Consider the following 57,671-nt stretch of genomic DNA (forward strand, 5'->3'; position numbering starts at 1 on the left):
ATGGCTTCATTTTGTTTAAGATATACGAGGTCCGTTTCAGCTGTGGATGATCGACCAGTCCAGCTGGCTTGCATCGTATTGAATAATTCTTGGTCAGACCAAGTAAAGCTTGTGCGTCCGAAATGCTGCCCATTGTCCCATAACATCGTTGCCATCTGTTTTTGACGCAGGTAATGTCCAACGAATTCGAAGAATTTCAGCTTTTCGCCTTGCTCAATGACACCTGTGTGCTGATCAAATCCAAGCAAGCCATACTCACCAACGATCACTGGGATACCTTTAGCTGTAAAAGCATTGTATACCCGATCGAATGTATCGGTAATGTCTTTTTGTACTTCTTCGTTATACGTGGTGTTACCTGCGATGTTCACACTGAATGGCCAGAACCCGTAATAGTGAACGGTTGCAATAATATTGGTGTCATTCAATTTCTGAATGGTCTTATTCAGTTCATCCAGATCAGGTTGAGCGGAAGAGGTATGCATCGTTGGAAGCACAAGTGGACGTGTCTCGTTGTTTCCACCGGAAGTTCTTACGATCTTGTGAAAAGAAGTATTCAACTCGTCCAGCATGCGATATCCAATCGCTGCATCTGTTGTGCCGCCTTCAGAGAAACGTGGTTCGTTAACACTTTCGAACATGAGCTTATCGGGTGCATCTTTGAACTTGTCTGCAATCTGAGTCCAAGCAGCGTTGTAACGTGCAAGCACGTTGTCATGGTCTTTCTCCATGTAACTGATCCAACGCCAGGAATCATGGTGAAGATTGATCATGACATAGAGATCGGCATCGAGGGCCCAGTTTACTACTTCTTGAACCCGGTTCATGTAAGCGGAATCAATTGTGTAGTCGGGTGCATCACCGATGTGGGCTTCCCAGGTCACAGGGATACGGATACTGTTGTAACCCTCATCTGCGATTGATTGAATCAGTTCCTTTGTAATGCGCGGGTTGCCCCAGGCAGTTTCATCTTCACCAACGGCATCCAGAGAGTTACCCAGATTCCATCCCGGCTCCATGGCGTTCACGTAGGCCTGCATTTTGCTTGGCGCAGCTGAGGTACTGGCCTGTTCACTATTGTCAGTTGCAGCGGAAGCCATAGCCGAAGAGAACAGAGACAGAATCATGGCAGTTACAAGTGTAAGAGAGAGGACCGGTTTACGGTTTTTTTTCATCAATATAGTCTCCTTATCAGATAGAATGGTTGAACTTGAATAGCTGTTAAGCAGGAGTGAAAATAGAGCTCAACGCAAACAAAAAACTACTTGTTTAATACTGGAATCACCACCGATTTATGTACTGAAAGCGTTTTCGTAATTTACTATATCATGATTTAATTTTGGACAATACCTGCATAATTTGGAGAAAAATCATGTGGAAATTAGTGGTTATGATCATTTTGGAATATCATATCTCATAAACGTGACTTAATTTTTCACATGAAACGTTTCCGTTGATAAGAGCATTAGCTCTACAATCTGTTTGTTCATATACTGTGGGGTGGTTGGAAAATCCTCTTCAATCCAGCGAATTATAAGACCCGCGACTCCATGCGCCCGGTAGATATATAGCCATTTGGGATCGATTGGTGATCCTTCAGCAAGCTCATATTCGTATTCAGCGACAAACAAATCTTCGATGACTCGTGCCATTTGATAACGGAAATCGACCTGAATGTGATCGCTAAGTAACAATTTGTATAATGCGGCTTGTTCCTTTAAATACATAAACAACGTAATGTCCTCGGTATGCATTTCTTTCAAATTCACTTTGGATATGGATCTGTAGGGATTTTTAATTTGTTGAATGAATTCCTGTAATACATCCTGAATAACCTCTTTTAGCAGATCCTCTTTGGTTGCAAAATTGGAATAGAATGTGCCCCGATTATAGTTGGCCTCCCGCACAATTTCAGAGATGGATATCTGATGAAACGGTTTTTGAAAAAGCAACTTCATAAACGTTTCTTTGATATCCGATGTAGAGCGCAGGACGCGTTTGTCTAACCGATCTGTCATTATCATGTCACCTCGTTAACAGTATCCTTCATATAAGCCATTTCTGCAACTTGGTATACAAGAAGGGATGATTTGTACATTAACATACAAATCCGGGTACATTACGGATTGAATAAGGCCCCTGTTATAGATATATTGAGGATTGTTTAAAATTAATATTATTGGAGGTATTCATATGACATTTCCCGTATTAGAAGGAAAAGTAGCTATTGTTACTGGTGCAGCCATGGGCATGGGTGAAGCAACTGCCAGACTTTTTGCCGAGGCCAAAGCAAAGGTTATCGTTGCTGATTTTAACGAAGAAAAGGGGCAGGCTGTAGCTGAAGCTATTCGTGCGGCTGAAGGTGAATCCGCTTTCGTGAAGGTCGATATCTCCAAGTCTGAAGAAGTACAGGCCATGGTGAAATTTGCAGTCGAAACGTATGGACAACTGGACGTGGCCGTGAATAATGCCGCTCTTACTCCAGATGATAAGCCAGCAGCAGAATTTGACGAAGCCTACTGGCAGCGTTTGATTTCAGTTGATCTTACAGGTACTGCCCTATGTATGAAATATGAACTTCAGCAAATGCTGAAACAAGGCAAGGGCGGCTCCATTATTAACATTTCTTCTGTAAGCGGATTCCGGCCACAACCAAACAATATCGCGTATGTTGCTGCCAAACATGGTGTGGTTGGCATGACCAAAGTGGCTGCGATGGAAAACGGACCACATAACATTCGAGTGAATAATGTTGCGCCAGGAGCGATTGATACACCGATGCTTCGGGGGGCTTTGGATCAATTCGGTTTTACAGCTGAGGAGTACGCACCGCAGTTAAGTCTACTTAATCGTTTTGGACAGCCTGACGAAATCGCTCAAGCCAGTCTGTGGTTGGCATCCGATGCATCATCTTATATTACTGGAACAACGATTCACGCAGACGCAGGGTATACATCCCGTTAATCCAATTGACAATTGTTCTAATTCTTGTTAATCTTTTATCCAATCCGCATAATTGTGATCTGGGAATGTTACCGATATGGGCATAACCTGAGCTGGCTTGTTTACACGTAATCGTGTACCCAGGCTGGTTCGGGTTTTTTCTATTTTGTCTTTTTAATATTTCTTGCGATTTGAGCGGATAGATGAGTTACATATTTGGAAGGAGAATGATGATGACGAATTTTAAATTTCCTAAAGACTTTCTGTGGGGTGGAGCCATTGCTGCCAATCAGGCGGAGGGCGCGTATCTGGAAGATGGCAAAGGGCTGAGTATCGTTGACTTGCTGCCGACCGGAGAGAACCGCAGAAGCATTATGAAAGGAAATGTTCCAGCTTTTACACCGCTCGCTACCGAGTTCTATCCTTCGCATGAAGCGATCGATTTCTATCACCGTTACCCTGAAGATATTGCTCTATTTGCAGAAATGGGATTCAAAGCACTGCGTGTCTCCATTGCCTGGGCACGGATTTTCCCAACAGGAGAAGATGCGCAGCCGAATGAAGCAGGATTGCAATTTTACGATAGCCTATTTGATGAATTGTTGAAGAACGGCATTGAACCTGTGGTTACATTGGCTCACTTTGATGTGCCTGTGCATCTGATTGAGAAGTACGGCAGCTGGAGAAGTCGTGAACTGGTAACGTTATTCGAGACTTATGCTGCTACGGTATTCACTCGATACAAAGACAAGGTGAAATACTGGATGACTTTCAATGAGATCAACATGCTGCTACATCTTCCTTTCCTTGGGGCGGGGCTGGCGTTCAATGAAGGGGATAACATCAAGGAAATTCAATATCAGGCTGCTCATCATCAACTGGTTGCAAGTGCACTTGCAGTCAAGGCGTGTCATGAGATTATTCCTGGTGCCATGATCGGTTGTATGCTTGCGGCAGGAAGCTTCTATCCGTATACCTGTAATCCGGAAGATGTGTTCCAGGGTATGGAAAAAGACAGAGAGTCCTATTTCTTCATCGATGTGCAGTCCCGTGGGGAATATCCGGGTTACGCCAAACGTTTCTTCAAGGACCACGAATTGAACATCGTTATGCAGCCGGGTGATGCGGAAATCTTGAAGAATCATACCGTAGATTATATCGGGTTCAGCTACTATTCTAGTCGTACAACCAGTACCGATCCGGAAGTCATCAAAAATATGACCAGCGGTAATGTATTTGGCTCGGTAGCGAATCCATATCTGGCGAAGTCCGAGTGGGGTTGGACGATTGATCCCAAAGGGTTCCGCATTACCGCCAATCAACTGCATGACCGTTATCAGAAGCCACTGTTTGTTGTTGAGAATGGATTTGGTGCCAATGACGTGGTTACACCGGAAGGTGAAGTGGATGATGCGTACCGGATTGACTACTTGAAACGACATGTAGCTGAAATGGGTGAGGCCATTCAGGATGGGGTTAACATCATCGGTTACACCAGCTGGGGACCTATTGATATTGTAAGTGCATCCTCAGGTGAGATGAGAAAACGTTATGGCTACATTTACGTGGATCGTAATAATGAAGGTCAAGGTGAGCTGACACGACTGAAGAAGAAAAGTTTTGAGTGGTACAAAAATGTAATCGAATCCAACGGAACGAATCTGGGTGACGAGTAGTTTATATTTTTCTGCATTAAAATGGTTTTATACGGCAATAAAACATCGGAAGTTTCATCTATATAAATTGAACTAAACATTTACACAAAACGGAGAGGACAGAAAAAAGCTGGAGATAACACCGATCGGAAGGTTGTTCTGTCATCGGAGTAGCTAGTGTAACTATTCTCTAGTTCAATTTATATAACCATGGGACTTCCGATTGTACTCACATTGAAAGCGTTGACATATAGTCAGGTTCGCGCTATACTTGACGCAAATATATCGTTTCTGGGATTGTTACTACACGAAGTAGGCAAAACCTAAGCACCAAAAAAAGCAGACCACCATGTCTTGTTTATTTTGTGATGCTTCAGGTTTTTTTTGTATGCCCAAAAGACGATGTATAACTGCCAAGAGAGTGGAACGTGACGGGGGGATTGAAGTGAAAATAGCAAAGGTTATCAACAATAACGTCATTAGCATCTATCAAGCAGATGGAGCAGAGCTTGTGGTGATGGGGCGTGGGATTGCCTTTAAGAAAAAGCCGGGGGATAAAGTAGACGAGACCCGTATCCAGAAAGTATTTGCATTGAAAAACAAACAGACATCCGATAATTTCAAAATGCTACTGCGCGAAGTTCCGATGGAACTGATTGAAATTGTGGAGGAGATCATCACGTATGCGCGTGAAAATCTGGGACGAAAGTTGAATGAGAACATTTATGTATCCCTTACGGATCATATTAACTTTGCGATTGAACGCTATCGGGAAGGTGTGGAGATCAAGAACGCATTAATGTGGGAGATCAAGCAATTGTACAAGCCCGAGTTCGGACTTGGCCTGAGGACGCTGGAACAGATCAACACTCGAATGAATATTGAGCTTCCAACCGATGAAGCGGCTTATATTGCTCTTCATATTGTCAACGCAGAGATGAACGAAGAAGTTATTACAACGATGAATATTACGAAGTTTATCCAGCAGATTATTAATATAGCGAAATATCATTTCAAAATGGAATTTGATGAGGACTCTCTCAGTTATTTTCGCTTTATCACACACCTGAAGTTCTTCTCCCAGCGTGTGCTCAGTGGTACGCATTACGACAACAACTATGATCATTTCTATGACATGATTAAGGAAAAACATCCGGATGCCGCAGCGTGTACGGAGAAAATTGAGTTGTTTGTCAAAAAGGAATACAACCATGAGTTGACCAATGAAGAAAAATTGTATCTGACGGTTCATATCGAACGGGTGGTTAATCGATAATATTTAAATGTTGACAAAAATGGTTTAATTATAATAATATGTGATTAACAGGAATTGAATACGATTTAACTGGGATTGTTACTGGTTATGCAGGCAAAACCTAAGTCATGAGAAGGTCAGGACCATTGTGTCCCCTTGCTCAAGGCTTAGGTTTTTTGCGTGCAAAAAATTCGGTAAAGAGCCTGTTTGAGAAAAAGTGGGGGTGCAGATCATGAGTCAAGAGAAACTGGCCAAAGAGATTGTAGAACTGGTCGGCGGTGAGAAAAATGTGGAATCACTGGTGCATTGTGCAACACGATTGCGGTTTGTATTGAAGGACGATGCCAAGGCAGACAAAGCCAAACTGGAGAAAACAGAAGGCATCATCGCAGTCAAAGAAAATGGAGGACAGTTCCAGGTGGTTGTTGGTAACAAGGTGCCTGAAGTCTATAGTGCCATTGGACAGATTAGTAACATTCTGGACGATTCGTCAGATAAAGAAAAACCTCGCAAAGCAGCCAAAGGGCTCGGGGGGATTATCGATATCATATCCAGCATTTTTGCACCACTTCTGGGTGTTATGGCGGGAGCGGGTATTCTAAAAGGGTTATTGTTGATTGCAAGCAATATCGGATGGCTGGAAACGACAGAAACAACATATACGATCCTGTATGCAGCAGCAGATAGTCTATTCTACTTCCTGCCTCTGTTGTTAGCGGTTACAACAGCACGTAAATTCCAGGGAAATATGTTTGTCGCGATGACGATTGCAGGAGCACTGATCTATCCGTCCATCGTCACGTTGAAATCAGAGGGAACACCAACGGATTTCTTCGGCATCCCTGTCATTTTGATGAACTATTCATCTACAGTTATTCCTATCATTTTAGCTGTCATCGTCATGAGCAAGTTGGAAAAGTTCTTTAATAAAACACTTCACGATAGTGTGAAAAACTTTGTTACGCCATTATTTTTGCTAGTGATTATGGTACCACTGACACTGTTGGTATTCGGACCATTTGGTGTCTACGTTGGTAATGCAATTGCAGCGGGACTCGTTGCCGCATTTGGATTTAGTCCATTGCTCGCTGGAGCCGTTATGGGTGCAAGCTGGCAGCTGCTCGTTATCTTCGGAATACACTGGGGTCTGATTCCCGTATTTATCAACAACGTTGCCGTGTATGGACAGGATGGGGTTAAACCAGCTGCGACAGCTTCAATCTTTGCTCAAACGGGTGCTGCTTTTGGGGTTATGCTGAAAACCAAGAACAAAAAACTGAAAACATTAGCGGGATCATCCACATTGACGGCTTTGTTCGGTATTACGGAACCGGCCATCTATGGGGTAACATTACCACTTAAACGTCCATTCATTGCAGGAGTTATCGGTGGTGCAGTTGGTGGAGCTATCATTGGTCAAGCGGGCACATTAGCATTTGCGTCCGGCGCACCGGGTTTGCTGACCTTGCCAATCTTCTACGGACCAGGTGGACAAGGCTTCCCAGGATTGATTCTGGGTATCGTAGTATCCTTTGTCGTCTCGGCTGTACTGACATACATCATGGGTTTCAAAGATCCAGTTGAAGAAGAAACAAAAACCGAATCTGCTGCATCTACCGAGCAATCTGTTCGTGCAGCGGATGCCTCAGACGAAGTTGTATTTAGCCCAATTGAAGGAACAATTGTGGAATTGTCAGAAGTTCCAGATCCGGCGTTTGCATCCGGAGCAATGGGTAAAGGAATCGCGATTGAGCCAGCTGTAGGTAGAGTCGTAGCACCTTTTGATGGTACAGTTACCGTTGCATTCAAGAAAAAACATGCCTTGGCAGTTGTGTCAGACACGGGTGCTGAAATATTGGTTCACGTCGGAGTCGATACCGTCAAATTGGACGGTCAGCATTTTACCTCTCATATCAAAGAAGGGGACCGCGTCCGAGCGGGAGATCTGTTGCTTGAATTCGATATTGCACAGATTAAGGCTGCTGGTTATCACACGGTAACGCCGATTATCGTAACGAATTCCGCCAACTACGAGGAAGTCATTCCGCAGGCTAAAGGCAATGTTCATAGCCAGGAGCTGTTATTGAAGTTGTACAGCGGAAAGGGACAGGAATAAAATAAGAATAGATACAAATTCGATACTTTAGAGTTTTCATGGTTCCGTTGACATGGTGGAATTGGAAAATTATAATTAGAATTGTACATCTATACATGATAATGAAAGGTGGATTATTGAATATGACACATGCGATGAGACTGCGTTTCCTTCCTTTGAATCGGTAATAGAATACGTTCAAAGGCTCTGACCATTGGTTCAGAGTAAACGGGATCAGTCTGTCATTTTCAAACATCTGACCTTAAAATAAGTGTTACACTCGTTTTCTCGTTTACATTGAATCACAGGCCCTTGCCTGTGATTTTTTGTTTTCTTATGACTATTTTTAATTAGGTAAGGGTTTCAATACAAATTATAGGAGGTACCGCTATGATGACGTTACTGTTCTATTGATACGAGCTGGCACGATCAGCTCGTATCGATAGAAGCGTGCTTCGCTATCGATACGAAATAAATCTTATTTCGGAGGTAGCGAATATGGAAAAGATATGTTTTGAATTAGAACAGGTTGAGATGACCTATATGGATAAAACAGTACTGAATATTGAGCGACTGGCTGTTCATCAACTGGATCGCATCGGTATAGTGGGTGGTAATGGTCAGGGTAAAAGTACGTTGTTGAAACTCATTGCAGGACAGATCCAGCCGACAGCCGGAAAGGTGAAAAGGTACGCGGAGTTTGGCTATTTGGAACAAGTGGAACCACCCCAGGCTAATGGAAATCTGGAAGTTGACGGGGCTTTACTGAGTAAATTAGCCATACCTCAACATGATCAACCATGGAGTGGCGGAGAACAGACCCGTATGAAACTGGCTCAAATGTTCACTCATTACCACGAAGTATTGTTGCTGGATGAACCAACAACCCATCTGGATCAAGAGGGCATTGTGTTCTTACTGGATGAATTGCGTTATTACTATGGGGCGCTTGTGCTGATCAGTCATGATCGTGCAGTTCTGGATGAGCTTGTAACCACGATCTGGGAAATTCATCAGGGAGAGGTTCACGTCTATTCCGGCAATTATAGTGACTATCAGGCACAGAAAAGACTGGAGCGTGAACAGCAGAATCAGGCCCATGAACAATTCTCCAAGGAGAAAAGACGATTGGAGCTGGCCGCCAGGGAAAAGATGAAGAAAGCCGAGAAAATAACACAGGCTGGAAGCATGTCCAAAAAAGAATCCAAGGCAAAAACAAACCGTATGGTTGAAACCAAATCCAAAGGCACCAGTCAAAAAGCGGTACACCGCGCAGCTAAAGCGATTGAACAGCGTATGCAACAACTTCATGAGGTAAAAGCGGTACAAGAGGATCGGCCGATTATCTTCCGTCAACCGAAAACACTGGAGCTGCATAACCGCTTTCCGATTATGGCAGATCGCCTTACGCTTGAGGTGGAAGGTAACGTATTGTTGGAGAGTGTAAGTTTTCAAATTCCATTAAAACAAAAAATAGCGATAACCGGAGCCAATGGCAGTGGGAAAAGCACATTGCTTAACCATGTTTTCCATGCTGGAGATCACATCACGATGTCTCCAAAAGCGAAGCTTGGTTATTTTCAGCAAATGAGCTATCGTTTCACGACAAAAGAGACCGTATTACAATTCCTGAAAAATCGTTCGGAATATGAGGAATCAGAGCTTAGAAGTGCGTTGCACGCGATGCAATTCACTGGTAATGACCTGCTTAAGAATGTTGGTACATTAAGTGGAGGGGAAGCGATTCGTCTTCAATTATGTCACTTGTTTCTTGGACAATATAACATTCTATTGTTGGATGAGCCGACGAATTTTCTTGATATGCATGCATTGGAAGCGTTGGAGCGTTTTATCAAGGCGTATGAGGGGACCATTTTGTATATATCTCATGATCAGAGGTTTATTGAAAATACAGCGGATCAACAATTTCAGATTACAGAGCGCCAATTGCTTCAGGTGACTAGATAATAACGAATAGAGCAAAAGAAGTAACGAAAACCGCCAAAGTGCTTTTGGCGGTTTTGTCATTTTCAAAGATAGGCAGATCGGATACCTTATGTAGCTTCTATTAAGACTCCGCTTTTACAACCGTTGAATGCATGTTACCTGTAAGTCGTTGTGGGGGGAAAACCATACGCACAGGTGCAATGATAATCGCAGCAAATACAGCTTTGATCAGATCGCCTATAATGTAAGGATAAAACCCTTGAATCATAGCCTCAGGTAGGTCCATTTTGTATGCATAGGCAAGCCAAGGAACCCCGGATACATATACGAGCAGTGAACCAAACAGTTCAAATATGATAAAAGCGAGAATGAATCCTGTGACACCTTTGATGTTAATTTTTGCAAGCAGCAATCCAATTAATAATGCCGAGATCGGCCACATCATCACATATCCTCCGGTAGGTCCAAGAAGTACTGCAAGTCCTCCGGTCCCGTGCAGTAATGGGAAACCTAGAGCGGTGAGCAGAACAACCATGGTAACGCTTAGAAAACCATAAAGTGGACCAAGTAATCCTCCAGCCAGCATGACAGCCAAGGTCTGTAATGTTATCGGTACAGGGGAGAAGCCAATGGGAATACTTATGTAACCAAAAAGTACTAAAATTGCGGCCATAAGTGCGCTGAATACAATGCCTCGCAAAGATAATTTCATGTTTGAACAATCCTCTCCATTTTGGTAATATGATTGTTAACCAATTAAATAAATGTGGTTAACGATTAGGATCGTACCACATAACAATAGAAAGGGAAAGGACTAATTTACAATGCAAGGCAACATGCCAATAATTATATTAGAGGACGTTCGAGTGCATTATGCTTCCGAAGGTGGCCAGTTGAGAAAAGCGCTGGATGGGGTTTCACTTACGCTGCACCAAGGAGAATGGATTAGTATTGTAGGAGCGAATGGTAGTGGAAAAAGCACGCTCGCTGGACTACTGATTGGATTCACTCCGCTATCGGGTGGAGTACGGAATATTTCGGATAAACTTACCGTTCGGGGTGTATTGCAGCAACCGGATGCACAGGTACTGGGCGATACGATTGAAGAGGAGTTTCATTTTGCGTTGTCACCATTAATGAATACTGTAGAAGAACAATCGGAGCACAGGCAGGAAGCATTACATACCGTAGGACTTCATTATCCGCCGGAGATGGCCATCTCGCAATTATCGGGTGGACAGAAACAGCTGCTAAACATTGCTGTAGCGCTCGCGGCCAAACCGGATGTATTGATTCTGGATGAGCCGACAGCCATGCTTGATCCGGGAGCAAGAGATCGTATCGAGGCCATCGTTCAGAAGATTACCGAGCGGGGGACAACGGTAATCTGGATAACGCATCATCTGGAAGAGGCGACCTTGTGTGATCGAATCATTGCTGTCGAACGAGGGCGCTGTGTGTACGACGGGGACCCGCAGTCCTTTTTCTATAAAACAGCGATGAATGAGAAAATCACCGGAGAAAATGAGCAGCTAACCGCTTGTGATCGGTTAGGGTTAGACCCTCCGTTCACTGTAAAGACTGCGTTATTGCTCAAGCACAAAGGCATGAGGCCAGAAGCCATGCCACTGCGGCCCGAGCAATTGGCTAAGGAGGTCGCACGTTGGAGATCGAATTAACCAATATACGTATAGAAGCATCGGATTCGAGCAAACGTGCACTGCTTGAAGATGTGACTATACAGTTAAACAGTGGGGAAATCACCTTGCTACTGGGCTGTACGGGTTCGGGAAAAACGACTTTGCTACAGACACTGGCTGGCCTGAAACCTCCTGATGCAGGCAGTATTACATTGGATGGTACGCCTTTCTGGAAAGAAGGGAAAGTGCCGCACTCGATTTTATTGCAAATGGGGCTAGTATTTCAATTTCCGGAGCAACAACTGTTTGCCCGAAGTATTCAGCGTGAATTCAACTATTCACTGCGTCCCTATCAACTTTCCGAGAACGAACAACAAGAGCAGATCACAAAAGCACTCAACCAATGGGATCCGCCAGTGTCTCCGGAGTTGGAACGGCGATTTCATCTGGATAGGTCGCCATTTGCACTAAGTGGTGGCGAGAAGCGCAGGCTTGGACTTGCTCTCGGAAGTGTGACCAATCCACACTGGCTTCTGCTGGATGAGCCGAGTGCCGGGTTGGAAGCGCAAAGTGTCGAACTGTTGCTGGATGCAATGGAGCAACATCGTCTGGCAGGTGGTGGAGTTGTGGTAGCAACCCATGATCTGGATACATTCTTGCCTTGTGCGGATCGGGTATTGTTGTTGCAGGGAGGTCGTCTAATCGCCGATCTCACACCGAGACAACTTCACGAAAGGCCTGAACTGCTGGAGCAGACAGGGATCGGCCTGCCACCTTCGATGAGACTGGCGCAGCAGTTCAGAGCAGCGGGTCTTGAGCTGCCCTTTACCGCGATGACGCCAGAGGAGATGGCTGAAAGCATTGTTCAGTCCACGTCCGTTGGGGTGGGAGCTCAGAACGAATCGATAGATGCGTCTGGGATAGGGAATATGGTTGCCCAGAGCGATGTGCTTGAGAATATAGAAGGGGAAGATCCGAAACTTCTTCCGAACACCTTGACTCATTCAGCCGGATTATATGGCGTAATGGATCCTCGTCTGAAGTGGATTTTGTATATTTTGCTGGTCACCGCCGCGATGCTTCAACAGCGCTGGCTGGGATTAACGTTAACGCTGGTGCCGGTAGTGGCCGCACTTGCCGTTCTTCCGCGTCAGACGTTGGCTGGATGCATGAAATTAATGAAGCCACTGTTATTATTTTTCCTCATATCAACGGCGTTATCTGGAACCACCCTTTCAACAGAAGCAGGCGGTCTGCACTTTGGTTTTTCCCTGGCACAGGCGGAGGGCACTTTGCTGAATGTATATCGTTTGTTTATCGTTACTTTGGCAAGTCTGTGGTTTTCACTGACGACGCCTTATGGCCGAATGGTAGAAGGGCTGAACTGGGTACTCGGTATCGGTAAAAAAATGAAGCTACCCGTAGCTTCGTTTGCTCTTGCTGTATCGTTAATCTTTCGGTTTATCCCGATGATCTGGAGTGAGTGGCAGCGATTCTCACTGATCGTTCGGGCACGTGGGAAGGCTGCTTTAAGACCCAATACCGTGCGAATTCGTGACCTAGGTCCGATGGTCATTCCTTTGTTAATGGCACTGTTCCAACGTGCAGAGGATATGACCATTGCGATGGAAATGCGTAAAGTTCGAGAAAACTCTTTGCTTGGAGCACGTTCTTCGTTATTGGGATGGTCCAAGCGCGATACCTGGATTAGCATGGCTGGTCTCATTGGTTTTGTACTATTAGTATGGATTCGCCAATGGTGATGGCGATGATGATCGTGATGGATCCGGTGATGGATCAGAACTTTAAACGCAGTGTTTTCCAATAATCATGCATAAATGCGTTTGACCTCGCTCACAATAAGTGTACGTTGATCATCTGAAGTGGATCAGGAGGGACGAACGATGAAAGATAAGTTTTTGCGTGAAGAACGGCAAGAATATACTGATGTGTCTACGGTGGAATCGCAGCGAAACGATATCACACTCGAAGAATTCCCGGAGGGTCCTTACGGTTCATCTTTGTTATCCGAGTCTCTTGGGAAAAGTTCTCCGTGGCGGGTGGATCAGCGGTCTGCACATCGTTTTGATTATGAAAATCATGAGCTTCATGAAGGAGAGGTACGGGATTACCCGGGTCAGGATGTCTTCGACCAAACGGTTCCGGATAACGTATCCAAGCCTCAATACCCGGAAGAATCGTAATGAGATTTTGATATAAAGTAGAGCGTAGCCTCCAACAGGTTTGTCCTGTTCGGGGGCTATTTTCGTTAGAGTGGTTTAAAATAAAATCTCCTCTAATTCCACATTATGGGTTATTATGTTTGTAGCTTGGAGTAAAATTGGTGTAATATGCGGAGGATTCATAATGAGAGAGATCGATTATAGCCATTATTTCTGGCAGGATGATAAGATCAGATTGCATGCTTTGCGTGAGGAAGATTGGGAAGATCATTATTATAATCGCTTTGACACACCTGCCCGTCGTTTATTGGAGTGTGCAGTAGAACTGCCACCTACGAATGCGGAGGCGAAGAAATTTACGGAAGCCTTTTCCGATTTTTCTCTGGACAGAGGACGGATCGTGTTCACGATTGAGAATATGGATGGTGAGAATGTCGGAGGTGTGAATCTGAACAGCATTGATGAAAGGAACGGCACCTTTAGTATTGGCATTCAAATTGACCGGGATCATCGCGGGAAAGGCTATGGAACCAGAGCCGTTCGAATCTTGCTGAAATATGCCTTCTTCGAGTGGAGGCTTAACAAATTCAACGATTATGTACTTGAAGGCAATGAACCTTCCTCAGCCATGATGAGAAAGCTTGGATGTGTCCAGGAAGGTGTGCGTCGCCAGGTGATCTATACGGATGGAAAATACCAGGATCTGATCCTTTTTGGATTAACCAAAGAAGAGTTTATGGTTAAAGAAGGGCTTGTTTGAAGTAAGAGCGGATAAGTTGAAATTAAATGTATTTTAGGAGGCATTATGAATCAACCCATACAAACCGATGAATTAATCATAGATTGCAAGGATATTTATTTGCGCGAGTATCGACTTGAGGATTTGGAGAAATTGCAGGAAATTACGTGGCAACCTGAGGTGTATGAATTCCTACCAGGATGGAACGCTACGATTGAAGAGAGGACCCTGTGGCTCCGCGAATATGAAATTCCTGAGAATCAGCGTTTTAAACAAGCTGTGATGGCCGGAGAGGATATCGGAGAGTTATACTTGCGTATGGCTATCGTACTCAAAGAAAATGATGAATTTATAGGATGGTGCTGCTCGGGCATCAAGGATGAACTGCCAGCACCCAATCGGGAAATTATGTACGGTATTTCGAAAGTTTTCAGGAACCGTGGCTATACAACCCAGGCAGTAAAAGGAATGACGGAGTATTTATTTGAGCATACAAATGTCGAGGTACTGAATGCCATCGCATTGATTACCAATCAAGCATCCAATAAGGTAATACTGAAATGTCATTTTGAACCGGTCAGCTCGATCGAGATCGAGGATGAAAAATATAACCATTACCAACTGCGGAAGCAACAAGGTCATGTTTAATGCATTTGTCTCAAGATGGTTGTATTGACGTGATGATGTCAGGATAAGAACATAGTTCCCCGAAAAACAGCTATAACATTAGCATTTCAAATCAGGTTAGACAGTTATTACTGGCTGCCTGATTTTTTTCTGTTTTTCATTGTAAAAAACGACTAAGGAAGCATTGTTAGGAGACGTACTCTAACATGAAATTGGAAAGTATAGTTTATAGGACCAGCTTATATTAATAATTTTCTCCACGATAATAACGCTCCAATTTGTTATCCAAATGAACAAGCTGCGCTTTTTTCTCCTCGATATCATTCAGTAACTTTTGTTTTTGATCTTCAATCAGTTGGGTTCTTTCCTTCAGGGTTGAAGTTCCTTCATTTACCTGATCATAATACTTTTTGATGTCTTCCACACTCATCCCGGTTTCGCGAAGACATTTGATAAAAATCAGCCAGTTCAGATCATCCTCCGAATAAAGACGGTTATTCTGCTCACTTCGCGCAGCAGGTTTCAACAGTCCCTTCCTTTCGTAAAAGCGGATCGCTCCGATCGAGACCTCAACTTTTTTCGCTACTTCTCCAATGGTTAACATGTTAAACCCCTTTTATAAAAAAATTTGACCTACACTAAGTGTAGCATAGTAACTTATACATTGTTCAATATAAATCAATTTAGGGAAAGAAGGATTCGCATGAAAAAGACTGTCTTTGTAACCGGAGCCAATAAAGGAATTGGATATGAAATCGTCAAGCAGTTGGGTGAAGCGGGTTGGAAAGTTATCCTTGGCGCACGCAGTGTCGAACGGGGTGAAGCAGCTGTTTCGGAGTTAACTTCCAGGGGATTAGACGTAGAATTGGTACAGATCGACATGAACGACTTGAAGAGCATCGAGCAGGCAGCCGAGACGATTCACAAGACGTATCCCGACATAAACCTTTTGATCAATAACGCGGGTATGCCGGGTGCGTTCTCTCAGTCTTTTACGGATACCCAGGAGGAAGATTTGCGGAACGCCTTTGAAGTGAACTTTTTCGGCACCTTCCGTTTGAATCAGCGATTGTTCCCGTTAATCAAAGATAATGAAGGCACAATCATTAATGTATCGACTGACATGGCTTCTCTGGACCATATGCAAAATGCGGAATTTACGTTAAATGCCTTCGATTATAACTCATCCAAAACGGCCAACAGCGCCATGACACTTTCGATGGCTTATGAAGTGAAAAACAGCAGGGCTCAAGTCTTTGCGGTAACGCCCGGATTCACATCAACAGATCTTAACGGCAATGCCGAAGGTGGTAAATCCAAAGAAGCCGGCGCTGCGATTATCGTGGGCTATGCGACTGATGGCAAACGTCATAACGGGGAGTTTCTAGATGAGAACGGTGTGTACCCTTGGTAATCGACCGTTGCCAAAAACAACGATAGTATGGAATGAATTTTAGAGCATGTCTTCAAACATAAACTCAAACTCAGGAAAGCCACAAGAGGATGGGGATGATGGTCAAAAAAATTAGGTCCAATCTTGCTGCTTCCAGTGAATGCGTAGAAGATTTTCTAACGAACACAGGACGTCTTATTCGGCCTTTAGGTACGCTTCTTAAATTGTAAGGAACATCAGACACGCTATTTCCCTAAATCCCCTGAGAAAAACGTAGTAAACGGCTGAATATTGTAATATAACGTGGCTCAGGTTCATTAGATTTCTGCGGGAGCTTCCAAATCCTTGAATAAGACGTCTCAGATTCGTTAGCCTGAAAGTCTGAAAGCTTGAGACGCATCGGGCTACCACTCGACCAATCGGATATCCAAAGAATCCCCCACTCATTTCTCAACCGAAATGAGTGGGGGATTCTTCATGCAATGAAAAGCGGAATTACTGTGAGGATTCGAATGAAGATGAAAGAAAAGCAGCGTTTGGAACGCTTGATTAGAGCTTGCTTAATGATCAAGTACATCTTACGTAGAGCTACGATAGCCAACGTAAAGCCTACTTGCAGCCGAAGCTCAGCCTAGACATCAGCCTTATACAGTGGCATCAAAATCGTAAATTCCGTTCCCAGGCCTACCTGACTTCGTGCCGTAATCTTCCCACTATACGACTCCACAATGGAGTGGGTAATGGCTAGACCGAGACCAGCGCCACCTTGTTTGCGCGAACGAGAACTGCTTGTGCGGTAAAATCGCTCAAAGATATGGGGCAGATGTTCAGGTTCAATGCCCGTGCCGTTATCCTTTACGGACAATTCAGCCTTATGGTGCGTGGCATATAACGTTATGGAGATGGCCCCATGCTCTGGATCGGTGTGTTGCACCGCATTATGGAACAGATTCAGCACAACCTGCTTCAGCTTATAAGGATCAGCCAGTACATGGACCGCAGCCGTCAGGTCGAGATGAATGTACCTCTGCTGAGCCATCATGGTCAGTTGTGGTTGCATTTCGAGTAGCAGACTGTCCAGCTGAATGACCTCCTGCTCCTGCTTTGGAGCCTGATCCAGCTTGGTTAGTAACAACAAATCTTCAACTAATTTGTTAATTCGCACGGATTCGCCGTGCATGCTGTCTAGCGCTTTATATAGTTGATCTTGATTGGTGGCAGCACCCCGCTGTAAAACTTCAATAAAGCCATGAATGGAGGTGAGAGGGGTGCGCAGCTCATGGGAAGCATCGGACAAGAAACGCTGCATCTGTTCTTTCGATTCCCGCTCTGCTTCAAACGAGTTCTCCAGCCTTTCAAGCATGCCATTGAATGAAAGTGCGAGCTGATCCACTTCCTCTTGTCCCTGAACGACGGAAAGGCGTTCTGCGAGACTGCCTGCATCGATCTGCTGTACTTTATTCACCATGTTGGACAGCGGAACGAGTGTCCGGCGTAATACCTTGGTGTACAGAATAAGGCCAGCCACCATGGCCAACAGCGATAACATGATGAAGATCAGAAGTTGTTTAATAATCAGATCTCTCAGTGGTTTCGTAGCCGTACCCATCTGGACCATCGGTAAGCCGCGATTGCGTGGACCGGGTGAGGCGAAGACAATCAATTGCTCCTTACCTTGGCTATCCGTTACGATCCGGTAGGGAATATGTTTTTGTTCTTTTAACTCATCTGTAATGTCCTGATATTCAGCTGTTGAGAGATGAGGGGCGTTCAGACCGTCTTCCCCAAAAACATCCTCGAACGTACCTTGGTTATCAAACAGAGCAAGTGAACGGTCAGGAATAAACAATACCCGATTGCCAGACCCGTTACCTGCCTGTCCACCGAAAGGGTTGTTGGAAGAGCCACTACGTGACTGGATTCCGAGCCAAACTGGGGGCATGGACATGAGCTGTTCTTCCATGGTTTTCGCCTGATTGCGGTAGAGAAAGCTTTCCATGATCCAGAATTGCAGAATGCCGATTAACAATAGTAGCCCTGCAAGCACGAAGAGAGAACGTGAGAGCAATTGCGAACGCAGGGAACGCGGCCAGATCCATTGGTGTAGACGTCCTAAACGAAGTTTATTTTTTTTAGGCAGCGAGTTCATCAGAGATCCACCCTATACCCGACACCTCGAAGCGTGCGAATGAGTCTGTGCTCTTTATCCCCGAGTTTGTCACGCAAGGACCGAACGTACACCTCTACAATATTTTCTTCCCCGCCAAAATCGTACCCCCACACACGGCTCAGAATGGTCGCTTTGCTAAGTACAATCCCATGATTAAGCACAATAAATTTTAACAGTTCGTATTCGGTAGGAGATAATTCCAGGACTTGATCCTGATAGGTGATTTCTTTGCGCTGATCATCAATTCGGAAGGGACCATGAGTGACGGCTCCGATTAATAAAGGAAATTGATTACGCAGTCTGGCCTGAATCCGGGCGAGCAGCTCGTCGAAGGCAAAGGGCTTGATCATGTAATCGTCAGCACCTAGCCACAAGCCCTTAACCCGATTCTCGACTTCGTCCTTCGCTGTCAGCATAATCACGCCAACCTGGGCTCCGGTCTTACGCAGACGCTCGACCACTTCGAAACCATCCATCTCTGGCATCATGACATCCAAAATAGCCATATGTGGCCTGAATTCAAGCGCCAACTCAAGTGCAGCTGCTCCATCGGGTGCTGTGCGCACATCGAAGCCTTCATTGCTTAATCCAAGCTCCAGAAATTGCAAAATATGTGGTTCATCATCAGCCAATAGTATTTTAATTCCGCTGCTAAGCTTCATAATGTACGTTCTCTCCTTGCTTGATCCATCTAGATTTCTCCCTCACTTCGGAGGGACTGTATGTAGTATTATCGCTTGCCAAACTGAAATTTAGCTGAAAGGATTGTGAATTATCCTCAGACAACATTCAGCGGGCACTCATCCCAGCTTTATTTTGGCATGTCACAATACTAGACATGAAGAACTTTGAAGGAGTGATTACCATTGAATAACACCAAAAGAAGGATGGATCTTGTCCTTCTGCCGATTGCATTACTGGCGGCATTTCTGAATGGGTACGGCATCTGGAACGATCAATATGCCAATTCCTATTATACGACTGCCGTTGGCAGTATGCTCAGCAACTTCCATAACTTTTTCTATGCATCACTCGACTCGGCAGGCTCGGTAACTGTTGACAAACCACCTGTTGTCTTCTGGATCCAGACGGCCTTTGCCTATGTATTCGGATTGCACGGATGGAGCGTTATTTTGCCTCAAGTATTAGCGGGAATCGGTTCGGTGCTCCTGATCTATTTCATGGTGAAACCTACATATGGCCTTGCAGCAGCACGAATCTCAGCACTTGCGATGGCGACCGTGCCTGTCGTGGCGGCAGTCAGTCGGACCAACAATATTGACAGCATGCTGGTGTTTACGCTGCTGCTGGGTTCATGGTTTTTGTTCAAAGGCAGCAAACTAGGCAGTGCTTGGCGAATTCTGGTGGCCTTTGGGTTAATAGGCTTAGCCTTTAATATGAAAATGCTTCAAGCCTACATGATTCTCCCGGCGTTTTACTTGTTTTATCTGGTCGCATTTCAGGCGAAGTGGAGAAGGAAGATCATCCTGTTGATCGGCAGCACAGCGGTTCTGGCGGTGGTTTCCTTATCCTGGGCGGTCACTGTGGATTCTATACCCGAAGACGAGCGGCCTTATATCGGCAGCAGTGAAACAAACTCGGTCATGGAACTGGCATTTGGATACAATGGCCTGTCCCGTCTAACGGGTCAGCAGAACACAGCAGGTAACGCGGGGATGACGAACGCTGCTGGACAGGGCAATAATCGTGGCAATCGAGGGGATTTGACTTCTGCTCCTAATCAGACGGGGAGTGGTGCCCCTGGTACGGGGCAAGATGTCAATGCACCGGATAACGATAATATGAATGGTTCGAACGGCATGAATGCCATGGGCGGTATGAATGGGCCGAATGCCAATTTCCCGAACGGGCAGATGCCGAATGATATGGAAATGCCAAACGGAAGAAATTTCGGCGGTAATGGTGGCGGAGGCATGGGAGGCATGTTTGGTACGGGGGAGAAAGGTCCTCTGCGTCTGTTCCAGACTGAATTATCAGGTCAAGCCAGCTGGCTTCTGCCAGTTGTATTGCTTGGATGCATTGCCATATTTGCAGGATTAAGACGGAGAAATATTACGAACAAGCACAAGGAGGCTTTGTTCTGGCTGGCCTGGTTGATTCCCGTTGCTGCCTTTTTCAGTGTGGCAGGTTTCTTCCATCAATATTATCTGATTATGCTTGCACCTCCAATTGCGGCGCTAACTGGCGCAGGGTTTGTAGCCATGTGGAAGTTATATCGTGAACGAATGGGCTGGCAGGCGTGGTTGCTTCCGGTATCCGTGCTGCTGACGACCTTGTTCGGCTGGTATATCATGCAGGTGTATAACGATGCGATTGGTGCAGGCTGGTCCATTAGTGAATTGATCGCAGGTATTATGGTCACGGTCATCCTGGTCGTTATGCTACATCGTACACATCGCTGGAAACAGGGCTTCATTATCGCGGGATTCATGGTCATGCTGATCGGTCCGATCTATTGGGCATTCACCCCAATTACTTATGGTGGTAACAGTATGATCCCGGCAGCAGGGCCTACAGGTTCCAATGGCATGTTTGGTGGAGCCGGCATGGGTATGCCGATGGGTAACGATGCAGAAGTCACAGAAATGCCTTCAACGGGTGGCCGCGGCGGAATGGGCAACCGTAACGAAGAAGTCGATACAGCTACACTGAATTATCTGAAAGAGCACAATACAGGCGAAACGTATCTCTTCGCCACAACAGACTATAATCAGGCAGCACCTTATATTATCGACGAGAAAGCTTCGGTAATTACGCTGGGAGGTTTCTCCGGGTCAGACCCGGTGTACACAACGGAGGAACTGGAGCAACTTGTCAAGAGTGGGCAAGTGAAGTACTTCATGGTTGGTGGCATGGGTGGGCGAGGCGGAAACTCGGACATTAGTGATTGGATCAAAGAGCACGGTACCGAGATTCCAGCCTCAGAATGGCAGACAGTCACCGACAGCGGATCTACGGATAGCGTAGACGCCGGAAACAGAGCTGGATTTGGATTCGGCGGACAGACGACTTTGTATGAAGTGAAATTGTAGCCGAAATGAAAATCTCGAACGAAGTCCATTGGAAAAGGGAGGGGACAAACATGGCTCAAACGTACCGATACAGCATTATTATTCCCATGTATAACGAAGAAGCGGTGATCGAGGAGACCTATCGGCGTCTGAAGAAGGTCATGGGCAGCACAGGAGAGAGCTATGAACTGCTGTTCGTCAATGATGGCAGCATGGATCGAAGTGCTCAAATGATCCGTGACTACGCCCGTTGGGACGAGAGTGTGAAGCTGATTGATTTTGCTCGTAACTTCGGTCATCAGATTGCGATAACAGCGGGTATGGATTATGCAGCGGGGGATGCCGTCGTCATTATCGATGCGGATCTGCAGGACCCTCCCGAACTGATTCTGGATATGATCGCCAAGTGGAAAGAGGGCTATGAAGTGGTGTATGCCCGTCGCACCAGACGAAGTGGGGAAACCCGCTTCAAGAAATGGTCAGCCAGTCTGTTCTATCGTGTACTGCGTGCCTCAACGGATACAGATATCCCGGTGGACACCGGAGATTTTCGCCTGATTGACCGCAAAGTATGTGATGAGATGAAACGTCTTCCGGAGAAAAACCGGTTCGTGCGCGGGCTGGTCAGTTGGGTCGGATTCCGTCAGACTGCCATTGAATATGAACGTGATGAACGCCTGGCAGGCGAAACGAAATATCCGCTGAAACGCATGCTGAAGCTGAGCCTGGATGGTATTACGTCATTTTCGCATAAACCGCTGAAGCTCGCAGGTTATGTAGGTGCGATCCTGTCGGTAGGCGGATTCATCTATATGTTAACCGTTATTGGTTCGGCCATCTTTACGGATTCAACGATTAAGGGGTGGCCCTCCATTGTGAGCATCATGCTGATGTTTAACGGATTCATCCTGATCATGCTGGGCATTCTGGGCGAGTATGTTGGGCGAATCTATGATGAGACCAAGGCGCGTCCGCTATACATTGTGAGAGACGTGGTTCAGGCCGATGCCCAGCAAGCACAATCCCGATTGACAGCCCGAGTTGCTCACCATGACTAATCGTCTGGTCACACTCTTCAAGTTCGGAATTGTGGGTGTCGCGAATACGGCAGTGGATGCAGTGGTGTTTGCTTTGCTCGCAGTGATCGGTGTACCGGTTCTGATTGCTCAAGTAATCTCGTACAGCTGCGGTGTTGCGAACAGTTATTGGCTGAACGGCAGGTGGACTTTTCGAGATACAACACGAGGGGGCGGCGATAGAGCGAAACTTATTCGTTTTCTAATCACCAATCTCGTCGTTCTCGCGTTATCCGCGCTGATTCTGATGATTTTGCACGACATGCTGGGTTGGAGTCTCGTGATAAGCAAGATCCTGGCTACCTTAATGGGAATGGTTCTGAACTATATGGCCAGCAGATATTGGGTGTTTCGTATAGCTATCAAATGAAAGGAGTGTATGATGTAATGCGAATTAAAAAAGCAGTTATTCCGGCAGCGGGCCTCGGAACCCGTTTCCTGCCAGCGACCAAAGCACAGCCCAAAGAGATGTTACCGATTGTAGACAAACCGGCCATCCAATATATTGTTGAAGAAGCAGTGCAATCAGGCATTGAGAATATCCTCATTGTGACCGGACGCAACAAAAAATCCATTGAGGACCATTTTGATAAATCGGTTGAGCTTGAACATTCTTTATATGCCAAGGGCAAGCAGTCCTTACTGGAAGAGGTGCAGGCGATCAGCGAGATGGCCAATATTCATTTTATTCGTCAAAAAGAACCGCTTGGACTAGGGCACGCGATTGGGTGTGCACGGCAATTTGTAGGGGATGATGCCTTCGCTGTACTGCTCGGAGATGACATTATGGTGTCTGATCCGCCAGCACTTGCACAGATGGTCCATCTCTATGAAAAGACAGGCAACCAGATTATCGGTGTTCGTCAGGTAGATGCGGCAAATGTAAGTAAATATGGCATCATTGATTCGAATGGTGCAGAGGACCGCGTTCACCGGGTTACCAATCTGGTCGAAAAGCCTTCTCTTGCAGAAGCACCATCCCGGACAGCTGTAATGGGACGATACATTCTGAAACCTTCCATCTTTCCCATTCTGGATCAGATCGAGAGAGGGGCAGGAGGGGAATATCAGTTAACGGATGCTTTGAAAGAAGTAAGTCAGGCGGAGGAACTGTTGGCCCTTGAACTGGAGGGGCGCCGCTACGATATTGGTGATCAGTTCGGATATATTCAGGCGATCTTGGAGATCGGACTGATGCGCAAGGAATTACAGCCCATGTTGACACCTTATCTTCAGAAGCTTGCAACCCAGTGGGCATAGGGATTGATATGTAGCTTCCTGTAACGCTACAATGAGCAAGAAGTTCAAGTTGCTCTTTGAGGAGTGAGGAATAGTGAATGAGTCTATCATCAAGGACCTTATTAAGTATATGGACGTGGAGGACAACGCCGCCATTCAGTACGTTCAGACCGAGCATCGGATGAAACTGGGACTCTTTTGGGGAATACAGGAAGGTAGCCGTGTTCTGGAAATCGGATGTGGTCAGGGAGATACAACGGCCGTGCTTGCACATCTGGTAGGGGAGAATGGGTACGTTCATGGTGTAGATATTGCACCAGAGGATTATGGTGCACCGCTGACCGTAGGGGAAGCGGCAGCCAAGCTGCGGAAATCTCCGCTGGGTGACCGAATTCGAATGGATTATGATTTTGACATACTAAGTGATCAAGTCCAATTCGCCGAGAATGAGTTTGACGTAATCGTACTTTCCCATTGTTCATGGTACTTGAAATCGTTTGACGAACTCGCCCAGATTCTTAGCAAGGTTAGGACGTGGGGACATCAGTTATGTTTTGCCGAATGGGATGCACGAGTTACAGATGTGAGCCAGCTCTCCCACTGGTTATCCGTTCTGATTCAGTCCCAGGTCGAATGTTACAAGGAGAACAGCTTCTCCAATGTGCGCACGCTCTTTTCACCGGAGGATATCCAAGAGCTTGTCTCTGCGGCGGGTTGGATGATTAAGGAAGAGACTTCGATCCATTCTCCCGAGCTGCAGGACGGTCGCTGGGAAACCGAAATGACACTGGCAGAAGCGCCTGTGGAACTGCAAATGCTTCCGATCCCGGACAAAGTGAAAACACTTCTTTTATCCGAACTGAAATTACTTAAAACACATCATGCCTCGGGGCCTGGGAGTCCACTGGGAACGTATGCGATTGTTGCCAAAAAGCAGTAAAGAAATAGCCATTTGCAGCAAATTTTAAAAAATGTGTTTACTTCATCACAGTAATTTTGATATTATAATCGCAATATCAAATGCGACGAAGAGACGAGTAGATAAAATTCATTCTTTCAAAGAGAGCTCCGGCAGCTGAAAAGGAGTAAAGAATCTTTTATTGAATAAAGACTCAGAGCAGCACATCGGAACTTGACGTTAAGGGATGGTGTGACAGGAGCTCCTGTTACAGAGCTAGAGTATGAACGGTCTACAGCAAGCATCATGGTTGTATTCCTTACTTGAAGAGGCGGATATGGTGACATATTGGCGAATCTGGGTGGTACCACGAGAGTTCAATCTCGTCCCTGAGACTATTGTCTTGGGGATGGGATTTTTTGGTTTTTCCGGGGCTGTGATTACACGCTTTGGAATTGCCTGAATAGTGTTAATTAGGAAGTCAATTTCATAAATACGTTTTAGTGAATTATGAAATTGATTAGAAGAGAAGCATCACTCAAACCGAAAGGAAATGATGATTAAATGTCAGCAAAATTGAAAGTCGGTATCGTCGGAGGAACGGGAATGGTAGGTCAGCGTTTTGTGGACCTGCTCGATCAACATCCATGGTTTGAAGTAACAGCTATTTCTGCAAGCGCCAATTCGGCAGGTAAAACATATGAAGAATCCGTACAAGGCAGATGGAAACTCGCAGTTCCTATTCCGGAAGCTGTGAAGAAAATCGTGGTTCAGGATGCTTCCCAGGTAGAGGCGTTTGCCAGCCAGGTTGATTTTATTTTCTGCGCGGTTGATATGAAAAAGAATGAGATTCAAGCGCTTGAAGAGGCTTATGCCAAAACAGGAACACCTGTCGTGTCTAACAACTCGGCTCACCGCTGGACGGCAGATGTACCAATGGTTATCCCTGAGATTAACCCGGGACATCTGGACGTGATTGAAGCTCAACGCAAACGTCTGGGTACCAAAACTGGATTCATTGCAGTAAAACCTAACTGCTCGATTCAGAGCTATGTGCCAGCACTGCATGCCTTGCGTGAGTTCAACCCGACTCAGGTTGTCGCTTCCACGTATCAAGCAATCTCTGGTGCAGGTAAAAACTTTACGGACTGGCCTGATATGCTCGATAATGTCATTCCATATATCGGTGGCGAAGAAGAGAAGAGTGAGCAGGAACCACTGCGGATCTGGGGTAGCATCGAAAATAATCAGATCGTCAAAGCATCGGCTCCATTAATTACAACACAATGTATTCGTGTTCCGGTAACGGATGGGCATCTGGCTACTGTGTTTGTAAACTTCGAGAAAAAACCAAGCAAAGATGAAATTCTGGAGCGTTGGTTGCAGTTCAAAGGTCGCCCACAAGAGCTCGCTCTGCCAAGCGCACCAAAACAATTCATTACGTATTTTGAAGAAGAGAACAGACCACAGACGAAACTGGATCGTGACATCGAACGTGGAATGGGTGTCTCCACAGGCCGACTGCGCGAAGATTCACTCTATGATTACAAATTCGTTGGATTGTCCCACAATACATTGCGTGGAGCGGCAGGCGGTGCGGTTCTGATCGCAGAATTGCTTAAAGCTGAAGGATATATTCAGCCGAAATAATCATGAAAGATTTATGAGAAGCAACAGATTTCTGAAAAGAATGATTAGATGAAAACCATCACTCGTTGATGGTTTTTTTCTATTGTGGACAAGAAATGGTAAGCGAAGAAGGTTCACTTATGCGGCGATTCAGGAGATTATTATATTAATTTTTATATGGAAAATATTACATTGTAAATTCATGAGATTTCAGTTATTTTTATTAACGGCAAACGTTTCCTCTCTAATTTAGAAGGAGATTGTCTTAGCAGGTAGCTATTATATAGACGAAGAAAGGAGGACTTTATTATTATGCAAGCAGCTCCTAATCAAGCCGTACATAAACCAGGACCACAGCCAGTTAGTTTTGGTAGTTGGATGCTCACGTTATTGCTTTTGGCTATTCCACTTGTAAACATCATCATGTTGTTTGTGTGGGCGTTCGGTAATTCCAACCCTTCCAAGGCCAATTATGCAAAAGCATCATTATTATGGATCGCCATCGGAATTGTGTTTTACATTCTTATCGTAGCTTTGGGTTTAACAGCAGTATTTTCTGGAACTGATTACTAGGTTTACGGAACGCAGCAGTATCGTAGCAATAATAGTAATAATAGCAATACAAACCAAAACGCCGACAATCATGTCGGCGTTTTTTAAGCATTCCAGTATTTTGTTAGGCGGCAGATGTCTTATCCGACTTTTGCAGAAGCTGAGAGCGACGACCGAGCAGATAACCTGTCAATGATGCGAGCATCTGTTGGAATACCATGCCAAGCACAACCGGGACAGCAACAGGTGGCGGAAAATAAGAAACGGCCAGTACCGCGCCTGCGCTGATATTACGCATCCCTCCATTGAACACCAGAGCTACCTGATCGGCCTCATTCCAGCCGAGCAATCGGGCGATGAAGTAACTTAACGCATAACCGAATGATGCCAGGAAAATAATGATGACCGCAAGACCAGCCAACTTCCAGTTGAAATCGGCCAAGTAGGGTGCAACGACAGAACCGTTAATCGCGACGACAGATGCCATAAACAATTTGGACAACGGATTCAACCTTGGTCCCCAGACTGGGACAATGGCGCCTTTGGTCCACTCATTCAAAAGCATACCTACCAGGGATGGCACAACAATCATCCAGAACAGGCTGCTCATCATGGCTGCCGTATCCAATGTGACACTGGTGCCGATTAACAGGGATAACACGCCAGGCACTACAAAAGGAGCAAGCATGGTATCAATCAGGATGATGGAAAGTGTAAGTGCGATATTGCCCCGATAGATACTGACCCAGATGAAGCTGCTTATTCCTGTCGGAATCACGGCTGCCAGAACAAGGCCCGTTATGGTGTAGGCATCTGTAGGGAAGACCAAATGACCCATGCCCAGAGCAATGAGAGGCATCGCCAAATGCAAAATAAACAGACATACAAACAGGGGGAACGGCTTCTTCAGCACGTTCACAAAATCCCGTATCCCAAGACTGATACTTCCAGCGAACGTCATGAACGCAAAAAGCCAAGGGGATAAAAAGGTATAAGAAGAAAGAAAACTCCCGCATAACACGCCAATAACAATGCTGATTGGGGTAATCAGTGGCATGATGCGGTTCAAGCGTTGGTTTAAGGCTTGAAGCATAATCATGACATCCCTTTACCGTGTGATTCTACTATTATACATGTTAATAACGCTGGCTGCAGACCCATTTGCAATGAAGCAGTCTGAACAGGTATCATGGACTTGGAACAAGGATTCCGATAAGGAGAAGGGGAGATGATCATGTTCATAAGAAAAAGAAAGCACACGTTAATGATGACAGGCCTTATTGCATCAAGTATTCTGCTGATTTCAGCTTGTTCTGTCGTGGAACAAGCCAATCAAAGTTTAAATTATGTGAGTGGGGCTACTGATTATATAGAACAGGTATCGAACGCCGGGGCTGATCTGCAAGAGCTCGCATCGGGTGCGGTGAATAATCCGGAGATTACGACGCAGATTCAGGAGAAGATCGATCTGATTCAAGCAGAAGCAAGCGAGTTTTCTCAGCTGACGGCACCAGCGATCGGAGAAAGCATTCATGAGAATCTGGTTAGCTACAATACGCAATTAACGGAAGTCGTGGATAATTTCGAGAATACGATTGCAGAGCAAGGTTTTACGGCTGAAAACTGGGAGAAGACAGGCATTCCTGAACTGATTACCAACATCAATAATTTGAAAGATCCGCTAAGCGGGCTTCAGGGAGAATAAGATGAATTAACCTAACTACATGAAAAGATAATGAGTTTGGGTTCTTATACATGAAAAGGGCGAGATATCGGAGTGATTGAATGACCGATATGTTCGCCTTTTTTATTTTCCGAAAACTCATGCATATTTAATGTCACTGGAGCTAGACTATATCAAGTAATCATGAGATGCATATGACATTTATCTCATATTCATGTGAAGATGATCTATGATTTGACAAGGCTGTGACAGAGGCGTATGATAAAAATATAAGTTAATAAAATATAGTTACTTACTATAAGTTTATAATGTAACTAAATATATTTTGCCAAAGGAGAACTGCGTCATGACTGAACACAATGGAAAAGTAATCATTATTACAGGTGGAGCTAGTGGGATTGGTAAAGAGACAGCACTTCAACTTTCGGATTTGGGTGCGACTATCGTTGTCGCTGACTATAATGAAGATGGAGCGAAGAAGCTGGCCGCAGAGATTGAAGCAGCAGGCGGAACAGCGGGCGCGTATAAAGTGGATGTATCCAAAGGGGACGAAATTAAAGCTCTAATCGACTGGACAGTAGAGCAATATGGTACGCTAAGCGGTATTTTCAATAACGCAGGGATCGGACTTGTGAAGCCGTTTCTGGAGATGGACCCGGAATCATATCACAGAGTCATTGATGTAGACCAACACAGTGTGTACTATGGCATGTATTATGGCGCGAAAAAAATGGTTGAATTAAATGTACAAGGTACCATTGTAAACACAGCTTCGATCTATGGAAGTGTTGCTGCAGTAGGCAGCTTCAACTACAATGCAGCCAAAGCTGCTGTTGTCATGATGTCCAAATCCGGTGCACTTGAACTTGCTGAGCATGGAATTCGTGTAGTTGGTGTAGCACCTGGCTTTATCGAAACACCGATTCTCGGTGATGACCAAGCCATGAAGGATGCGCTTGCTACTCAACATATGCGTGGAGAGCTTATTCAACCGGAGAAAGTAGCCAGTGTGGTTACATTCCTGTTCAGTGATGCAGCAAGTGCAGTGAACGGGACAACCGTTGCCGTAGATGATGGATTCCTCAGCTTCAAAACCAAATAAGTACCCTTTAAATTTAAGGGAAGTCATCTGAGAAAAAAGAAAAACAGAAAAAACGGTGCAGAACGATTTATTCGTTTTGCACCGTTTTTGTATTTTCATTATAAAGTAATCGTAGCGTATGATATGGAAATAAGTTTGTCGAATTATCCCGAAAATTCAGAGATCATGATACAATTAGCAAGGTTGTATCTTTTTATCATTTTGTGGTGTGTCATATACAATTCGAACTCCAAGAGAGCCATAACTCTCCTCTTTGTAGTGACATTGAGAACAAGTTTTGGTCGAGCATAATGCATCGTTATGAACTTGTAATTTTTCGTTACACAGTGGACATTTATTTTCAAAAAGAGTCTTCAACACGTTAAACATGCTTAATCACTCATTTCGGATTAATTTACTTGGTTTTCATTATAACTGATAATATTCGCCGTGTATACCACTTTTGCATTGTATCAAATGAGATTTATATTGCACGAAAGGAAGCGTATAACCGATGGATCTTCTGCTTTTTGTCATCATGTTTATACTGGGTCTGGTCGGTTCATTCTTCTCAGGTTTGTTGGGTATTGGTGGGGCCATTATCAATTATCCGCTACTGTTATATGTTCCATCCTGGATGGGATTGGAGCCGTTCTCAGCACATCAGGTGTCGTCGATCAGTATGTTTCAAGTGTTTTTCGCTTCACTTGCCGGTGTGATTGCATTCCGCAGAAAAGTAAAAACGGGTAGAAATGGTGGGGCGATCGTTCACCGCGGATTGGTGCTATACATGGGCTCCAGCATTCTTGCTGGCAGTCTGATTGGCGGCTTCATATCCGGTCATCTGGACGGACAGGTTATTAATCTGATCTACGGCATTCTGGCGATCATGGCGATTGTGCTTATGCTGATTCCCGGAAAGGGAAAGCTTGATACATCAGCTCCACTGGTGTTTAACCGATGGATTGCAGCAGGTACTGCCTTTGCAGTAGGCATTGTATCAGGAATTGTTGGTGCGGGTGGTGCCTTTATCCTTATTCCCATCATGCTGACGATTCTCAACATCCCCGTACGAACAACGATTGCTTCTTCACTGGCAATTGTATTTATCTCCGCCATTGGCGGCGTTATAGGTAAAATTACGGGTGGAGACATTCCGCTAGAACCCATCATCTATACGGTGATCGGCAGTTTGTTAGGGGCATCTCTTGGTTCACGGGTTAGTTCGATGATCAATGTGAGGGTACTTCGTTATGCATTAATCGTACTTATCGCCATCACGGCGGTTAAAGTCTGGTCTTCTATTCTGTAAAATCATCTACGTGGGAATGAACAATGACGATTTCGTAACCAAACGGTTGGATCGCCGTATATAGGTTATGAACATGAGCTGAAGCGTTGGGTACACGATCAAATGAGTTCAGTTTTCGTCCATGGAGCACCTCATACTCCTTTCATGGATACATGTTTAACATTAATAGAAGTTGAGGTATCCACCCTATGAATAACGTACTTACAGACCAGGCTGATGCAGGATATCGGCTAGCTGAGCAGAAAGCATCTCAGTATTTTACTTCTCTTAGACAGCAACTTATGGCTAATACGTATACGACAGCACTTACCAAAGATATTTATGTGTGGCAAAAAAAACATATTCATCGTTTTGCCTGGCTTTCTCTTTTATCACCAAGCAAAAGAAAACCGGATCCCCGGGATGTTCATAGATATATCCATTGGCTGAATGCTACTGGTAAGCTGGATGATTACCTGGATCGGAGTATCTCATATATTTATATGCGAGATCTGGGGCAAGCCCTTGATTCTCCAGATACGCAATCCCGAATTCAGCACGTTGTCCAGAATACCAAAAAGTACTTTATGGACTCTGCTACTGGGCGCAAAGGACAGCCCGATTATATCAGTCTGGCTGCGTTGTACCGGTGGGGACAGAAGGAGCACATAGAATCCGCTGTCATCTGGGTGATGAACAAATTAAAGAACGTAGCATCCAACATCCCAAAGGAGCTGGATGCAGAGCAGGCACAACGGAAGCTCATTAAGATCATTCTCGGCGTGGTCCTTCATGTGGACGATGAGATGAACGAGCAGACACCACCTGAAGAACGGGCTCGGAGATTTGATGCGGCGATCCGACTCGGCTATTCGTACGGTTTGACGTATCCATTTGTGGATGATCTGCTGGATTCTCAGGCTTTGACTGTTCAGGAAAAAGAACAATACTCCCTGATGATACGCGATGCACTTCTTACCGGGGTCGTGCCTGATCTGGGAGAGTGGAAAGGAAGCAATCTTGAAGTAATTGAATATGTGCATTCCGAGCTTCGGGAAGCATTTGAGTATATCAAGAACTACCAGCGTCCAGAGAAACAGCGCACGTTCTTAGAGCAATCTTATGTCTTCTTTCAGTCTCAGGAGATTGATCGCAGCAAGAAATTATCCAATGCAAATTATACCAATGAAGAATTGTACATTCCGATTATTATCAAATCTTCTTCCTCCCGTTTGATTGTCCGATCTGTTCTCAGTGCGCCAGTGGATGAAGGCTTCGATCTGCGGACGTTCTATTACGGGATATATAATCAGCTGGCCGATGATTTTGCCGATATGTTTGACGATATGGAAGAAGGGGCAGTAACCCCTTATACGTACTATTTGAAGTATCGAGAATTGCGCCCTGATCTGATTAATCCATATGAATTGTATTGGGCAGTCATCTCTCATCTGATCCATGATGTTTACAACTCGGACGCCAAGACCCGAGAGGTCATACTGGATCGTGCCATTAACGGGCTGAAGCGTTGTAAAGAACGATTGGGTCAGGAGAAATATGATGAAGTGATGATGATTTTTGCCAGTGGGCAGCCTGAGTTCAATCGACTGGTTCAACAGATGGTGCGAAAAGCGGATGACGTTGATTTCCTGGATAAATTGTTACGGGATCAGGTCGTGCTTCAATTGAAAAATGACAAGCAGGAGAAAGAGGAGTTCAAGCAGACCATTCGAACGGTTCGCGAACAGATTAATGTGGAGTTGCAGATTGCGAAACCAAATGGACTTCATGAGATGAAAGAAACGCTGATCGATGCAGCCAATTACAGCTTGCAGGGAGACGGAAAAAGGCTACGCCCGATATTGACTTGGGTTATGGGTGTGCGCGAGTATGGCCTACCTGAATCATCCATCGTTCCGCTGCTCAGATCGCTGGAGTACATGCATACCGCTTCCCTGATCTTCGATGATCTTCCTACGCAGGATAATGCTTCGACAAGGCGTGGACGTTCCACGTTGCACCATGTGCACAATAGCGCCACAGCAGAGCTTACCGGTCTATTTCTTATCCAGAAGGCGATTGGAGAGCAATCCTCATTGAATCGCTTTGATGCGGCAACCGTGCTTACTCTCATTCAATATTCGGCCGAAAAAGCAGAGGATATGTGTATGGGACAGGCGATGGATCTGAACTCCAAAGGCAAGGCGTTGACGCTGGAGCAGTTGAACATGATCTGTTTTTACAAAACAGGCATTGCCTTCGAAGCTGCCCTGGTCATGCCAGCCATTCTTGCCCAAGTGAAGGAAGCGGAGATGGCTACGCTGAAGAAGTTCGCTTATCATGCGGGGATCGCCTTCCAGATCAAGGACGACTTGCTGGATTTCGAGGGAAATCACCTCATTCTCGGGAAACCTGCAGGTCAGGATGAGCGGAACAACAATTCCACCTTTGTGTCCATTTTGGGTGATGAAGGCGCAAAGAAAGCGATGTGGGAGCATTATTGTCTTGCCGCAGATGCATTGAACGAGATGCCGAAACCTATTTCCTTTTTGAGACATCTGTTGGATTATCTTGTTGGTCGCGAGCGCTAACCCATTTTTCTTAGAATTCATTGTTGCATATGATTTATAATGAGATATAACGACAAAGGTCGGGATTCCATATCGATGGATTCCAGGCCTTGTTTGGTTTTATAGACACAAATTTCTTGGAAAGATTTGTTTCAACGGCTGAAATTCTGGGTATTAAGCAGGTACTGTTGTTTTTAAACCGGCTAATTCTTATAAAATAATTTATACTAGGCGAATATTAAATTTCGACAACCTTTATCTTGAGTTTATATGCCAAAAGGAGAGCTTACAATGCAGGTTCAAAAGGTCGATCATCATGAATTGTTCGAACAGATCTATAACCAAGCGCCTATTGGAATTGCACTCGTTGCTCCGACAGGACAATGGATGAAAGTGAACCCTGCTTTTTGCTATATGCTAGGTTATACAAGTGATGAATTCATGGATCTCAGTTATCAGAATATTACGCACCCCGATGATTCACCACAAGATGTGATCTGTATTTACGAGCTAATTGAAGGTAAATCAAATGAGAATAAATATGAAAAGCGTTATATCAACAAAAATGGTGACATCTTATGGTGCTCCATGCATGTTTCCTTGGTTCGAAGTGAAATTACGGATGAGCCGCTTTACTTCATTTGCCATATTGTTAATATTACTGACCGCAAAATGTCCGAACATAAACTTCTTCATAGTGAAGAGATGTTCAAACTTATTACAGATCATGCACAGGAGATTATCTATATTGCTGACAAGGAGGGGATTTGTCGGTTCTGCTCACCGTCAGTCCAACATTTATTGGGTTATTCTCCGGAAGAAGTGGTCGGCCAAAATAATGACGCATATTTTCACCCACAAGATCTGGAACGGATCTCACAGATGGACTTGACTAAAGGCAATCTGTTGACTATTAGAGTCCGCCATAAAGATGGACATTATTTGTGGTTTGAAACCACATACAAGGTCTTTGGTGATGCTGAGCATGGACAGCAGATTCTTTCAATTGGACGAGATGTATCCGAGAGAAAAAAACATAAGGATATCAGTGCAGAGGCGGAACGCATCGCTTTAATTGGCAGTTGGGAATGGGATATGGTCAAAGACCAAATTACACTTTCAGATCAGATCTTTGAGATTTTTGAACTTGAACGCACCTGCAAACCATATCGTATAAGTGATGTTTTTGATGTTATGGATTCCGAAGATATAACCTCTTTACAAAAACATATTACAGGAGTAAAACAGGGTGAACCACTCGATTTTGAATACAAACACATCAGCTCTGACGGAAGTGAGAAGTATCTTCACTTGCGTGGGTTGATTACGCTTGATGAGCATCATCAGCCAATCCAGCTGAACGGAACACTACAGGATATCACGGAACGCAAGCGCATCGAATTTAAATTGCAGGAATCTGTGGAGCGTTACACGTCGCTTAAGAAATACAATCATGACGCCATTATCTCGTTTAACATGGATGGTAATATCATGAATGCGAATCCAGTAGCGGTGACAATGACGGGCTGTCCCGTGGCTGAAATGATTGGCACAAGCATAAGCAGATTTATCGGAGCCAGTAATCTGGGTTTGATTCTGGGCAGTAATTATGAGATGGCTGAAAAGGAGATCAACGCTGTTCGGCACACGGATGGATCTGAGACAGAGGTCTTGGCTACGCTTGCTCCGATCATTGTTAACAAATCCAATGTCGGGTTTTACCTGATTGCGAAGGATATTACGGAGCAGAAAAAACTGCTTGTAGCCAAAGAGACAGCGGAGAGAATGAATAAGGCCAAAAGTGAATTTTTGGCGATGATGAGCCATGAAATCCGTACACCTATGAACGGTGTAATTGGGATGACGGATTTGCTCCTGGATACCCCCGGACTTAGCGGGGAACAAAAGGAATATATCGAAATCATCCAGAAGAGTGGAGATTCTTTGCTGGCCATTATTAATGATATTCTTGATTTCTCCAAAATCGAGTCAGGCAAAACTGATCTGGTAGATGATCCTTTTGATCTCGTAGAGATCGTGACCGAGACGGTGCAAATCGTAAAACCACTGGCTCGTGAAAAGAAGCTGGATGTTCGTTTGTGTATAGATGATGCCATTCCATCTCCGGTGTATGGTGATGCTTATCGTCTTAAACAGGTACTTACCAATATCATCGGCAACGCCGTCAAATTTACTTCAGAAGGCGGCGTAGAAGTGAAAGTGGGAGTTAGGGAGCAGTGCGGCAATAACGTGCAGCTTTATTTTAAGGTAAAAGATTCGGGCATCGGGATTCCGGTTGAGAGGAAACAACAATTGTTTGAACCATTCTACCAACTGGAGAATTTTATGACCCGCAAACCTCAAGGTACCGGTCTTGGCCTAGCCATTAGCAAGAAACTGGTGGAGCTCATGCAGGGAGAGATCTGGATCGAGGAATCGCATGAGCCGGGTACAATATTTATGTTTACCGCCCGATTTAAATTAAATAACGGTGAAGAGAGCAATAGTTTAGATCAACAGCAGAAGAAGAGCAGAACATCAGCCTTGCGGATTTTAATTGCAGAAGACAATGAAGTGAATCAGCTCGTCCTTAGCAGGATCATTGAGAAAAAAGGGCACTTCGTGGATCATGTGGCGGACGGTGTTGAGGCGGTCGAGGCGGTCAAACACAATTCATATGATGTTATCTTCATGGATGTGCATATGCCAAGGCTTAATGGATTCGAAGCGACAAAAGTGATTAAAGAATTGAAGCCCCCTGAGGATTGTCCATATATTATCGCAGTAACTGCAAATGCCGTAAGAGGAGACATGGATAAATGCTTAAAGGCAGGCATGGATGCATATGTAAGCAAACCGATTAAAATCGAATCCATTATGCAGGCATTGGAGACCTATTACATCAAAAATAATCTCTGAGTGCACTAAAAATCGATCGGCATAGAGCCGCTAGCTTATCATAAATAGGCTAGCGGCTTTTTGTTTTTGTTTCAACTATTGAAAACCGTGCCTATGGATTTTTGATCCACAGTTTGGAGATGTCCATATAACCGAATTCTGCGATTTGCATGCCGAAGATACTCTGATCCAGTTCAGCCTGCTTGTTCATGTGACAGCCATGCAAGATCCAGTAGTGATCACGTAGCAAAGCTTCCGCTTCATCCAGGAGCTCTGTACGGTCTGCCTGATGTAGTTGGGCGAAATGATCCAGTTTCTCATCCAGCAGGGACTGGAAAGCAGGAGACATACACATATGAAAATGATTGGACAGGTTTTTGAAAAAATGAATCATGCCGAACTGCCAGTCTTCCTCCAGTATCTCCTCAGCCAGGATCAATTGTGCGCTCAAGGTTTCCTCTGAGTTGAGATAATCCACAACAGCCTGCATGCTGATGTTCAGACCGATGGACTGTGCACGACCCTGAAACCACTCCGCAACGTCTGCATCCTTATTATGCTTATACGATAATGTTATCGTCTCGCCTTGGTACCCACAGTTATGCAATAATTCACGAGCATGCTCAAGAGAGGCCGCTGTCCAGTCTTGGGCTGCACTTCTCCAGGGCAGGAAGCTGCTGGCTGGTGTAATTCGATTTCCACCGAGATCTCTGACAAGTGCGGCCGAATCATAGACGATCCGCAGGGCTTGTCGAAATAGGGGATGATGATGGATACCTTCCTTGTGAAAATTGAAAAGCATATACTGACAGCCCAATGTCGGATAATTGATACTGTTCGTCTGATCACAGCCTGTTGCGAGACTCAATCGATCTGTACCTGGTAGCTCATAATAGCGATCATTCGGACTCAAGTCAGGCACAAACCAAAAATGGACTTGATCCAAATGTGGCCGGATGTCGTAGTACGCATCGAAAGCGGCCAGCTCCAGCACATCTTTATTCTGCTCTATGATCTGAAAAGGACCGGTACCTATTAAGGTATTGGTTACATTGTAATCGTAGGGCAGGATTGTCATCCGAATACAACTGAATAGATGCAAGAAGAACCGATTAGGCCGATGTAGAACAAACTTGATGCAGTAATCTCCAGCTACTTCGGCACGTTCGATATCCCGATACAACCAGATGGACGGACTATGCACATCTATCAACCGTTGCAACGTCGCTTGCACATCCCGGGACGTCATGACACGGCCGTTGTGGAAACGTACACCTTTCCGGAGAAAGAAGGTCCATAAACGATGGTCCTCGCTGTACTCCCACATGTGAGCCAGTGCTGGCAGGAATGATTCCGTCTTGACATCATAAGTGATCAACGTATTACAGACCTGACTCAGCAGATAGGTTTCAAATGCAGTATAAACAAAGGCTGGGTCCAGATCACATAATTGGCGAGACCTCATGATGCGCAGGATATCCTTACCAGAGGCAGTTTCATCGTGGCTGTGAAATCCCATCTGTTGATGAAGAGAGAGCATGAGCTGTTCACGAAGTGTATCATCCATCTGAATGGTTCCGATGAGTTCAATGGCTTCTTTCATTTTGCCTTTACTCAGAAGTTCCGTAAAGCTCGCTTCCAGCGCTTCATTCATGCTACGCAGCATCGTTAGCTCCGAATGACGTCCACGACCACGCCCAGGCTGCCAATGGATGAAGCCTTGTTCCTCCAATTTTCTGAGAATGAATTTCACATTACGAGGGGTACAGCACAAGGCGGCGGACAGGCTGTCAATCGTTACCGCTACAGGTTCATGAAGCTTGAATGAAAGCTGTTCAGCCCCTGCGAGCCTTATAAAGTGTGTATGTAGGGTATCCATGGTCATGACTCCTCTATTAAAGGTGAAAAGTGTGATCATATGTTTACACTTTTCTTTCCCCCTTTTATCCTTACAATTATACATTAGTAGAAGTTGTTCAAAAAGTGCCGAAAACCGGACTTTTTGAACACGCATTGGAGAAGTCAGAATAGGAGAAGTTCGCATGAAGCAATATTTAAGGCAAATTCACCCCTTGGCATGGACCATTATTATCGGAACCATGTTTGGACGTCTTGTGACGTCGATGAGTATCCCGTTTCTATCCATCTATCTGACCCGTGTCCTGGAGGCGACCCCGACTCAGACCGGTATTACCGTGGCGGTCAGTTCGCTGGCAGGTGTAATGGTCAGTTTTTATGGAGGTTATATCTCGGACCGGATTGGTCGCAAAATCGTGATGTTAGTCTCGGTCTTTAGCTGGGCAGGTGTATTTTTTATTTTCTCGGCAGCAGAGCATCTATGGGTGTTCTTTGTGGCCAATACGTTAAACGGATTATGCCGTGCAGTATTTGAGCCCACCTCCAGAGCGTTACTATCGGATATTACTTCACCGCAGAACAAATTGCTGGTGTTCAACCTCAGATATGCTGCGATTAATCTAGGTGTAGTATTTGGGCCGATTATCGGTTTTCAGCTGGGATCATCTGAATCGACGTTTCCGTTTGTAATTTCCGGCTTGGTATACATAGCCTATGGACTTGTATTATTTATGCAATTCAAGCTACAACATGCCAATCTGCCAGAGCGTCATCAGGCAACCGCACCACGTTTGCGGGAAGCACTAATGACCACCGGTCGCGACCGGGTATTTCTGCCGGTATTGATCGGTACCACATTTTGTGTTCTGGGTTACGGGCACTTTAGTTCTACGTTGGCACAGTACTTGGCGAGGAGCCCGATATTTGAAAATGGGAGCCAGATGTTCTCGTACATGCTCTCCCTGAACGCCGTGACGGTACTTATTATTCAATATCCACTGGTACGAACCTTCCGAAACTTTCCACCACTGGTTCCTCTGATTGTGGGTAACCTGCTGGTCGCAACCAGTCTGATGATGGTCGGAATCGCTGAAGGTGTACTCATGATGATGATGAGTGTCATACTATTTACCATTGGGGAAGTGCTGTTGTTCACGATGATGGATATGCTTATTGACCGGATTGCGAAGCCGGAATGGAAAGGAACGTATTTCGGAACCATCGGCTTCAATAATATCGGTAGTGTCATCGCTCCTGTAATGGGCGGTTTACTGTTAAGTCAATTTGGAGCAGCGAATGGACTCGCCGTTTTTGTACCGATTGCGCTGACGACTGCACTAGGAGTGCCTTTTCTTCTGATCGCGCATAGACGTCTTGTCGCCAGAGAGAAGCAAACAGAGCACACATCCATGAGTATGTAGCGGGAATTGAAAAGATTAATGACATGAATTAAATAACAATTCAGTTAAAATTATCTTGACGGATGTTAATCCAGCGCATACAATAAACAACAAATATGTGAAACAGGTGGGATGATGATTATGTTTATGCCGATACAGATTTCGAATCGATAACTGAATACGCATGAGCATAGTGACATTAATCCAATTTTTTTGCAATGATCGCGTTGGGACAGTCATGTTTGTGCACCCCTGTCGTGGACGCTCATCATTATTGCGATGCAGAGGAGATGCGGGAGATGCTTTGCATTTCATCCGGTCTCTTTTGGTTATAAGCTGTAGATGAACATTAGTTCATCTATGGCTTTTTTGCATGCATTCCACCAATCCGTTCACATGGAAAGGAGCATTTGAAGCGTTATTTTATTAAAAATCACATGTTAAAAAGGAGAATGTACAATGGTCAACATATGTTCTACATATCAATTATGGGCGGGAAATGCCGATTTTAATGTCATTATGTATGACTCATCCTAGTGGGGATAACAGCGATCGAAAGGTTATTCTGTCATCGTAGTTACAGTGTAATGTTCTTTAGTTCATTTTATATAAATAAACCGATGAAGAGGTGGGACCTGTGCCCAAAACAGAGAAACGCTCGATGTCATGGCTGCTGCGGTATCTGAAACCCGTAAAAGGACGGCTGGCCGTGCTTTTGATCATGTTGCTGACATCAACGGGACTTCAGCTTTTGAATCCTCAAATTATCAAACGATTTATCGATACAGCAGCGAGTGGGGGAGTCCTTACCAACCTCATTCAGCTCGCAGGAATATTCCTGGTTGTCGCCGTGTTTAATCAACTCATCACGGTAGCGGTCAGTTATCTTGGGAATGATGTGGCCTGGCGGGCCACGAATCAGTTGCGCGGAGATTTGCTGAAGCACTGCCTGCGTCTCGATATGCGTTTTCACAATGTGAAGACACCTGGAGAGATGATTGAACGTGTGGATGGTGACGTAACGAGTATCTCCAATTTTTTCGCGATGTTCATTGTGCAAGTGATCGGGAGCTTTGTACTGCTGGCTGGAATCCTCGGGTTCATGTTTAGCGTCAATGTGCCTATTGCGTTGGTCATGACGGTGTTCACATTGTTATCGATCCTGTTCATGGTCTTCATCCGAAATCTGGGTGTGGACTCTTCCAAAAATGAGAGGGCGGCAAGTGCTTCCCTGTTTGGATTAATTGAAGAACGCATTGCCGGGATTGAAGATGTGCAAGCAAATGGTCATGTGCCTTATGTAATGAACCGCTTTTACCGCACGATGCGCACGGTATTCCGTAAGGGGAGAAAAGCTTGGCTGCTACGGGTTATTCCGTGGAATACAACGGTAGTTCTGTTCGCACTGGCGGTCACTGCGGTGCTCTTGCTGGGTGTACATTACTATATGGAAGGTCTAATTAGTATCGGAACATTATTTTTGATTTACCAATATACGCAGATGCTGAATGATCCAATTGAGATGCTGGGAGATCAGGTGCAAGAGTTCCAAAAAGCCAAATCCGGCATGCTGCGCTCCAGAGAGCTGTTGTCCATGCAGAGTGAGATTGCAGAGGGCACAGAGGAGCAATTGCCGGAAGGACCACTTGGATTGGAATTCAGCCAAGTGCACTTCAGTTATAACCAGGATAAACCGGTATTGCAGGACATTACTTTTGCTATTAAACCTGGTGAACGTCTAGGGATCATTGGTCGCACAGGTAGCGGCAAATCGAGTCTTAGTCGTGTTCTTCTCCGATTGTACAATCTGGATCGGGGCACGATCCGTGTAGGTGGAACGGATATTACGAAGCTTTCTTTACAAGCACTCTATCGCCGGGTAGGCATGGTGACACAGGATGTACAGCTGTTTGATGGCACACTGCGTGATAATCTGACCCTGTTCAATGGGGATGTATCGGATCAGATGATCAGAGAGACGACGGATCGACTCGGTCTAAGTCAATGGATTGATTCACAGCCAGCAGGACTCGATACGTATCTGGCAGCAGGTGGAGCTTCATTGTCGGCAGGGGAAGCACAGTTATTTGCCTTAACCCGCGTATTCCTGACCGAACCGAGTCTGGTTATTCTGGATGAGCCTTCGTCACGTCTGGATGCTGCCACGGAAGGCATGCTTCAATCTGCGATTGACCAGTTAATGAAACAATCTACCGGAGTCATCATTGCTCACCGTCTGGCTACGCTGGAGAAAGTGGACCGGATTATGGTGCTCGGGGATGGCAAGGTATTGGAATTTGGAGCGAGAGAAGAACTTGCCAGTAACCCGGCATCGCACTATGCCAGACTGCTCATTACAGGCCGAGAGGAGGAATTGGCATGACTGTAGCAGGATTTATAGGCCGTTTGTTTCGATTCAGGCCATTCTTGTTTGTAATCAACGGATTGTTATGGTGTATATTTCATTCCTTGCCGTTAGCGATTGGGATCGGGATGCAGTGGTTTTTTGATCGGACGACAGCGGGTTCCAATGACTATATGTGGCTTGCTGTGCCGCTCATCTTTATTGCTGTGATCCGAATGGCGCGGGTGGGTACATTTTTTGTAGCCTTCTATGCATGGGTTACGTATCTGTATCATGTTCAGGCAATTTTGCGAACCAACATGCTCGCAGCGATCATGCGCTGGCCGGGACGTAATCTTCCAGCTTCACCAGGGGAAGCGATGAGTCGTTTTCGGGATGATGTCGATGAAGTCGTTGAGTATGTAGAATCATGGGTGGACTTTTGGGGGCGGCTTGTATTTGCTGTTGTGTCCATCGTCATTATGGCGAACATTAATTGGCAGATCACGTTGGTTGCTGTGCTGCCATTGGTGGTCGTGACCTTGCTCAACAACCTGTCCGGGAATCGGGCTCGGAAGTATGCTCAGGTTAATCGGGAATCGACTGGGCGAATCACCAGTTTTATTGCGGAAACGTTTGGGGCTGTTCAAGCCCTGAAACTGGGCCAGGCCGAAGAGAATGTCTCTTCACGTTTTAACCAGTTGAATGAAGATCGCCGCCAGGCTGCACTACGAGACAATCTGTTCAAGCAGTGGATGAGATCAATGAATCAGCATGTTCTAAGTATCTGTACCGGATTGATTCTACTGATGTGTGCAGCTGAGATGAAAGCAGGGAACTTTACCGTAGGTGATTTTGCCTTATTCACCAGCTATCTGGCCAATATCGGATTTAGCATTTCATTATTTGGCTATATGGTGTTTCAGCACAAAAGGCTTAAGGTATCCTATGATCGTATGCGTAAGCTATTCCGTCCAGGGGAAGAAGACCAGATCATGGATTCGAGAGAAATCTACCTGTATGAAGATCCACCGGAGCTTGTAAGGGAAGAGAGAGACCCCAAGGAGAAATTGCAATCCCTTGAGGTGAATAAGCTGACTTATCAATATCCGAATTCTGCAAATGGCATAGAAGAGATCAGTTTCAGTCTGAAACGCGGACAATTTCTTGTCATTACGGGACGGATCGGATCAGGTAAATCAACGCTAGTACGAACACTTCTTGGACTATTACCCAAGCAAAAAGGGGACATTCACTGGAATGGAGAAGCTGTTGATCCAGCTACGTTCCTGATGCCGCCTAGAGCAGCATATACCCCGCAAGTGCCAAGATTGTTCAGTGATACGTTGAAAGAAAATATCGTACAGGGCAAACAGGGTAATATCGAGCAAACGCTTGAAAAAGCCATTCGTCTGGCTGTGATGCAAAAGGATATCAAACATCTGGATCAGGGGCTTGAGACCCCGGTTGGACCAAGAGGAGTGATGCTGTCAGGCGGGCAGATTCAACGCGCGGCTACAGGACGCATGCTAATGACGGAGGCGGACCTGTTTATCTTTGACGATCTGTCCAGCGCACTGGATGTGGAGACAGAACAACAGGTATGGGAAGGACTGTTCCAAGAGCCGGATGTGACCTGCATCGCGGTTTCTCACCGAAGGGCAGCACTTTCCAAAGCAGATCATATTATCGTGATGAAAGATGGACGCATTGAAGCTGAGGGAAGCTTGACCGAATTGCTTGCCACCAATGAAGAGATGCAGCTGCTGTGGCAAGGGGAGCAAACCCATGCCAAAGTTGGATAGCTATAAAAAGTTAGAAACGAAAATAAAAAAGCAAAAAAGCCTTACAGACGACTCTTCAAAAGAGGATAGTCTGTAAGGCTTTTATCGTTATAACGAGTGAAACGATGGAATATGTTTATCTCATCATCTGAGCAATCAAGGAATACGCAATGATGACCAGGAAGATAATAGTGATATGGTTAATGGAGAAGATAAACATCCGTTTGGACCATTTCTCTGTTTCTTTCTTATCAAAGGTAGCCACACTAAGAATGAGCCAGGCCAAGCTAACCAGAAATGCCACAATAGCGACAAACGGACTCATCGGCCAGAATAAAAAGCTGGAGATCAGTAACAGTACCAAATACACATTCGTCTGAATGTATGTCCGTCTAATACCTTTAACGACAGGCAGCATAGGAACGCCAGCAGCCTTGTACTCGTCAAAACGACGAATCGCAATCCCGTAGAAGTGAGGCATTTGCCATAAGAGCATCGTAACGACCAATGCCCAGATCTCGAAATGACCCAGTTCCGGTGAAATGGCTGCCCAACCGATGAGCGGAGGCACAGCACCCGAAAGACTTCCCACTTCCGTGTTGTAGATCGTTGTACGTTTGGTCCACATCGTGTAAGGGAACACGTAAAGCAACAGACCCAAAATACCAAATACAGCAGCGGATGGAGAAGCAATGTACAGCATGATGCCACCGATGACGGTGATTGCAATACCGAGAATTAAACCCGACTTGGTATCTACGCGTCCCGTAACCGTAGGACGTTTCTTCGTACGTTCCATGATCGCATCAATATCACGATCATACAGATTGTTAAACACCCCTGCAGCTCCAATAATGAGAGAAGACCCAATAAAGGAAAGGATGATCGGTACAATATTAGCTAAGATTGAAGCATCAAATACATATAAAGCCAAACTTAAACCCGCAAACATGGCGATCAGGTTGGACTTGATGATTCCGATTTTGATCGTATCGAAGAATACTTTCGGAATCGAGCTATACTCCAGGCTGATATTGGTCTGTGAACCATTATTCAATGTTTTCAAGAACTCACTTCCTATATCTATACTTGTATATTATGTCGCTATTATACCATTCAATACACTATGTGATTTAATTAACGTTTTAGTATTTAAAATAATGTCATTTGATTGTGAACAATTTAAAAACAAGGTGCTTTTTAATTGTTAAATAATTATTTCTGTGTTACAGGAGGGGATTTAATTTGATATCTCCGGCTGGGTTGAAGAGGACAGATGAAGATATGTCTTGCAAAATGCTCAGGTTTTGTTTATTGTAGATATAAGATATCTTTAATAGTCTTATTTGAATATGTTCTTGTAAATCTCCGATATTACTTTTCTTAAGAGAAAGCGGAGGTTATTTTTAAAGATAAATTAGAGATATTAAATGTCTTGAAAGGGTGAATAATATGAGTAATATGAATCAACTCTTGGATGTACTTATTATTGGTGGAGGACCCGCGGGGCTTAATGCAGCACTTGTGCTCGGCAGGGCCCGTAAGAACGTCGTGGTCATTGATGATGAGACACCGCGAAACTGGGTCACAAGGGAGACTCATGGATTTGTGACGAGAGATGGGGCCAGTCCTCGTGAATTCCGCAAAGCGGCCAAAGAACAGATTGCAGCGTACCCTTCAGTTCAATTTGCATCCGACACGGCAACAGCGATAACAGGTAGCGATGGCGATTTTTGGGTCACCACTACCCTGGGAGCAAGGTATCACTCCAAAAAGATTTTGTTTGCGGTAGGTAAGAAAGATCTGCCTCTGGATATTAACGGATTAACAGAGGTTTACGGCAAAAGTGCGTTTGTGTGTCCATATTGTGATGGATGGGAATTAAGAGACCAATCGCTGGTCATCATCGTTAATGGCGATAAGGCATTACATATGGCAAAAGTCATATCCGGCTGGACAGACCATTATACAATCTGTACGAATGGATCAGGTTCATTAACTGATGAACAGCGTGAAGAGCTGAAACAGCATCATGTTACTGTATTTGATGCGGCGGTTCAGTCTATTGATTCTGAAGAAGGAATGGTAAAGCAAGTTGTACTGGATGACGGTACAGCGATCCCATGCGTGGGTGTCTTCTTCCAACCGAAACTGTTCACTGGATCAGATCTGCCGAAGGCCATCGGTTGTGAAATTACAGATTCCGGAACGGTTATCGTTGATGGCTCTGGCAAAACATCCGTAGCGGGTGTGTATAGTGCTGGTGATGCAGCATCCGAGATGTATCAGGCAATCACGGCTGCTTCTCTGGGTGCGTTGTCTGCGGTAAGCATTAATAATGAATTGAATTTTGAGAAGTGGGATGAGCAAAGACATCATTAAATTAAATGAATAAGCGTCAAGAACTATAGCGTCATAGGTTCATACATTAGGGGATTGCATATGCAATCCTCTATTTGTAGTTGTTCAAGCTAAACGTTGAACAGTTCAAATGAACGTAATTCAGGCAGAAGAAAATTTGATTTTATATTAATTTTGGTTTAATGTATTATCAAATGATACATATTACTATCATTTATATAATCATCAAAGGAGAGATCACTTATGAATGAAAGCAGAACGGCCATCATATGGCTAAAGAATACCTTGCTCCATGGCGTACAGATAAGAGGTGATCATCATGAGTGATGCAACTTACATTCCACAGCCCAAAATGTATGGGCCACTTGGCAATCTGCCCTTAATTGATAAAGATAAACCAACGCTGTCGCTAGGTGTCCTGGCTGAACAGCATGGACCGATATATCGACTTACTGTTCCCGGTTATTCCGGTTTAATCGTATCTGGACCAGATCTTGTCGCGGAGTTATGCGATGTGTCCCGTTTTGACAAGTTTGTATACAATGAACTCGAAAACGTACGTGCCTTTGGAGGTGATGGTTTATTTACAAGCAAAACATCGGAACCCAACTGGAAAAAGGCTCATAACATCCTGCTTCCCACCTTCAGCAAGCAGGCTATGAAAGGTTATCATCCCATGATGGTCGATATTGCGGAACAGTTGATCAATAAGTGGGCACGACTCAATTCCAACGATACGATTGATGTTGCGGACGATATGACACGCCTTACGTTAGATACCATTGGACTATGTGGATTCAACTATCGGTTTAACAGTTTTTACAGACAGGATCACAGTCCTTTTATTGAAAGCATGGTTCGGGCATTAAATGAAGCGATGCAGAAGAGCTCGCGTTTGAAAATTCAAAATCTGCTTATGGTCAAAACCAAGCGACAGTTCCAGGAGGATATACAGACGATGTTCTCTCTGGTAGATCAGATTATAGAGGAACGTAAAGCGAGTTCAGCACCCGAAGAGGTCGACTTGCTCGCACGTATGTTAAATGGCAAAGATCCGGAGACTGGCGAAATGCTGGATGATGAGAACATTCGTTATCAGATTATTACGTTTCTGATTGCCGGACATGAGACAACGAGTGGTTTATTATCCTTTGCCCTATATTTTTTACTGAAAAATCCGGAATCGCTTCAAAAGGCGTATGAAGAGGTTGATCAGATATTGGTCAGTGACTCACCACAGTACGAGGAAATTCTTCAGCTTCCCTATATTCGCATGATTCTCAGTGAATCGCTACGTCTATGGCCAACCGCTCCGGGATTTGACGTATATGCCAAAGAAGACACCGTCATAGGTGGCAAATATCCCTTGAAGAAAGGGGAAAGTTGCAGTATTCTTTTACCCCAGCTACACCGTGACAGAGAGGCATGGGGAGAGGATGCGGAACTTTTCCGTCCGGAGCGATTTGAAGATACGACGAAAGTGCCTCATCATGCGTATAAACCTTTTGGTAATGGGGAGAGAGCGTGTATCGGCATGCAGTTTGCTTTATATGAAGCAACACTGGTGCTTGGCATGGTCCTCAAACATTTTGAACTGATCGATTATAGCAACTATGAGTTGGATGTTAAACAGACGCTAACATTAAAACCGGGAGACTTCCGAATCCAGGTGAAAGCGCGCGCGGCTTCGCAAATGATGAATAAGGCTATTGTAAATGCAGAAGAGAAACCTGGTCCAGTTGTTCATAAGAATGTAGCAAGGGACAGTCAGACGGGAGAAAATCTGGTCGTTGAAGCAAATGGTCGTCCATCACTCCTGGTGTTATATGGTTCCAATCTGGGAACGGCAGAAGGCATTGCCAGAGAGCTTGCGGAGAAAGGGCGTTCGTATGGAATCCCAAGTGAAGCAGCTTCTCTGAATGAGTGGGTTGGCCGATTACCCCAACAAGGTGTCGTTCTCATCGTTACTGCTTCGTATAACGGTAAACCACCGCAAAATGCTACGGCATTTGTCGACTGGTTGATGGGAGCGGAGTCAGAGGAAGCACAGGATGTGAACTATGCCGTTCTGGGCTGTGGAGATCGGAGCTGGTCCGGTACATACCAGAGTATTCCGCGATTGATGGATGAGAAGCTTGAAATATTGGGAGGTAAAAGAATATTATCCCGCGGTGAAGCCGATGCCGGAGGTGATATGGAAAAGCAAGTCGATGCGTGGCAACATATGTTGTGGCCTCAGTTGTTGAATGCGTTGGGAATCAACTCGGAAATCGTGAAGCCATCCACACCAAGCGCAAACAGACTTCAAATGGAGATTGTCCGTGAGAAAACGGATATGCCGCTTGCACGAACTTATGATGCCAGCTATGCCACGGTTGAGGTGAATAAAGAGCTTCAGGATCTGGGAAGTGGAAGAAGCACACGACACATCGAGGTATTACTGCCCGAAGGCATGATTTATCGAGAAGGCGACCATCTCGGTGTGTTGCCTAGCAATCAGAAGCAGAACGTGGATCGGATACTCCGTCGGTTCGGACTAAGTGGAGATGTTCAGATCCAATTAACATCGGACATGACACATCTTACGCATCTTCCACTGAACCGTCCGGTCAAGGTGTATGAGTTGCTCACTCACTGTGTGGAATTGCAGATGCCTGTCACCAGAACACAGTTGCATGAGTTAGCTAATCATACGGTATGCCCACCTCATAAGCGTGAACTGGAAGGCATGTTGGACGAAAATAGCTACAGGGATTATATTCTTGCGAATAGAGTCACCATGCTGGAACTGCTGGAAAAGTATGAGGCGTGTGAGCTGCCATTCGAAAGGTTCCTTGAACTATTGCCTCCACTTAAGCCTAGATACTATTCAATATCCAGCTCGCCAAGCCTGAATTCCGAGCAAGCGAGCATAACCGTATCGGTAGTAAGAGAGCCTGCATGGAATGGTAAAGGCGAATATCTGGGAGTTGCTTCATCGTACCTCGCCAGTTGTCAATCCGGAGAACGTATTCTGATGTTTGTACGTACACCTGAATCCGATTTTCATCTGTCGGAAGAGGCTGACGTTCCGATGATCATGGTGGGACCGGGGACGGGAGTTGCACCGTTCAGAGGTTTCCTCCAGGCAAGAGCTGTCATGAAACAGAGAGGTCTGCCACTGAGTGAGGCGCATCTGTTCTTTGGGTGCAGGAATGATTCAGATTTCATATATCGTCAGGAGCTTGAACAATACGAGCGAGAAGGGATCGTTAAGCTACACACTGCTTTTTCTCGTGCGGAGGGCAAGCCGAAAACGTATGTACAGCATCTAATGAAGGTGGATTCCGAGCAGTTGCTTCACATGCTGATGAACAAAGGGAAACTCTACATATGCGGAGATGGAAGCCACATGGCTCCTGCAGTGGAAGAGACTCTGCGGCAAGCGTATCAGGAAGTGCAGGGAGCAACGGTGCAGCAAGCGAAAGACTGGCTCATTCAACTTCAGGCCGAAGGGCGCTACGTGCAAGACGTGTGGGCAGGTAATAAACGAACAAGTGAACCTTCCAAAGAAGTACATCAGGAGGTACATTAAGACGGATTCGAATCCAATATGTACTTTCACAGTCCTTAAATCTTTTATTTTAACAAACAGCCGCTTAATCTGGAGCTTTGCATCCAAATTAGCGGCTGTTTTGATAGGTTGATACATCTTATAAAGTGCATTAATGATTACAGATCATAGCTCATAAAGTTGCTCGTATTTATTAGTCAAATATCGGATCAAAGGAGCAGAGTTAATTCCTTTCCCAGTGATGGACTGGATTAGCTCGTTCGCCGATTTTGATTTACCAAATTGATGAACATGAGTCGTTAGCCATTCGGTAATTGTCTCGATATTGTCTGATTCAATCAAATGATCATAATCGGGGAGATCGCGACGAATGGCTTCGTGTAACTGAGCTGCATACACAAAACCGAGCGTATAGGAAGGGAACAAACCAAAGCCTGCTGTCCAATGTCCATCCTGTAAAATCCCATCCAGATGAGTAGGGGGACGAATCCCCAGATATTCCTCATATTTATCATTCCACGCATCAGGTAACCCTTCATAATCCACTTCTCCAGCGATAATGGCCTGTTCCAGCTCATACCGAATAATGAGATGCAGGTTGTAGGTAAGCTCATCGGCTTCAAAGCGGTTAAACGTAGGTTTTACGGCATTTAATGCAAAATAAAAATCATCCAGATTCACATGTCCAAACGTTTCAGGTTTGATTTTTTGCAAGCTGAGATAGTTATTTTCCCAGAATCCTTTATGCCTGCCAATGAATTTCTCATAAAAGATCGATTGTGATTCATGAATGCCATATGAAGTGAAGATGCCCAGTCCGGTATGAATCAAATCGGGATTAATATTCTGCGTATAGAGCGAGTGTCCGCCTTCATGCAGTGCACTCCACAGGGAAACACGAACGTCATTCTCTACAAACTTGGCTGCGAGCCTTGCATCATATGGATTAATGGCAGAACTGAATGGATGGACAGTTGCACCGAATTGCCCGGCATCAAAATCGTACCGAATGGCATCTAACAGTTCAATACCTAGCTGTCGTTGTTCTTCTAACGGGAAAGGTCGAGTGAATATGGATGTATCCGGTTGCTTGGAGGAAGCCGCGACACGGTGGATCAGAGGTAACAGGGCGGATTTCAGTTCACTGAAAATGCGGTTCAATGTGACGGTATCCAGATCGGGGTCGAATTGCTGCACGAGTGGATCGTATGCATGCTGCTCGTACCCCCAATAACCGGCAAACTTCAGGCTTGCATCAAAGATCAGCTTCAAATGCGGCGCGAAAATGGAGAAGTCATTGGCAGCTCTGGCTTCGAGCCAAGCAGCGTTAGCAAGACCTTGTTGGTGTACAAAAGCCTGATATTCTTCTCTGGGAATCGCGCTCCAGCGTTGATATGTTTTCAGGTGCTCCGCAACGATTCTTCCGGTCAATGCATCAACGTTCGCATTTCGTGCTTCTTCCTCCAGTCTCAAACCAAAATCCGGTTCCGTCTGTAAACGAAATAACTCTCCCGCTAATGTCGCTTTGGCACGGGCGGCGTATGAAGCACCTTTTTTGGGTGCTCCTGTGCGGGCATCCCAGGCGAGCAGGGTTTGAACCTGCTTATAATGCTCTATTTTTTCGATGTGCTGCTTAAGCGCAGGGTCCAAACGTTCGAGTGTGGTCATGAATGATGACTCCTTCCAGATAAAGGATGAAATTTAAGTTGAATATTACCATCGGAATACTTGGATGTATATAGTTTCACGCTTTTTTCATAGTTTACAAAAAATGAATTAACACATTAATAATGCTTATTTTACAAAAACACGCCTTTCCCTTAGCCTGAAAATACCAAATTTCACTAATCCGACATGAACACTTGCATATCATTCGGGATCGTGAAATCGGATTTACCATTATGCATGAGAGCGAGAGGGGTTACATGATGAGAAATCGAACCAAACCTGCATTAATCATGATTCTGGCATTCCTGCTTCTGGCAGGTTGCGCATCGGGTGGACAAGATCAGAACACGCAAGCTTCATCATCATCAGGGGACAATCAATCCCAAGAAACGGGTGCTGAAGTCAAGACTGGCGGGACGTTGAACGTTGGTTATCCAACACAACCGGTCACGCTGGATGCACACGTTTCTTCCAATACAGCGGTTAAGGATATTTCACGTGAGATCTATGAGCAACTGGTGACGTTGGATAAAGATGCACAGGTCATTCCACTGCTAGCTGAATCTTATGAGATCAGTGAAGACCAATTATCGTATACATTCCATCTGCGCCAAGGTGTGAAGTTTCATAATGGCAAGGAGCTACAGGCAGAGGATGTAGTGGCTTCCCTGAATCGCTGGATCAAGCTGTCCAGTCATGGGAAAGCGAATTTTGTAGGTGCAGAGGCGAAAGAAATCGATCCATCTACCGTTATCCTGCAATTAAAGACACCATTTCTGTTAACTCTGCAACTCCTTGCTGATCCGATTCCGGCAGCAGCCATTTATCCGAAGGAAGTCGTGGATGAGGCAGATGACAAAGGCATCAAATCCTACATCGGAACAGGTCCGTTTAAGTTGGAGGAGTGGAAGCAGGATCAATATATTCATTTGAAAAAATATGAGGATTACTCTGCCCGTTCCGAGCCAAGTAATGGAGCTGGCGGCAAAAAGGAAGCGCTGGTTGATGACTTGTACTTCCGCTTTGTCACAGACGAGTCGACCCGATTGGCCGGAATTACGTCTGGGGAATATGACATTGCCTTAAATATCTCTGTGGATAATGAACAGCAAATTGCAGGCAACCCGGAGCTGCAAACGTTCCTCAGTCCAGGAGGAATGATTGGCTACTTCTACAACAGCAATGACGGCTTGTTCAAGAACGTCAAGCTTCGTCAGGCGGTTAATGCAATTCAGAATGCGGATGACATTCTGACGTCCGCATTCCGTGATCCACAATTTTATGTGAAGACGTCCTCTCTGGTCCTTCCGGAATATCCGAACTGGTACTCGGAAGCGGGCAAGGAAGCTTACAGCCAGGCCAATGCGGATAAAGCAAAGCAATTGCTTCAGGAGGCCGGTTATAACGGCGAAGAGATTAAAATTTTCACGACGAGAGATTATGTGGACCAATATAACGTAGCCGTTGTTTTGCAGCAGGAGCTGGAGTCGATTGGGATCAAGGTCAAGCTGGATGTCTATGATTGGCCAACGTTGCAGGAGAAGCTCGGGACAGGTACAGGATGGGATATCTATCCAATGAGTTATGCATTCCGGCCTACGTTCTATCAATACTCGTTCTGGGGAGGCGGAGCGGGGCTGTTAAAAAGCGAGAAGCTCAATGAGCTGCTTCAGGGAATTCGCACGTCAGAATCGGTAGAAGCCGCAAGGCCGCTGATTGATGAATTGCAGCAATTTGTATGGACCGAAGTTCCATTCTCTCAGATCGGACATACGAAGCAGGTTACAGCGCTATCGAAAAATATCAGTGGATTCCAAAATATTTTGGGCCCTATATTCTGGAATACAACTAACAACAAGTAGCTGAAGCAAAGGGCAACGGATGAAAAGGCGTACCATCGCTTTTACAGGAATACGCCTTTCCGTTTGCCAACACGAGAGTGAGGTGCCCTCTTATGGGTGGATATATCGTTCGGCGGTTATTATCTTTGATTCCGGTTTTGTTCGTCGTCGCCATCGTTGTGTTCTCCATCATTCATGTCACACCGGGTGATCCGGCTGCCATTCTGCTGGGGGAAGAGGCGACAAAGGCCGACATTGATGAGTTAAGAAGCAAATTGGGGCTGGACAGACCAATTTATGAGCAGTTTGGCATTTGGATGCTGGGGCTGTTGTCGGGGAATCTGGGGGAGTCGATCTTTCTGGACAAGCCTGTGACAGAAGCATTTTTTGAACGGTTGGCGCCCACATTATCCCTCGCCATCATTGCACAGGTAATCGGTGTTTTTCTTGCCTTGTTCCTTGGCATTACAGCGGTCAAGCGAAGAGGCACGATCGTGGATCAATCGGTGATGGGATTCTCGATGCTTGGCATTTCAATTCCGAGTTTTCTACTAGGATCACTATTGGTCATGTTCTTTAGTGTAAAGCTGCGCTGGCTACCCGTTGCAGGATATCAGCCGATTAGCGAGGGGCTGTGGCAGCATATCAAATACCTCCTGTTACCAGGTATCGTGCTTGGCATCATACAGGCAGCGCTCATTACTCGAATGACGAGATCGTCGATTCTCGATGTGATGTCCGGCAACTTTATCAAGACCGCGAAAGCCAAGGGAGTCAAAGAAAAAACGATTGTGTATACGCATGCGTTACGTGTTGCGTTTATCCCGATTTTAACGGTGATTGGGGAATCATTCGGTGGGCTGGTTACAGGCGCTGCGGTCATTGAAACGTTATTCAATATTCCGGGCGTCGGGCAACTCATCGTGAACTCGATTAGTCGAAGAGATTATTCGGTGATTCAGGGTTCGGTGCTGCTGGTTACGGTGGCTTATGTGTTCGTGAATCTGATTGTTGACTTGTTGTACGGTTTGGTCGATCCACGGGTTCGATTAAGCAAGAAATAAACGGGAGGTGGACACCACTTGATAACCAATTCGGGAACGACCATCGCTCCGTCAGGACTTCACAAGAAGAGGAAAAGCAGACGTATCGCATTCAGACGTTTTATGAATAATCCCTTGTTAACTACAGGGGCGGGAATTTTGTTGGTTGTTGTTCTGCTGGTCATCGTTGGGCCCTTAATTACACCGTACGGCCCGTTACAGATTGATCCGGTGAATCGCCTCAAAGGTCCGAGCGGGCAGCATGTTTTTGGTACAGATAACTTTGGGCGTGATGTATTCACTCGGGCCGTATACGGGTTGCGTATTTCGGTTGCAGTAGGTTTCGCTGTTACGGCCGTGGCGTCATTGATCGGTATGATTGTGGGACTATTATCCGCAAGTTACTCGGTGCTGGACCACATATTTATGCGTATCTGTGATGGCTTGTTTGCTTTTCCATCCATTCTGCTCGCCATTTCCATTATGGCTGCACTTGGTCCGAATCCGGGAAATGTCATTATTGCCCTGAGTATTATCTTCATTCCATCCATGGCTCGAATCATTCGTTCCAAAGCACTGGTAATTCGTGAGCTGACTTATATTGAAGCGTTGCATGCACAGGGAGCCAGCAGTTGGCGGATCATCTGGATTCATATGGCACCCAATACACTGTCCCCGCTTATTATCCAATCCAGTTTTATATTTGCCGTATCGATCCTGACGGAAGCTTCGTTAAGTTTCCTTGGTGCGGGTATTCCTTCACCGTCCCCAAGTCTTGGGAATATGCTCTTTGACGGGAAAACGGTAATCTATAACGCTTGGTGGATGACAGTCTTTCCTGGGATTTTCCTGGTACTCGTTGTGTTGGGGCTTAATCTGTTCGGTGATGGTCTAAGAGATCTGCTCGACCCGCATGCCAATAAGGTGAAAAGGGGGAGACGACGTGGGAAAACAACCGCTGCTTGAGGTGAAGGATCTGAAAGTATCCATTTCAACCGAAAAGGGAACGATTCACCCGGTGGAAGGTGTATCCTTCCACGTCCTTGCTGGTGAGACGCTCGGCATCGTAGGCGAGTCCGGGTGTGGAAAAAGCGTAACCGCCGAATCCATCCTCAGATTGTTTGATGAAGACTACGTGGATTACTCCGGTGAAGTCCTCTACGAGGGAACCAATCTATTAAGCTTATCGAAAAGACAAATGGAACGCATTCGTGGCAATGAACTCTCCATGATCTTTCAAGACCCCATGTCTTCCCTGAATCCGGTACAGACCATCGGTAAACAAATTGCCGAGAGCTTGAAGCTGCATCAGGGCATGAATGGCAAGCAGGCGCGCCTTGCTGCGGTCGACCTTCTCCGAATGACGGGAATTCCTTCACCGGAGAAGAGAGTAGATGAGCATCCACATGAAATCTCAGGGGGTATGCGACAACGGGTCATGATTGCCATGGCGTTGGCCTGTAATCCCAAACTGCTGATCGCGGATGAACCAACGACTGCGTTGGACGTAACGATTCAGGCTCAGATTCTGGAACTGATTGAGAGTCTGCAATCGAAGACGGGACTGGGGGTCATCCTGATCACACATGATCTGGGTGTCGTCGCAGAGACATGCACAAGGGTGGCTGTTATGTATCTGGGCCAAGTCGTGGAGGAGGCCAGTGTGGACGATTTATTTTTCGATCCGAAGCATCCCTACACGTCAGGTTTAATGAAATCCATTCCACGAATAGATGGTGAACAACACAGCAAGCTGCACGTCATTGAGGGAACGGTTCCACCGCTGCATCAGATTCCCGAGGGATGCAGGTTTGCTCCGAGATGCGCTTATGCTGATGAACAGTGCCTGCGAGCAGCACCTCCATTGAAGCAGGTGGATGAGAAACATTCGGTACGCTGCTGGTATCCCGGAATAGCAACGATTCAGGAGGAGACACATGAACTCGAAATCATTGGTTGAGTCGAAGCCGCTATTACAGGTGAGCAATCTGAACAAACATTTCCCTGTTCGATCTTCTTTTGGGCGAACCAAGGGACAAGTCAAGGCAGTCAATGGTGTGTCCTTTGACATCCATACCGGGCAAACCTTCGGTTTAGTAGGAGAGTCCGGTTGTGGCAAGAGCACACTTGGTCGGTCCATTCTCAGACTAGTTGAACCGACGTCCGGGGAAGCATTTTACGAGGGTACCGACATTCTCGGATTAAGCAAAAAAGAATTGCGAAATTACAGGCAACATATGCAGATGGTTTTCCAGGACCCATATACCTCGCTGGACCCTCGCAAACGTGTGGGCTATTCAATTGAAGAACCGCTATTAATCCATAAGAAGGGCAATAAACGGGACAGAATGGAGACAGCCTTGTCATTGCTGCGCAAAGTCGGATTCAGTGAAGAGCATTATGAGCGCTTTCCTCACGAATTTTCCGGCGGTCAACGCCAGCGGTTGGGTATAGCCAAAGCGCTGGCCCTTGGGCCGAAGCTGATTATATGTGACGAGCCGGTATCGGCGCTGGATGTATCGATCCAATCACAGGTCATCAATTTACTGGAAGAGGTTCAGGAGGAGCTGGGAATTTCCTATTTGTTTATTGCCCATGACCTTAGCGTGGTACGCCATATTGCCGATCGCATTGGCGTAATGTATTTGGGCGAAATGGTAGAGCAGGGACCCGCAGAAGCGTTGTTCGCCGAACCACTCCATCCGTATACCAAATCCTTGTTGTCAGCGGTACCCATTCCGAATCCGCGTGTGAAGCGGGAGAGAGTGGTATTAAGCGGGGAGATTCCCTCTCCACTTAATCCTCCCTCGGGCTGTGTTTTTCATACCCGTTGTCCTTATGTGATGGAGACATGCCGTCAGGTCGTTCCGCAGAAACGCTTCGTCACACCTGAGCGCGAAGTGCAATGTCATTTATATAACGAATAGTGGTCAATTCAGCATGGAAGAGGAGGAATGCAACGATGAGTTTTCGTATCACAGCCGAAAAGTGGAAGGACGAGGCGATTCGGCTCCGCCGCCATATTCACCAGAATCCGGAGCTTGGACACCAGGAGTTTGAAACGGCTAAACTGGTTGCCCAATTTTTAACGGAGGCTGGCCTTGAAGTACAGACGGGTGTAGGTGGAACAGGGGTGGTTGGGCTTCTGAAAGGTGGACGTGTTGGCAGAACGATCGGCATTCGCGCTGATATGGATGCCCTGCCTATTGAGGAGAAGACCGGA

General features: G+C 45.5%; 44 protein-coding genes and 1 other annotated feature (2 of these 45 cut by a window edge). Of the genes, 34 read left to right on the plus strand and 10 right to left on the minus strand.

Annotation, left to right across the window (positions count from 1 at the left end):
* Together NYE45_RS12970 and NYE45_RS12975 are read right to left on the minus strand one after the other, a co-directional pair.
* Nucleotides 1-1,178: the 5' portion of a cellulase family glycosylhydrolase gene (locus NYE45_RS12970; protein ID WP_340016938.1), read on the minus strand. Its footprint begins 553 nt before the window's first position; the window shows 1,178 of its 1,731 coding nt (coding positions 1-1,178); it begins with the start codon at nt 1,176-1,178; its stop codon lies off the left edge, out of view.
* A gap of 249 nt (nt 1,179-1,427) precedes the next feature.
* Nucleotides 1,428-2,018 carry a TetR/AcrR family transcriptional regulator gene (locus NYE45_RS12975; protein ID WP_340016939.1) on the minus strand — a complete coding sequence of 197 codons (591 nt, stop codon included), beginning with the start codon at nt 2,016-2,018 and terminating at the stop codon, nt 1,428-1,430.
* A 175-nt stretch (nt 2,019-2,193) separates the two neighbouring features.
* Between NYE45_RS12975 and NYE45_RS12980 the strand changes: the two genes are divergently transcribed.
* The 5 genes from NYE45_RS12980 (at nt 2,194) to abc-f (ending at nt 9,916) form a co-directional block, all read left to right on the plus strand.
* Complete coding sequence (locus NYE45_RS12980; protein WP_340016940.1) at nt 2,194-2,964, plus strand: SDR family NAD(P)-dependent oxidoreductase; 771 nt, start codon at nt 2,194-2,196, stop codon at nt 2,962-2,964.
* 212 nt (nt 2,965-3,176) lie between these two features.
* Nucleotides 3,177-4,619 (plus strand): 6-phospho-beta-glucosidase, encoded by a 1,443-nt coding sequence (locus NYE45_RS12985; RefSeq protein ID WP_340016941.1) that lies wholly within the window; start codon nt 3,177-3,179, stop codon nt 4,617-4,619.
* A gap of 424 nt (nt 4,620-5,043) precedes the next feature.
* Nucleotides 5,044-5,874 carry a PRD domain-containing protein gene (locus tag NYE45_RS12990; RefSeq protein WP_076330948.1) on the plus strand — a complete coding sequence of 277 codons (831 nt, stop codon included), beginning with the start codon at nt 5,044-5,046 and terminating at the stop codon, nt 5,872-5,874.
* A 211-nt stretch (nt 5,875-6,085) separates the two neighbouring features.
* The gene (locus tag NYE45_RS12995; protein WP_340016942.1) at nt 6,086-7,969 is read left to right on the plus strand and encodes a beta-glucoside-specific PTS transporter subunit IIABC; all 1,884 of its coding nucleotides are present in this window, start codon (nt 6,086-6,088) and stop codon (nt 7,967-7,969) included.
* 477 nt (nt 7,970-8,446) lie between these two features.
* Nucleotides 8,447-9,916 carry an ABC-F type ribosomal protection protein gene (gene abc-f / locus NYE45_RS13000; RefSeq protein ID WP_340016943.1) on the plus strand — a complete coding sequence of 490 codons (1,470 nt, stop codon included), beginning with the start codon at nt 8,447-8,449 and terminating at the stop codon, nt 9,914-9,916.
* Between the two features lie 100 nt (nt 9,917-10,016).
* Here the strand turns inward: abc-f and NYE45_RS13005 are convergent, their stop codons facing one another.
* Nucleotides 10,017-10,607: a biotin transporter BioY gene (locus NYE45_RS13005; protein WP_340016944.1), complete on the minus strand. Its 591-nt coding sequence runs from the start codon at nt 10,605-10,607 to the stop codon at nt 10,017-10,019.
* Between the two features lie 124 nt (nt 10,608-10,731).
* Here NYE45_RS13005 and NYE45_RS13010 point away from each other — a divergent pair, with 124 nt between their 5' ends.
* The 5 genes from NYE45_RS13010 (at nt 10,732) to NYE45_RS13030 (ending at nt 15,105) form a co-directional block, all read left to right on the plus strand.
* A complete protein-coding gene (locus NYE45_RS13010) occupies nt 10,732-11,574 on the plus strand; it encodes an ATP-binding cassette domain-containing protein (RefSeq protein WP_340016945.1) in 843 nt (280 codons plus the stop codon).
* Nucleotides 11,559-13,298, plus strand: coding sequence for an ATP-binding cassette domain-containing protein (locus tag NYE45_RS13015; protein WP_340016946.1), 1,740 nt, complete (start codon nt 11,559-11,561; stop codon nt 13,296-13,298). The genes NYE45_RS13010 and NYE45_RS13015 overlap by 16 nt, the downstream gene beginning before the upstream one ends.
* A 141-nt stretch (nt 13,299-13,439) precedes the next feature.
* A complete protein-coding gene (locus NYE45_RS13020; RefSeq protein ID WP_062834168.1) occupies nt 13,440-13,739 on the plus strand; it encodes a hypothetical protein in 300 nt (99 codons plus the stop codon).
* A gap of 163 nt (nt 13,740-13,902) precedes the next feature.
* The gene (locus NYE45_RS13025) at nt 13,903-14,478 is read left to right on the plus strand and encodes a GNAT family protein (protein ID WP_340016947.1); all 576 of its coding nucleotides are present in this window, start codon (nt 13,903-13,905) and stop codon (nt 14,476-14,478) included.
* A 45-nt stretch (nt 14,479-14,523) separates the two neighbouring features.
* Nucleotides 14,524-15,105 carry a GNAT family N-acetyltransferase gene (locus NYE45_RS13030; RefSeq protein ID WP_340016948.1) on the plus strand — a complete coding sequence of 194 codons (582 nt, stop codon included), beginning with the start codon at nt 14,524-14,526 and terminating at the stop codon, nt 15,103-15,105.
* Between the two features lie 223 nt (nt 15,106-15,328).
* On the opposite strand, the gene NYE45_RS13035 is transcribed toward NYE45_RS13030, so the two are convergent.
* Nucleotides 15,329-15,688, minus strand: coding sequence for a MerR family transcriptional regulator (locus NYE45_RS13035; RefSeq protein WP_340016949.1), 360 nt, complete (start codon nt 15,686-15,688; stop codon nt 15,329-15,331).
* A 99-nt stretch (nt 15,689-15,787) separates the two neighbouring features.
* Here NYE45_RS13035 and NYE45_RS13040 point away from each other — a divergent pair, with 99 nt between their 5' ends.
* A complete protein-coding gene (locus NYE45_RS13040; protein WP_340016950.1) occupies nt 15,788-16,498 on the plus strand; it encodes an SDR family NAD(P)-dependent oxidoreductase in 711 nt (236 codons plus the stop codon).
* A gap of 610 nt (nt 16,499-17,108) precedes the next feature.
* Here the strand turns inward: NYE45_RS13040 and NYE45_RS13045 are convergent.
* Both NYE45_RS13045 and NYE45_RS13050 read right to left on the minus strand, forming a co-directional pair.
* Complete coding sequence (locus NYE45_RS13045; RefSeq protein WP_340016951.1) at nt 17,109-18,626, minus strand: ATP-binding protein; 1,518 nt, start codon at nt 18,624-18,626, stop codon at nt 17,109-17,111.
* Nucleotides 18,626-19,309, minus strand: a complete 684-nt coding sequence (locus tag NYE45_RS13050; RefSeq protein WP_062834175.1) for a response regulator transcription factor — start codon at nt 19,307-19,309, stop codon at nt 18,626-18,628. The genes NYE45_RS13045 and NYE45_RS13050 overlap by 1 nt, the downstream gene beginning before the upstream one ends.
* 225 nt (nt 19,310-19,534) lie before the next feature.
* Here NYE45_RS13050 and NYE45_RS13055 point away from each other — a divergent pair, with 225 nt between their 5' ends.
* The 7 genes from NYE45_RS13055 (at nt 19,535) to NYE45_RS13085 (ending at nt 27,094) form a co-directional block, all read left to right on the plus strand.
* On the plus strand, nt 19,535-21,700 hold the full coding sequence (locus NYE45_RS13055; protein ID WP_340017364.1) for a glycosyltransferase family 39 protein: 2,166 nt from the start codon (nt 19,535-19,537) through the stop codon (nt 21,698-21,700).
* A 50-nt stretch (nt 21,701-21,750) separates the two neighbouring features.
* A complete protein-coding gene (locus NYE45_RS13060; protein WP_340016952.1) occupies nt 21,751-22,737 on the plus strand; it encodes a glycosyltransferase family 2 protein in 987 nt (328 codons plus the stop codon).
* On the plus strand, nt 22,730-23,125 hold the full coding sequence (locus tag NYE45_RS13065) for a GtrA family protein (protein ID WP_340016953.1): 396 nt from the start codon (nt 22,730-22,732) through the stop codon (nt 23,123-23,125). Before NYE45_RS13060 ends, NYE45_RS13065 begins: the two co-directional genes overlap by 8 nt.
* 17 nt (nt 23,126-23,142) lie before the next feature.
* Entirely contained in the window at nt 23,143-24,015 is an 873-nt protein-coding gene (galU, locus tag NYE45_RS13070; RefSeq protein ID WP_340016954.1) for a UTP--glucose-1-phosphate uridylyltransferase GalU, read from the plus strand.
* A gap of 73 nt (nt 24,016-24,088) precedes the next feature.
* Nucleotides 24,089-24,934, plus strand: a complete 846-nt coding sequence (locus NYE45_RS13075; RefSeq protein ID WP_340016955.1) for a class I SAM-dependent methyltransferase — start codon at nt 24,089-24,091, stop codon at nt 24,932-24,934.
* 76 nt (nt 24,935-25,010) lie between these two features.
* Nucleotides 25,011-25,286 (plus strand) — a binding site (T-box leader).
* A 170-nt stretch (nt 25,287-25,456) separates the two neighbouring features.
* Nucleotides 25,457-26,542, plus strand: a complete 1,086-nt coding sequence (gene asd / locus NYE45_RS13080) for an aspartate-semialdehyde dehydrogenase (RefSeq protein ID WP_074094892.1) — start codon at nt 25,457-25,459, stop codon at nt 26,540-26,542.
* Between the two features lie 291 nt (nt 26,543-26,833).
* Entirely contained in the window at nt 26,834-27,094 is a 261-nt protein-coding gene (locus NYE45_RS13085; RefSeq protein ID WP_340016956.1) for a hypothetical protein, read from the plus strand.
* 103 nt (nt 27,095-27,197) lie between these two features.
* Here NYE45_RS13085 and NYE45_RS13090 read toward each other — a convergent pair whose 3' ends face one another.
* Nucleotides 27,198-28,166 (minus strand): bile acid:sodium symporter family protein, encoded by a 969-nt coding sequence (locus NYE45_RS13090; RefSeq protein WP_062834182.1) that lies wholly within the window; start codon nt 28,164-28,166, stop codon nt 27,198-27,200.
* A 171-nt stretch (nt 28,167-28,337) separates the two neighbouring features.
* Here NYE45_RS13090 and NYE45_RS13095 point away from each other — a divergent pair, with 171 nt between their 5' ends.
* From NYE45_RS13095 to NYE45_RS13115, 5 genes are all read left to right on the plus strand, one after another.
* Complete coding sequence (locus NYE45_RS13095) at nt 28,338-28,778, plus strand: DUF6376 family protein (RefSeq protein ID WP_124114481.1); 441 nt, start codon at nt 28,338-28,340, stop codon at nt 28,776-28,778.
* A 325-nt stretch (nt 28,779-29,103) separates the two neighbouring features.
* Entirely contained in the window at nt 29,104-29,859 is a 756-nt protein-coding gene (locus tag NYE45_RS13100) for an SDR family NAD(P)-dependent oxidoreductase (RefSeq protein WP_076330965.1), read from the plus strand.
* Between the two features lie 493 nt (nt 29,860-30,352).
* A complete protein-coding gene (locus tag NYE45_RS13105; protein ID WP_340016957.1) occupies nt 30,353-31,150 on the plus strand; it encodes a sulfite exporter TauE/SafE family protein in 798 nt (265 codons plus the stop codon).
* 188 nt (nt 31,151-31,338) lie between these two features.
* Nucleotides 31,339-33,720, plus strand: a complete 2,382-nt coding sequence (locus NYE45_RS13110; protein ID WP_340016958.1) for a polyprenyl synthetase family protein — start codon at nt 31,339-31,341, stop codon at nt 33,718-33,720.
* A 270-nt stretch (nt 33,721-33,990) separates the two neighbouring features.
* Entirely contained in the window at nt 33,991-36,618 is a 2,628-nt protein-coding gene (locus tag NYE45_RS13115) for a PAS domain S-box protein (RefSeq protein WP_340016959.1), read from the plus strand.
* A 91-nt stretch (nt 36,619-36,709) separates the two neighbouring features.
* Here the strand turns inward: NYE45_RS13115 and NYE45_RS13120 are convergent, their stop codons facing one another.
* Nucleotides 36,710-38,476 (minus strand): ABC transporter substrate-binding protein, encoded by a 1,767-nt coding sequence (locus tag NYE45_RS13120; protein WP_340016960.1) that lies wholly within the window; start codon nt 38,474-38,476, stop codon nt 36,710-36,712.
* A gap of 163 nt (nt 38,477-38,639) precedes the next feature.
* Here NYE45_RS13120 and NYE45_RS13125 point away from each other — a divergent pair, with 163 nt between their 5' ends.
* From NYE45_RS13125 to NYE45_RS13135, 3 genes are all read left to right on the plus strand, one after another.
* On the plus strand, nt 38,640-39,875 hold the full coding sequence (locus NYE45_RS13125; protein WP_340016962.1) for an MFS transporter: 1,236 nt from the start codon (nt 38,640-38,642) through the stop codon (nt 39,873-39,875).
* Nucleotides 39,876-40,515: 640 nt separating this feature from the next.
* Complete coding sequence (locus tag NYE45_RS13130) at nt 40,516-42,237, plus strand: ABC transporter ATP-binding protein (RefSeq protein WP_340016963.1); 1,722 nt, start codon at nt 40,516-40,518, stop codon at nt 42,235-42,237.
* Nucleotides 42,234-44,003 carry an ABC transporter ATP-binding protein gene (locus tag NYE45_RS13135; protein WP_340016964.1) on the plus strand — a complete coding sequence of 590 codons (1,770 nt, stop codon included), beginning with the start codon at nt 42,234-42,236 and terminating at the stop codon, nt 44,001-44,003. Before NYE45_RS13130 ends, NYE45_RS13135 begins: the two co-directional genes overlap by 4 nt.
* A gap of 115 nt (nt 44,004-44,118) precedes the next feature.
* On the opposite strand, the gene cyoE is transcribed toward NYE45_RS13135, so the two are convergent.
* Nucleotides 44,119-45,048 (minus strand): heme o synthase, encoded by a 930-nt coding sequence (gene cyoE, locus NYE45_RS13140; RefSeq protein ID WP_062834191.1) that lies wholly within the window; start codon nt 45,046-45,048, stop codon nt 44,119-44,121.
* Between the two features lie 395 nt (nt 45,049-45,443).
* Between cyoE and NYE45_RS13145 the strand changes: the two genes are divergently transcribed.
* The gene (locus tag NYE45_RS13145; protein WP_340016965.1) at nt 45,444-46,364 is read left to right on the plus strand and encodes an NAD(P)/FAD-dependent oxidoreductase; all 921 of its coding nucleotides are present in this window, start codon (nt 45,444-45,446) and stop codon (nt 46,362-46,364) included.
* Nucleotides 46,365-46,662: 298 nt separating this feature from the next.
* A complete protein-coding gene (locus NYE45_RS13150; protein WP_340016966.1) occupies nt 46,663-49,917 on the plus strand; it encodes a cytochrome P450 in 3,255 nt (1,084 codons plus the stop codon).
* A 144-nt stretch (nt 49,918-50,061) separates the two neighbouring features.
* On the opposite strand, the gene NYE45_RS13155 is transcribed toward NYE45_RS13150, so the two are convergent.
* A complete protein-coding gene (locus tag NYE45_RS13155) occupies nt 50,062-51,564 on the minus strand; it encodes a carboxypeptidase M32 (RefSeq protein WP_340016967.1) in 1,503 nt (500 codons plus the stop codon).
* A 257-nt stretch (nt 51,565-51,821) separates the two neighbouring features.
* Between NYE45_RS13155 and NYE45_RS13160 the strand changes: the two genes are divergently transcribed.
* From NYE45_RS13160 to NYE45_RS13185, 6 genes are all read left to right on the plus strand, one after another.
* The gene (locus NYE45_RS13160) at nt 51,822-53,426 is read left to right on the plus strand and encodes an ABC transporter substrate-binding protein (RefSeq protein WP_340016968.1); all 1,605 of its coding nucleotides are present in this window, start codon (nt 51,822-51,824) and stop codon (nt 53,424-53,426) included.
* Nucleotides 53,427-53,518: 92 nt separating this feature from the next.
* Entirely contained in the window at nt 53,519-54,469 is a 951-nt protein-coding gene (locus tag NYE45_RS13165; protein ID WP_062834196.1) for an ABC transporter permease, read from the plus strand.
* A gap of 21 nt (nt 54,470-54,490) precedes the next feature.
* Nucleotides 54,491-55,414, plus strand: a complete 924-nt coding sequence (locus NYE45_RS13170) for an ABC transporter permease (protein ID WP_340017365.1) — start codon at nt 54,491-54,493, stop codon at nt 55,412-55,414.
* Nucleotides 55,392-56,408 carry an ABC transporter ATP-binding protein gene (locus tag NYE45_RS13175; protein ID WP_340016969.1) on the plus strand — a complete coding sequence of 339 codons (1,017 nt, stop codon included), beginning with the start codon at nt 55,392-55,394 and terminating at the stop codon, nt 56,406-56,408. The genes NYE45_RS13170 and NYE45_RS13175 overlap by 23 nt, the downstream gene beginning before the upstream one ends.
* Nucleotides 56,386-57,375: a dipeptide ABC transporter ATP-binding protein gene (locus NYE45_RS13180; RefSeq protein WP_340016970.1), complete on the plus strand. Its 990-nt coding sequence runs from the start codon at nt 56,386-56,388 to the stop codon at nt 57,373-57,375. The genes NYE45_RS13175 and NYE45_RS13180 overlap by 23 nt, the downstream gene beginning before the upstream one ends.
* 35 nt (nt 57,376-57,410) lie before the next feature.
* A protein-coding gene (locus tag NYE45_RS13185) for an amidohydrolase (protein WP_340016971.1) crosses the window boundary here: on the plus strand, nt 57,411-57,671 show its 5' portion. 993 nt of this gene lie beyond the right edge of the window; 261 of the gene's 1,254 nt are visible here — the first part of the coding sequence; the start codon lies at nt 57,411-57,413; its stop codon lies beyond the right edge, outside the window.

This window comes from Paenibacillus sp. FSL K6-1318 (assembly GCF_037976905.1).
Lineage (GTDB): Bacteria > Bacillota > Bacilli > Paenibacillales > Paenibacillaceae > Paenibacillus > Paenibacillus amylolyticus_A.

Coding starts and splice junctions, on each gene's coding strand:
- NYE45_RS12975 (WP_340016939.1), bottom strand. CDS start 2,018: ATGACAGATCGGTTAGACAAACGCGTCCTGCGCTCTACATCGGATATC.
- NYE45_RS12980 (WP_340016940.1), top strand. CDS start 2,194: ATGACATTTCCCGTATTAGAAGGAAAAGTAGCTATTGTTACTGGTGCA.
- NYE45_RS12985 (WP_340016941.1), top strand. CDS start 3,177: ATGACGAATTTTAAATTTCCTAAAGACTTTCTGTGGGGTGGAGCCATT.
- NYE45_RS12995 (WP_340016942.1), top strand. CDS start 6,086: ATGAGTCAAGAGAAACTGGCCAAAGAGATTGTAGAACTGGTCGGCGGT.
- abc-f (WP_340016943.1), top strand. CDS start 8,447: ATGGAAAAGATATGTTTTGAATTAGAACAGGTTGAGATGACCTATATG.
- NYE45_RS13005 (WP_340016944.1), bottom strand. CDS start 10,607: ATGAAATTATCTTTGCGAGGCATTGTATTCAGCGCACTTATGGCCGCA.
- NYE45_RS13010 (WP_340016945.1), top strand. CDS start 10,732: ATGCCAATAATTATATTAGAGGACGTTCGAGTGCATTATGCTTCCGAA.
- NYE45_RS13020 (WP_062834168.1), top strand. CDS start 13,440: ATGAAAGATAAGTTTTTGCGTGAAGAACGGCAAGAATATACTGATGTG.
- NYE45_RS13025 (WP_340016947.1), top strand. CDS start 13,903: ATGAGAGAGATCGATTATAGCCATTATTTCTGGCAGGATGATAAGATC.
- NYE45_RS13030 (WP_340016948.1), top strand. CDS start 14,524: ATGAATCAACCCATACAAACCGATGAATTAATCATAGATTGCAAGGAT.
- NYE45_RS13035 (WP_340016949.1), bottom strand. CDS start 15,688: ATGTTAACCATTGGAGAAGTAGCGAAAAAAGTTGAGGTCTCGATCGGA.
- NYE45_RS13040 (WP_340016950.1), top strand. CDS start 15,788: ATGAAAAAGACTGTCTTTGTAACCGGAGCCAATAAAGGAATTGGATAT.
- NYE45_RS13045 (WP_340016951.1), bottom strand. CDS start 18,626: ATGAACTCGCTGCCTAAAAAAAATAAACTTCGTTTAGGACGTCTACAC.
- NYE45_RS13050 (WP_062834175.1), bottom strand. CDS start 19,309: ATGAAGCTTAGCAGCGGAATTAAAATACTATTGGCTGATGATGAACCA.
- NYE45_RS13055 (WP_340017364.1), top strand. CDS start 19,535: ATGGATCTTGTCCTTCTGCCGATTGCATTACTGGCGGCATTTCTGAAT.
- NYE45_RS13060 (WP_340016952.1), top strand. CDS start 21,751: ATGGCTCAAACGTACCGATACAGCATTATTATTCCCATGTATAACGAA.
- NYE45_RS13065 (WP_340016953.1), top strand. CDS start 22,730: ATGACTAATCGTCTGGTCACACTCTTCAAGTTCGGAATTGTGGGTGTC.
- galU (WP_340016954.1), top strand. CDS start 23,143: ATGCGAATTAAAAAAGCAGTTATTCCGGCAGCGGGCCTCGGAACCCGT.
- asd (WP_074094892.1), top strand. CDS start 25,457: ATGTCAGCAAAATTGAAAGTCGGTATCGTCGGAGGAACGGGAATGGTA.
- NYE45_RS13085 (WP_340016956.1), top strand. CDS start 26,834: ATGCAAGCAGCTCCTAATCAAGCCGTACATAAACCAGGACCACAGCCA.
- NYE45_RS13090 (WP_062834182.1), bottom strand. CDS start 28,166: ATGCTTCAAGCCTTAAACCAACGCTTGAACCGCATCATGCCACTGATT.
- NYE45_RS13095 (WP_124114481.1), top strand. CDS start 28,338: ATGATGACAGGCCTTATTGCATCAAGTATTCTGCTGATTTCAGCTTGT.
- NYE45_RS13100 (WP_076330965.1), top strand. CDS start 29,104: ATGACTGAACACAATGGAAAAGTAATCATTATTACAGGTGGAGCTAGT.
- NYE45_RS13105 (WP_340016957.1), top strand. CDS start 30,353: ATGGATCTTCTGCTTTTTGTCATCATGTTTATACTGGGTCTGGTCGGT.
- NYE45_RS13110 (WP_340016958.1), top strand. CDS start 31,339: ATGAATAACGTACTTACAGACCAGGCTGATGCAGGATATCGGCTAGCT.
- NYE45_RS13115 (WP_340016959.1), top strand. CDS start 33,991: ATGCAGGTTCAAAAGGTCGATCATCATGAATTGTTCGAACAGATCTAT.
- NYE45_RS13120 (WP_340016960.1), bottom strand. CDS start 38,476: ATGGATACCCTACATACACACTTTATAAGGCTCGCAGGGGCTGAACAG.
- NYE45_RS13125 (WP_340016962.1), top strand. CDS start 38,640: ATGAAGCAATATTTAAGGCAAATTCACCCCTTGGCATGGACCATTATT.
- NYE45_RS13130 (WP_340016963.1), top strand. CDS start 40,516: ATGTCATGGCTGCTGCGGTATCTGAAACCCGTAAAAGGACGGCTGGCC.
- NYE45_RS13135 (WP_340016964.1), top strand. CDS start 42,234: ATGACTGTAGCAGGATTTATAGGCCGTTTGTTTCGATTCAGGCCATTC.
- NYE45_RS13145 (WP_340016965.1), top strand. CDS start 45,444: ATGAATCAACTCTTGGATGTACTTATTATTGGTGGAGGACCCGCGGGG.
- NYE45_RS13150 (WP_340016966.1), top strand. CDS start 46,663: ATGAGTGATGCAACTTACATTCCACAGCCCAAAATGTATGGGCCACTT.
- NYE45_RS13155 (WP_340016967.1), bottom strand. CDS start 51,564: ATGACCACACTCGAACGTTTGGACCCTGCGCTTAAGCAGCACATCGAA.
- NYE45_RS13160 (WP_340016968.1), top strand. CDS start 51,822: ATGATGAGAAATCGAACCAAACCTGCATTAATCATGATTCTGGCATTC.
- NYE45_RS13165 (WP_062834196.1), top strand. CDS start 53,519: ATGGGTGGATATATCGTTCGGCGGTTATTATCTTTGATTCCGGTTTTG.
- NYE45_RS13180 (WP_340016970.1), top strand. CDS start 56,386: ATGAACTCGAAATCATTGGTTGAGTCGAAGCCGCTATTACAGGTGAGC.